The 57,671-nt window shown below is 61.8% G+C and carries 53 protein-coding genes (1 of these 53 cut by a window edge); 33 read left to right on the plus strand and 20 right to left on the minus strand.

Annotated elements, in window-relative coordinates; all coding sequences use genetic code 11:
* The first annotated feature begins 168 nt into the window (after positions 1-168).
* The 9 genes from pstS (at position 169) to JL474_RS06525 (ending at position 10,513) form a co-directional block, all read left to right on the plus strand.
* Positions 169-1,233, plus strand: coding sequence for a phosphate ABC transporter substrate-binding protein PstS (gene pstS / locus JL474_RS06485; protein WP_203141405.1), 1,065 nt, complete (start codon positions 169-171; stop codon positions 1,231-1,233).
* 175 nt (positions 1,234-1,408) lie between these two features.
* Positions 1,409-2,401: a phosphate ABC transporter permease subunit PstC gene (pstC, locus tag JL474_RS06490; protein ID WP_407944046.1), complete on the plus strand. Its 993-nt coding sequence runs from the start codon at positions 1,409-1,411 to the stop codon at positions 2,399-2,401.
* A gap of 4 nt (positions 2,402-2,405) precedes the next feature.
* Positions 2,406-3,245 carry a phosphate ABC transporter permease PstA gene (gene pstA, locus JL474_RS06495; protein ID WP_123635678.1) on the plus strand — a complete coding sequence of 280 codons (840 nt, stop codon included), beginning with the start codon at positions 2,406-2,408 and terminating at the stop codon, positions 3,243-3,245.
* 144 nt (positions 3,246-3,389) lie between these two features.
* Entirely contained in the window at positions 3,390-4,148 is a 759-nt protein-coding gene (pstB, locus tag JL474_RS06500) for a phosphate ABC transporter ATP-binding protein PstB (RefSeq protein WP_123635718.1), read from the plus strand.
* Positions 4,149-4,244: 96 nt separating this feature from the next.
* Positions 4,245-4,583: a zinc ribbon domain-containing protein YjdM gene (locus JL474_RS06505; RefSeq protein ID WP_123635677.1), complete on the plus strand. Its 339-nt coding sequence runs from the start codon at positions 4,245-4,247 to the stop codon at positions 4,581-4,583.
* A gap of 168 nt (positions 4,584-4,751) precedes the next feature.
* Positions 4,752-6,335 (plus strand): methyl-accepting chemotaxis protein, encoded by a 1,584-nt coding sequence (locus tag JL474_RS06510; protein WP_203141406.1) that lies wholly within the window; start codon positions 4,752-4,754, stop codon positions 6,333-6,335.
* Between the two features lie 109 nt (positions 6,336-6,444).
* Positions 6,445-7,338, plus strand: a complete 894-nt coding sequence (locus JL474_RS06515) for a LysR family transcriptional regulator (RefSeq protein WP_203141407.1) — start codon at positions 6,445-6,447, stop codon at positions 7,336-7,338.
* A 114-nt stretch (positions 7,339-7,452) separates the two neighbouring features.
* Entirely contained in the window at positions 7,453-9,804 is a 2,352-nt protein-coding gene (locus JL474_RS06520) for an FdhF/YdeP family oxidoreductase (RefSeq protein ID WP_203141408.1), read from the plus strand.
* Positions 9,805-9,871: 67 nt separating this feature from the next.
* On the plus strand, positions 9,872-10,513 hold the full coding sequence (locus JL474_RS06525; protein ID WP_203141409.1) for a DUF1294 domain-containing protein: 642 nt from the start codon (positions 9,872-9,874) through the stop codon (positions 10,511-10,513).
* 183 nt (positions 10,514-10,696) lie between these two features.
* Here JL474_RS06525 and JL474_RS06530 read toward each other — a convergent pair whose 3' ends face one another.
* Positions 10,697-12,835: a PhoX family protein gene (locus JL474_RS06530; protein ID WP_203141410.1), complete on the minus strand. Its 2,139-nt coding sequence runs from the start codon at positions 12,833-12,835 to the stop codon at positions 10,697-10,699.
* Between the two features lie 233 nt (positions 12,836-13,068).
* Between JL474_RS06530 and JL474_RS06535 the strand changes: the two genes are divergently transcribed.
* Positions 13,069-13,539 (plus strand): phosphate-starvation-inducible PsiE family protein, encoded by a 471-nt coding sequence (locus JL474_RS06535; protein ID WP_190294928.1) that lies wholly within the window; start codon positions 13,069-13,071, stop codon positions 13,537-13,539.
* Between the two features lie 112 nt (positions 13,540-13,651).
* Here the strand turns inward: JL474_RS06535 and JL474_RS06540 are convergent, their stop codons facing one another.
* Positions 13,652-14,719: a linear amide C-N hydrolase gene (locus JL474_RS06540; protein WP_203141411.1), complete on the minus strand. Its 1,068-nt coding sequence runs from the start codon at positions 14,717-14,719 to the stop codon at positions 13,652-13,654.
* A 207-nt stretch (positions 14,720-14,926) separates the two neighbouring features.
* Here JL474_RS06540 and JL474_RS06545 point away from each other — a divergent pair, with 207 nt between their 5' ends.
* Both JL474_RS06545 and ftsH read left to right on the plus strand, forming a co-directional pair.
* A complete protein-coding gene (locus tag JL474_RS06545) occupies positions 14,927-15,799 on the plus strand; it encodes an oxygenase MpaB family protein (protein ID WP_203141412.1) in 873 nt (290 codons plus the stop codon).
* A gap of 78 nt (positions 15,800-15,877) precedes the next feature.
* The gene (ftsH, locus tag JL474_RS06550; protein ID WP_203141415.1) at positions 15,878-17,761 is read left to right on the plus strand and encodes an ATP-dependent zinc metalloprotease FtsH; all 1,884 of its coding nucleotides are present in this window, start codon (positions 15,878-15,880) and stop codon (positions 17,759-17,761) included.
* Positions 17,762-17,781: 20 nt separating this feature from the next.
* On the opposite strand, the gene idi is transcribed toward ftsH, so the two are convergent.
* Positions 17,782-18,327, minus strand: a complete 546-nt coding sequence (gene idi, locus JL474_RS06555; RefSeq protein ID WP_203141416.1) for an isopentenyl-diphosphate Delta-isomerase — start codon at positions 18,325-18,327, stop codon at positions 17,782-17,784.
* A 277-nt stretch (positions 18,328-18,604) separates the two neighbouring features.
* Here idi and JL474_RS06560 point away from each other — a divergent pair, with 277 nt between their 5' ends.
* The 5 genes from JL474_RS06560 (at position 18,605) to JL474_RS06580 (ending at position 25,665) form a co-directional block, all read left to right on the plus strand.
* Positions 18,605-19,888 carry a DASH family cryptochrome gene (locus JL474_RS06560; RefSeq protein WP_203141418.1) on the plus strand — a complete coding sequence of 428 codons (1,284 nt, stop codon included), beginning with the start codon at positions 18,605-18,607 and terminating at the stop codon, positions 19,886-19,888.
* Between the two features lie 227 nt (positions 19,889-20,115).
* Entirely contained in the window at positions 20,116-20,322 is a 207-nt protein-coding gene (locus JL474_RS06565; protein ID WP_123635667.1) for a DUF1656 domain-containing protein, read from the plus strand.
* A 3-nt stretch (positions 20,323-20,325) separates the two neighbouring features.
* Positions 20,326-21,189, plus strand: coding sequence for an efflux RND transporter periplasmic adaptor subunit (locus JL474_RS06570; RefSeq protein ID WP_123635666.1), 864 nt, complete (start codon positions 20,326-20,328; stop codon positions 21,187-21,189).
* A 10-nt stretch (positions 21,190-21,199) separates the two neighbouring features.
* Positions 21,200-23,296: an FUSC family protein gene (locus JL474_RS06575; RefSeq protein ID WP_203141420.1), complete on the plus strand. Its 2,097-nt coding sequence runs from the start codon at positions 21,200-21,202 to the stop codon at positions 23,294-23,296.
* 302 nt (positions 23,297-23,598) lie between these two features.
* Complete coding sequence (locus tag JL474_RS06580) at positions 23,599-25,665, plus strand: TonB-dependent receptor (protein WP_236012096.1); 2,067 nt, start codon at positions 23,599-23,601, stop codon at positions 25,663-25,665.
* Between the two features lie 49 nt (positions 25,666-25,714).
* On the opposite strand, the gene JL474_RS06585 is transcribed toward JL474_RS06580, so the two are convergent.
* From JL474_RS06585 to JL474_RS06595, 3 genes are read right to left on the minus strand one after another with little or no spacing between them, the layout of a single operon-like run.
* A complete protein-coding gene (locus JL474_RS06585; protein WP_203141422.1) occupies positions 25,715-26,752 on the minus strand; it encodes a FecCD family ABC transporter permease in 1,038 nt (345 codons plus the stop codon).
* Positions 26,749-27,759 carry a FecCD family ABC transporter permease gene (locus JL474_RS06590; protein WP_203141423.1) on the minus strand — a complete coding sequence of 337 codons (1,011 nt, stop codon included), beginning with the start codon at positions 27,757-27,759 and terminating at the stop codon, positions 26,749-26,751. Before JL474_RS06590 ends, JL474_RS06585 begins: the two co-directional genes overlap by 4 nt.
* Entirely contained in the window at positions 27,753-28,691 is a 939-nt protein-coding gene (locus JL474_RS06595) for an ABC transporter substrate-binding protein (RefSeq protein WP_203141424.1), read from the minus strand. The genes JL474_RS06590 and JL474_RS06595 overlap by 7 nt, the downstream gene beginning before the upstream one ends.
* An 81-nt stretch (positions 28,692-28,772) precedes the next feature.
* Between JL474_RS06595 and JL474_RS06600 the strand changes: the two genes are divergently transcribed.
* Together JL474_RS06600 and JL474_RS06605 are read left to right on the plus strand one after the other, a co-directional pair.
* Positions 28,773-29,624, plus strand: coding sequence for an ABC transporter ATP-binding protein (locus tag JL474_RS06600; protein ID WP_407944047.1), 852 nt, complete (start codon positions 28,773-28,775; stop codon positions 29,622-29,624).
* A gap of 17 nt (positions 29,625-29,641) precedes the next feature.
* A complete protein-coding gene (locus tag JL474_RS06605; protein WP_203141425.1) occupies positions 29,642-30,613 on the plus strand; it encodes a sucrase ferredoxin in 972 nt (323 codons plus the stop codon).
* On the opposite strand, the gene JL474_RS06610 is transcribed toward JL474_RS06605, so the two are convergent.
* Positions 30,562-31,269 (minus strand): lytic transglycosylase domain-containing protein, encoded by a 708-nt coding sequence (locus JL474_RS06610; protein WP_203141426.1) that lies wholly within the window; start codon positions 31,267-31,269, stop codon positions 30,562-30,564. The genes JL474_RS06605 and JL474_RS06610 overlap by 52 nt on opposite strands.
* A gap of 154 nt (positions 31,270-31,423) precedes the next feature.
* Here JL474_RS06610 and JL474_RS06615 point away from each other — a divergent pair, with 154 nt between their 5' ends.
* Positions 31,424-32,296, plus strand: coding sequence for an AraC family transcriptional regulator (locus JL474_RS06615; RefSeq protein WP_203141427.1), 873 nt, complete (start codon positions 31,424-31,426; stop codon positions 32,294-32,296).
* Here JL474_RS06615 and JL474_RS06620 read toward each other — a convergent pair.
* The gene (locus JL474_RS06620; protein ID WP_236012138.1) at positions 32,258-32,845 is read right to left on the minus strand and encodes a LysE family translocator; all 588 of its coding nucleotides are present in this window, start codon (positions 32,843-32,845) and stop codon (positions 32,258-32,260) included. The genes JL474_RS06615 and JL474_RS06620 overlap by 39 nt on opposite strands.
* Positions 32,846-33,093: 248 nt before the next feature.
* On the opposite strand from JL474_RS06620, the gene JL474_RS06625 reads away from it, so the two are divergent.
* The 3 genes from JL474_RS06625 to JL474_RS06635 all read left to right on the plus strand — a co-directional run bounded on the left by JL474_RS06625 (position 33,094) and on the right by JL474_RS06635 (position 35,113).
* The gene (locus JL474_RS06625; RefSeq protein ID WP_203141431.1) at positions 33,094-33,522 is read left to right on the plus strand and encodes a host attachment protein; all 429 of its coding nucleotides are present in this window, start codon (positions 33,094-33,096) and stop codon (positions 33,520-33,522) included.
* Positions 33,523-33,673: 151 nt separating this feature from the next.
* A complete protein-coding gene (locus JL474_RS06630) occupies positions 33,674-34,309 on the plus strand; it encodes a DUF1326 domain-containing protein (RefSeq protein ID WP_123635661.1) in 636 nt (211 codons plus the stop codon).
* 12 nt (positions 34,310-34,321) lie between these two features.
* Positions 34,322-35,113 carry a DUF2182 domain-containing protein gene (locus JL474_RS06635; RefSeq protein WP_203141432.1) on the plus strand — a complete coding sequence of 264 codons (792 nt, stop codon included), beginning with the start codon at positions 34,322-34,324 and terminating at the stop codon, positions 35,111-35,113.
* A 38-nt stretch (positions 35,114-35,151) separates the two neighbouring features.
* Here the strand turns inward: JL474_RS06635 and nfsA are convergent, their stop codons facing one another.
* The gene (gene nfsA / locus JL474_RS06640; RefSeq protein ID WP_203141433.1) at positions 35,152-35,889 is read right to left on the minus strand and encodes an oxygen-insensitive NADPH nitroreductase; all 738 of its coding nucleotides are present in this window, start codon (positions 35,887-35,889) and stop codon (positions 35,152-35,154) included.
* A gap of 329 nt (positions 35,890-36,218) precedes the next feature.
* On the opposite strand from nfsA, the gene JL474_RS06645 reads away from it, so the two are divergent.
* The 3 genes from JL474_RS06645 (at position 36,219) to JL474_RS06655 (ending at position 38,924) form a co-directional block, all read left to right on the plus strand.
* Entirely contained in the window at positions 36,219-38,099 is a 1,881-nt protein-coding gene (locus JL474_RS06645; RefSeq protein WP_203141434.1) for a methyl-accepting chemotaxis protein, read from the plus strand.
* A 144-nt stretch (positions 38,100-38,243) separates the two neighbouring features.
* Positions 38,244-38,624, plus strand: a complete 381-nt coding sequence (locus JL474_RS06650) for a SpoIIAA family protein (RefSeq protein WP_123635658.1) — start codon at positions 38,244-38,246, stop codon at positions 38,622-38,624.
* 120 nt (positions 38,625-38,744) lie between these two features.
* A complete protein-coding gene (locus JL474_RS06655; protein WP_123635657.1) occupies positions 38,745-38,924 on the plus strand; it encodes a hypothetical protein in 180 nt (59 codons plus the stop codon).
* Here the strand turns inward: JL474_RS06655 and JL474_RS06660 are convergent.
* The 3 genes from JL474_RS06660 to JL474_RS06670 all read right to left on the minus strand — a co-directional run bounded on the left by JL474_RS06660 (position 38,912) and on the right by JL474_RS06670 (position 43,695).
* Positions 38,912-40,765 carry an ABCB family ABC transporter ATP-binding protein/permease gene (locus JL474_RS06660; RefSeq protein ID WP_203141435.1) on the minus strand — a complete coding sequence of 618 codons (1,854 nt, stop codon included), beginning with the start codon at positions 40,763-40,765 and terminating at the stop codon, positions 38,912-38,914. The genes JL474_RS06655 and JL474_RS06660 overlap by 13 nt on opposite strands.
* Before the next feature lie 63 nt (positions 40,766-40,828).
* A complete protein-coding gene (locus JL474_RS06665) occupies positions 40,829-41,263 on the minus strand; it encodes a VOC family protein (protein WP_131480266.1) in 435 nt (144 codons plus the stop codon).
* A 149-nt stretch (positions 41,264-41,412) separates the two neighbouring features.
* Entirely contained in the window at positions 41,413-43,695 is a 2,283-nt protein-coding gene (locus JL474_RS06670) for a CehA/McbA family metallohydrolase (RefSeq protein ID WP_203141436.1), read from the minus strand.
* Positions 43,696-43,972: 277 nt separating this feature from the next.
* On the opposite strand from JL474_RS06670, the gene JL474_RS06675 reads away from it, so the two are divergent.
* The 5 genes from JL474_RS06675 (at position 43,973) to JL474_RS06695 (ending at position 48,700) form a co-directional block, all read left to right on the plus strand.
* Complete coding sequence (locus JL474_RS06675) at positions 43,973-45,280, plus strand: hypothetical protein (RefSeq protein ID WP_203141437.1); 1,308 nt, start codon at positions 43,973-43,975, stop codon at positions 45,278-45,280.
* Between the two features lie 172 nt (positions 45,281-45,452).
* On the plus strand, positions 45,453-45,848 hold the full coding sequence (locus JL474_RS06680) for an encapsulin-associated ferritin-like protein (protein ID WP_203141438.1): 396 nt from the start codon (positions 45,453-45,455) through the stop codon (positions 45,846-45,848).
* Complete coding sequence (locus tag JL474_RS06685) at positions 45,845-46,651, plus strand: family 1 encapsulin nanocompartment shell protein (RefSeq protein ID WP_123635651.1); 807 nt, start codon at positions 45,845-45,847, stop codon at positions 46,649-46,651. Before JL474_RS06680 ends, JL474_RS06685 begins: the two co-directional genes overlap by 4 nt.
* Before the next feature lie 6 nt (positions 46,652-46,657).
* Positions 46,658-47,617: an FAD-binding oxidoreductase gene (locus tag JL474_RS06690; protein WP_203141439.1), complete on the plus strand. Its 960-nt coding sequence runs from the start codon at positions 46,658-46,660 to the stop codon at positions 47,615-47,617.
* 183 nt (positions 47,618-47,800) lie between these two features.
* The gene (locus tag JL474_RS06695) at positions 47,801-48,700 is read left to right on the plus strand and encodes a DMT family transporter (RefSeq protein WP_203141440.1); all 900 of its coding nucleotides are present in this window, start codon (positions 47,801-47,803) and stop codon (positions 48,698-48,700) included.
* Here the strand turns inward: JL474_RS06695 and JL474_RS06700 are convergent.
* The 5 genes from JL474_RS06700 to JL474_RS06720 all read right to left on the minus strand — a co-directional run bounded on the left by JL474_RS06700 (position 48,678) and on the right by JL474_RS06720 (position 53,771).
* The gene (locus JL474_RS06700; protein ID WP_203141441.1) at positions 48,678-49,427 is read right to left on the minus strand and encodes an ABC transporter ATP-binding protein; all 750 of its coding nucleotides are present in this window, start codon (positions 49,425-49,427) and stop codon (positions 48,678-48,680) included. The genes JL474_RS06695 and JL474_RS06700 overlap by 23 nt on opposite strands.
* Positions 49,421-50,470, minus strand: a complete 1,050-nt coding sequence (locus JL474_RS06705) for a FecCD family ABC transporter permease (RefSeq protein WP_203141885.1) — start codon at positions 50,468-50,470, stop codon at positions 49,421-49,423. Before JL474_RS06705 ends, JL474_RS06700 begins: the two co-directional genes overlap by 7 nt.
* A 40-nt stretch (positions 50,471-50,510) precedes the next feature.
* A complete protein-coding gene (locus tag JL474_RS06710; protein ID WP_203141442.1) occupies positions 50,511-51,671 on the minus strand; it encodes an ABC transporter substrate-binding protein in 1,161 nt (386 codons plus the stop codon).
* A gap of 417 nt (positions 51,672-52,088) precedes the next feature.
* A complete protein-coding gene (locus tag JL474_RS06715) occupies positions 52,089-53,156 on the minus strand; it encodes a 2,3-butanediol dehydrogenase (protein WP_203141443.1) in 1,068 nt (355 codons plus the stop codon).
* 249 nt (positions 53,157-53,405) lie between these two features.
* A complete protein-coding gene (locus JL474_RS06720; RefSeq protein WP_203141444.1) occupies positions 53,406-53,771 on the minus strand; it encodes a winged helix-turn-helix transcriptional regulator in 366 nt (121 codons plus the stop codon).
* A gap of 94 nt (positions 53,772-53,865) precedes the next feature.
* On the opposite strand from JL474_RS06720, the gene JL474_RS06725 reads away from it, so the two are divergent.
* The gene (locus tag JL474_RS06725; protein ID WP_203141445.1) at positions 53,866-54,600 is read left to right on the plus strand and encodes an SDR family NAD(P)-dependent oxidoreductase; all 735 of its coding nucleotides are present in this window, start codon (positions 53,866-53,868) and stop codon (positions 54,598-54,600) included.
* A gap of 403 nt (positions 54,601-55,003) precedes the next feature.
* Complete coding sequence (locus tag JL474_RS06730; RefSeq protein ID WP_203141446.1) at positions 55,004-55,576, plus strand: hypothetical protein; 573 nt, start codon at positions 55,004-55,006, stop codon at positions 55,574-55,576.
* Positions 55,577-55,689: 113 nt separating this feature from the next.
* On the opposite strand, the gene JL474_RS06735 is transcribed toward JL474_RS06730, so the two are convergent.
* From JL474_RS06735 to JL474_RS06745, 3 genes are all read right to left on the minus strand, one after another.
* On the minus strand, positions 55,690-56,070 hold the full coding sequence (locus JL474_RS06735) for a HEAT repeat domain-containing protein (RefSeq protein WP_203141447.1): 381 nt from the start codon (positions 56,068-56,070) through the stop codon (positions 55,690-55,692).
* Positions 56,071-56,239: 169 nt separating this feature from the next.
* Positions 56,240-56,914 (minus strand): hypothetical protein, encoded by a 675-nt coding sequence (locus tag JL474_RS06740; protein ID WP_203141448.1) that lies wholly within the window; start codon positions 56,912-56,914, stop codon positions 56,240-56,242.
* 48 nt (positions 56,915-56,962) lie between these two features.
* Positions 56,963-57,671 carry the end of an IS1182 family transposase gene (locus tag JL474_RS06745; protein WP_203141449.1) on the minus strand. It continues 863 nt past the right edge of the window, so the window shows 709 of its 1,572 coding nt (coding positions 864-1,572); its start codon lies beyond the right edge, outside the window; its stop codon occupies positions 56,963-56,965.

Genomic DNA, 57,671 nt, shown 5'->3' on the forward strand with positions numbered 1-57,671 from the left:
ACCCAAAACCTGTCGTCAAATGCTCTAGGTCATCTGCTGACCCGGGGTGTCATCTTTCTGTCATATAGCCGTCACCATACTGTCACACGATCTGACCAAGCTGGTTCCGACTCACAGCACGAGTACTGCGAAAAACGCGTCCTTCAAAACCGATTCAAGGAGAAAACAATGCTCAAGCTGATTTCACGGGGCCTGATGGTTGCAACGGCAACATTTGCCCTGAGCACGGCCGCCGCGGCGGACGTCAACGAAATTTCAGGCGCTGGTGCCACCTTCCCGTACCCGGTGTATGGCAAGTGGGCCAGTGCCTACCAGAAGGAAACCGGCGTCAAGTTCAACTACCAGGCCATCGGCTCTGGCGGTGGTATCAAGCAGATCTCTGCCAAGACCGTTGACTTCGGCGCGTCCGACGCACCGCTGACTCCGGAAAAACTGGACGAAATCGGCCTGATGCAGTTCCCGATGGTCATGGGCGGTGTGGTACCGGTAGTCCACATCGACGGCATCGACGCCGGCGACCTGAAGCTGTCCGGCGAAGCACTGGCCGACATCTTCATGGGCAAGGTCAAGAAGTGGAACGATTCTGAGATCGCTGAACTGAACCCGGACCTGGATCTGCCGGACAAGGCCATCACCGTGGTTCACCGCTCTGACGGTTCCGGTACCACCTGGATCTTCACCAACTACCTGAGCAAGGTGTCCAGCGACTGGAAAAACGAGATCGGCAACGAGAAAGCCGTCAAGTGGCCGGCTGGTGTTGGCGGCAAGGGTAACCAGGGTGTGGCGTCCTACGTTGACCGCATCAACGGCTCCATCGGCTACGTCGAGTACGCCTATGCCCTGCAGAACAAGATGGCTTACGCCCAGCTGGAGAACCACGATGGCAACTACGTGTCTCCGACCGCCGAGAACTTCCAGGCGGCGGCTGCCGGTGCCGACTGGGCCAACGCTGACGGCTTCTATATGGTCCTGACCGATCAGCCGGGTGCGAACAGCTGGCCGATCACCGGTGCCACGTTCATCCTGGTCTACAAGCAGGCGTCCAAGCCGGAAGTGACCCAGGCGGTCCTGAAGTTCTTCGACTGGAGCTACGCCAACGGCGACGACATGGCCAACAAGCTGGACTACGTGCCGATGCCGGACAGCGTTGTGAAGCTGGTCGAGAAGACCTGGGCCAAGGAGATCAAAGGCTCCAATGGCAAAGATGTGTGGACTGTGAGCATGTCCAACTGATCGGGTGCATTGACCCGCGACAGGACCGGGTGGACGTGGAAGCGCCGCCCGGTTTTGTCACCACGAACGCAACAGGTCACCGCGAGGGGCCTGTGCGTTTTTTTGCAATCAGCGACACCTTGAAAGACGGTCGCTTACTTACCGGCCCAACGGTCGGATCAATGGAGGACACGGCGTGAGCACAGAACTGACAACAGACGGTTCGGTCCCGACAACGGACACCCGGTCCGGCAGCTCCGGGCATCTGGCCGACAAGGCCTTCCGCGGTCTTACCCAGTTCTTCGCCCTCCTGGTGGCGCTCTCTGTTCTCGGCGTGTTTGTCACGCTGCTGGTTGGGGCCTGGCCGGCCCTGGAAAAATACGGCTTCTTCAATTTCCTGACCACCAACGACTGGAACCCGGTGACCGACGTCTATGGCGCGGTGGCTCCGATCTACGGCACGTTGGTGACGTCCTTGCTGGCTCTCCTGATTGGTGTGCCGGTCAGTTTTGGCATCGCGCTGTTCATTACCGAGCTGGCGCCGGTCTGGCTCAAACGCCCCATTGGCGTGGCGATCGAGCTGCTGGCGGCGGTGCCCAGTATCATTTACGGCATGTGGGGCCTGTTCGTGTTCGCCCCGTGGTTCTCTGAAAACGTCCAGCCCTGGATGACCGACAACCTGGGTGGATGGCCGCTGATCGGCTCATTGTTCCAGGGTCCACCGATGGGCATCGGCATGTTCACCGCCGGGTTGATCCTGGCCATCATGATTATCCCGTTCATGGCCGCGGTCATGCGCGACGTCTTCGAGACCGTGCCACCGGTCTACAAGGAATCCGCCTACGGTCTGGGCGGGACCACCTGGGAAGTAGTCTGGAAGGTGGTGCTGCCGTACACCAAGATCGGTGTTGTCGGCGGCGTCATGCTGGGACTGGGCCGGGCACTGGGCGAAACCATGGCGGTCACGTTTGTTATCGGCAACTCCCACAACGTCTCCGGCTCCCTGTTCATGCCCGGCAACACGATTTCCTCCACGCTGGCCAACGAATTTACCGAGGCGGCCGGCGAGATCTACACGTCCTCGCTGATCTCGCTTGGTCTGGTGCTGTTCCTGCTGACCTTCATCGTGCTTGCCATCGCGAAGGTCATGCTGATCCGTCTCAAAGCCAAAGAAGGGAAGGCGAGCTAATCTCATGAACGCTTCACTGTACCTCCGCCGCCGTCTGACCAACTATTTCAATCTGACCGTGTCGGTCCTGACCACGCTGTTTGGCCTGTTCTGGCTGGGCTGGCTTTTGTGGACCCTGTTCAGCAATGGCCTGCAGTGGATCAGCCTGGACCTGTTTACCCAGTCAACTCCACCGCCCGGCGAGGCCGGCGGTCTGGCTAACGCGATCGTGGGCAGTGTGCTGCTGACGGTGGTGGGTGTCCTGATCGGCGCGCCGGCCGGCGTGCTGGCCGGAACCTACCTGTGTGAATTCGGGCGGGGATCGCGTTTCGCCAGTGTCGTGCGTTTCGTGAATGACATCCTGCTGAGCGCGCCTTCAATCATCATTGGTGTTTTCGTCTACGGATTGATTGTCATCAACGTCGGGCATTTTTCAGGCTGGGCCGGCGGCGTCGCGCTGGCGCTGATCGTGCTGCCCGTCGTCGTCCGGACCACCGAAGACATGCTGCAGCTGGTGCCTGACCACATGCGCGAAGCGGCGGCGGCCCTGGGGGCTCCCCAATGGAAAGTGGTCAGTGCGATTGTGTACCGGGCGGCCGCGCGCGGCATTGCCACCGGCATTCTGCTGGGGATCGCCCGGATCAGCGGGGAGACGGCGCCGCTGCTGTTTACCGCACTGAACAACCAGTTCTGGACAACGGATATGTCCCAGCCCATGTCCAACCTGCCGGTGGTGATCTTCCAGTTCGCCATGAGCCCCTACGACGACTGGCAGCACCTGGCCTGGGCCGGCTCGCTTCTGATTACGGTCACCATCCTGCTTCTCAATATCATCGCCCGCATCTGGCTGCGGGAAAGCAAGTAAAGGTACGCACCTATGGCACTTTATCCCGGAATGTCCGCAACCCAGGCCGGTCCGCTGAATAACGGATCGTCCAGCCAATACCAGATGTCGGCGCCGGAAAAGGTGGCTGCATCGGCCTCCGAACCGGTGAGCGTCGATACGACCATGGAACCGTCCAAGATCGTGGTCAACGGGCTGAATTTCCACTATGGCAAATACCACGCGCTTCAGGACATCAATATCAAGATTCCTGAAAAAAAGGTGACGGCGTTCATCGGGCCGTCCGGGTGCGGTAAATCCACGCTGTTGCGCACCATGAACCGGATCTACGAGCTCTACCCGGACCAGCGCGCTTCCGGCGAAATCCTGCTGGATGGGCGCAATGTGCTGGATCGCAAGCAGGACCTGAACCTGCTGCGCGCCAAGGTGGGCATGGTCTTCCAGAAGCCGACCCCGTTTCCGATGTCGGTTTTCGAGAACGTGGCTTTCGGCGTCAAACTCTATGAACGCCTGTCCCGGGTGGACATGGAAGAGCGGGTGGAATGGGCCCTGCGCAAGGCCGCGCTGTGGGATGAGGTGAAGGACAAACTGCATCAGGGCGGCACGCGTCTGTCCGGTGGTCAGCAGCAGCGGCTGTGCATCGCCCGCGGTATCGCGGTGAAGCCCGAAGTGTTGCTGCTGGATGAACCCGCTTCCGCGCTGGATCCGATCTCCACCCTCAAGATCGAGGAACTGATCAACGAGCTCAAGAACGATTACACCATCGTGATCGTCACCCACAACATGCAGCAGGCGTCACGGGTCTCGGACTACACGGCCTTCATGTACCTGGGTGAGCTGGTCGAGTTTGACGACACGACAACGATCTTCACCACACCGGCCAACAAGCAGACCGAAGACTACATCACCGGCCGTTACGGCTGATCGACCGACCGGTGGTTGAAGCCGGGCGGAGATTGGGGAGCACATCATGGGCGCCTCTGCTATGATCTCCGCCTTTCAAACCTGCAGGTCCTTGTCATGTCACAACTCCCTCCCTGTCCCCAGTGCCAGTCTGAATACACCTACGAGGACGGCGTTCAACTCGTGTGCCCCGAGTGCGGCCATGAGTGGACCGAAGCCGAACAGGCCGCCGCCGATGCCGGTCCCGAGATTCGCGATGCCAACGGCAACACGCTGCAGGATGGCGACACCGTGACCGTCATCAAGGACCTCAAGGTGAAAGGTTCCAGCCTGGTGGTGAAAGTCGGCACCAAGGTCAAGAACATCCGCCTGGTCGACGGCGATCACGATATCGACTGCAAGATCGATGGCGTGGGTGCGATGAAGCTGAAGTCGGAATTCGTCAAGAAAGCATGATCCGGGCAAAGACGTCTATCGGTTGAGCGGATTTTTTCAGCGGGATCAGTCGACTATCGGCATAGCGCTGTAACCTGACTGTCATTTATTGAAGACACACTGGCCGCTTCAGAGCGTACTCGGGCCAAAGACTTCCCGAGGCATATTGTTGTTGCCACGAGGTCTGTCATGAAAATCCGCAACCAGCTCCGTCTCGTCATGGCGGTGACCCTGGTCAGCCTTCTTGCCGTCATGGCGCTGTCCAGCCACACCCTCCTGAACCTGCGCCAGGACTATCAGCATTTCCAGTCGCTGGAATCGGTGGAGAAGGCGATTCTGCAGATCGAGGCCCGGGGATTGGCCACATCGCGGGATGATCCCATCCTGGTGGATGAGACCCGCCCCCATTTCAAACAGGCCGGAGCCATCGTCGAACCTCTGTTCAAGAGGCTGTCCGAAACGCTCCAGTCCGAAGAAAGTCAGAAGTCACTCGCCGCCATCAAGGAACACTGGGACAGCTACTACAAAGGCTGGATGACCGCCCTGGATATCGCCCAGGACAGTCCGGCCGACGCCCTGTCCATTCCTGACGTGCTCTACAACCAACACCTCAAGCCCGCCGTCGATGGGCTGAATACCCTCGCGACCCAGGTCCGTTCCGAGGCGGAATTGGCGAGTGCGCGTATCACCCAGGCCATGGAACGCATCGTCTGGATCGTGATCACGCCGTTGGTCGGCGCGGTGGTGATCATTGCCCTGTTCCAGGGGTGGGTGGGGCGGCGCCTGCGTCGCAACATCCATCACGTGTCTGCGGCCGTGGACCGGCTCCAGCAGGGCGACCTCAGCCAGCGGTTACCGCACCAGAACGATGAGATCGGCGAGATCTGCCAACGCATCAACAGTTTTGTCGATCAGGTGGAAGGCCTGGTTGAGGCGATCGGAACGGCGGTCACGGAAACCCGGACCTCCGTCCACGATCTGGCGGACCGATCCGACTCAGTCAATGCCAATGCCCAGTCCCAGGAAGAACGCCTGAACCGCATTGGCTCGGCGATGGGGGATGTCGACGACAAGGGCCAGAATATGGCGGCCTTTGCCCAGCAGGCGATGAGCCAGGTGGATGAAACCCGGGCCTTGGTCGAGCAGGGCAACCAGGCCGGTGAAGACACCGTGCAGGTCCTGCAGCGGGTCTCCGAGCGTGTGGAGACCGCCGCCAGTCGTCTGGATGCGCTGGATGGCGAGCTGCGCCAGATTGATCAGGTCCTGGAGGTCATCGGCACGATTACCGAACAGACGAATCTGCTGGCCCTCAACGCGTCCATCGAGGCCGCGAGGGCCGGTGAGCACGGGCGCGGCTTCGCCGTGGTGGCCGACGAAGTGCGGCAGCTCTCCCAGAAGACGGCCAGCTCCACCTCCAACATTCACAACCTGATTCGTACCATTGGCAGTCACACAGAAGAGGTGCTGACCGCCATGAGCGATGCCCGGGACGCCAGCCGGCAGGGGCTGGCGTCCGGAGATGCCATGGATCGCGTCCTCGGTCAGATTGACAACGCGATCCGCGAAACCACCCGCATGGTCGAGCGAATGGTGGCCACCACGGAAGACCAGGCCGGTGCCAGTGCCGAAGTGGTGCTGAGCATGCAGGCCATGGAAGAGCTGCGTCGCGCCACCGGTGAGGAGATCCAGGCGACGGGAACGGCGATCGGCCGGCTCGGGGATGTGGCGGATCGACTGGTCGTGGCCATGGGTGTCTACGGCCGGGTACGCTGACGCGGAATCACCCTGATGGATCGATGCGTCGTCGATCCCGGGCAAAATCCTGATGAATGACCGGCGCAATTGCTATCCTTGGCGTTCCGAATGATTCAGGAGGTCCGGCATGGATATCCGGCAGTTACAGTACCTCGTCGCCCTGGATGAGCTGCGCCATTTCGGCGAGGCGGCCAACCGATGCCACGTGACACAGCCGGCTTTGTCCATGCGACTGCGCCAGTTGGAAGATGAACTCGGGCTGACGCTGGTCAGGCGAGGGCATCGCTTCGTCGGGTTCACCGAGGAGGGCGAGCGCATCCTGGCCTGGGCGCGGGCGGTACTGGCGGCGCACGATGGGTTGCATGCGGAGGCATCCGTTTGCCGCGGGCAGCTGGTGGGTACCCTGCGCGTCGGTATGGTGCCTCTGGCGGGTTTCGAGCCCATCCCGTTGCTGCAGGCCTTTGCGGCAGAGCACGCCGACGTGCGATTTGAACTGAAGTCCCTCAGCAGCGAGCAGATCCTGGCCGGGCTCGACACCAACCGGCTGGATGTGGGCTTCGCCTACGCCGATGGCCGACACGAACGCAAATACCAGTTGTTTGAGGTGGCCGAAACCACCATGGGGCTGCTGTTCAATCGCCATCGCTGGCGCTTCGGGCGTCCCGCGCTGGACTGGATGGATCTGGAAAGCTTGCCTCTGGGCATCCTCAGCAAAGGGATGCACTTTCGCCAGTCCGTGGATCATGCCCTGCAAAGCGCCGGTGTTGCGTTGAAGCCCCTGGTGGAAACGGATTCGGTCGAGTTCCTGGTGCAGTCGGTCAGTGCCGGCCTGTGCTGTGCGGTCATGCCCCTGGGCAGCGGACTGGAGCAGCGCGATGAGGCGCTGGAGCTGCTGCCGATCGCCGACAGTCACACGCTGGCGCCGTTGTGCCTGGCCACACGGCGTGGCGATCCGGTATCGGCGCTGGCTGAAGCCTTCCAGCAGTTCGTCCGGGAGCGCGTGTCGCCGGATCAGGGCTGATTGGAGCGACGTCTTAATCGATAAACGTTGCTTATCAATAGATCTTTAATCGTGATTGGACGGTTATGAAGCGGCGCCGTAACCTGTTGATTATTTGCCCGACAGGTTGCCCTGATGACGCACGAGTCTCTTCCCGGACACACGCCCGAGCCCCGATTCGAACCCTACAACGGCCCCGCCGCCGGCTGGGGCGCGCTCAAGAGTGTTGCGGCGTTCTGGCTGGACAGCAAACAACCCATCAAGAACATCCGGGCGCTGCTCAAGACCAACCAGCACGGTGGCTTCGACTGCCCGGGTTGCGCCTGGGGCGACGACCCCAATGGCGGCCGCATCCAGTTCTGTGAGAATGGCGCCAAGGCGGTGAACTGGGAGGCCACCAAGCGTCAGGTGGGTCGCGACTTCTTTGCCCGGCACAGCGTGAGTGAATTGCTGCAGCGCAGCGATCATTGGCTTGAGTATCAGGGCCGCCTGGTCGAGCCGATGCGTTACGATGCCTCGACCGACCGTTACCAGCCGATTGGCTGGGACGAGGCGTTCACGCTGATCGCCGACCACCTGAATCGGCTCGACAGCCCGGACCAGGCCGAGTTCTACACCTCCGGCCGCGCCAGCAACGAGGCTGCCTTCCTGTACCAGTTGTTCGTCCGCACCTTCGGCACCAACAACTTTCCCGACTGCTCCAACATGTGCCACGAGGCCAGCGGTGTTGGCTTGTCCCAGACCATTGGCACCGGCAAGGGTACCGTCACCTTCGACGATTTCGCCGAGGCCGACGCCATTTTCATCTTTGGCCAGAACCCGGGCACCAATCATCCGCGCATGCTGGCGCCGTTGAGCGAGGCCGTTCGCCGTGGTGCGCAGGTGGTCTGCTTCAACCCGCTCAAGGAGCGCGGCCTGCAACGTTTCCAGGACCCGCAGGCCATCCACGACATGCTCAAGAACGGCTCGGAACCGCTCAACACGGCCTATTTCCGACCGGCACTCGGCGGCGACATGGCCGCGGTACGGGGTATGGTGAAGTGTCTGGTGACCTGGGATGAAGAGGCCCGCGCCAATGGACAGCCTGCCGTCCTGGACTGGGACTTCATCAACGAACAGACTCAGGGGCTGGCGGCCTACCTGGCGATGGTCCGGATGACCACCTGGGCGCAGATCGAATCCCAGAGCGGCCTGACCCGCGCCGACATCGAAGTGGCGGCGGACATCTACCGCAAGGCCAAGAGCGTGATGGTGTGCTGGGCGATGGGGATCACCCAGCATCGACACTCGGTGCCGGCGGTCCAGGAACTGGTCAACCTGCAACTGCTGCGGGGCAATATCGGTCGGCCGGGTGCCGGGCTTTGTCCGGTTCGCGGTCACAGCAACGTGCAGGGCGATCGCACGATGGGAATCGACGAGAAAGCTCCGGCGCCGCTGTTGGACGCCCTTGAACGGGAGTTTGGAATCCAGGTGCCGCGGCATCAGGGCCACAATACGGTGGAGGCCATTGAGGCGATGGATCGCGGCGAGGCCCGCGTGTTCATCGGTCTCGGCGGCAACTTCGCCCAGGCCACGCCGGACACGGCATTGACCCACAAGGCCCTGGCCAACTGCGACCTGACGGTCCAGATCAGCACCAAGTTGAACCGCAGCCACCTCATCACCGGCAAGGACGCCCTGATCCTGCCGTGCCTGGGGCGGACGGACATCGACCAGCAGGCGAGCGGACCGCAGGCGGTGACCGTGGAGGATTCCTTCAGCATGATTCACGCCTCCTACGGCCAGTTGCCGCCCCAGTCGGATCGGATGAAGTCCGAACCGGCGATCATTGCCGGCATGGCCAAAGCGACGCTCGGCAATCGCCCCCTCGATTGGGATGCGGTGATCGCCGATTATGACCGTATTCGCGATTGCATCGCCCGCACCATTCCGGGCTTCGAGAACTTCAATGAACGCCTGAAACAGAGTCGCGGCTTTTATCTGGGCAACCCGGCCCGGGAGCGTCGCTGGCAGACGGCGGGTGGCCGGGCCGGTTTCTCCCCGAATCCGTTGCCGGATGACCTGCTGCACGACCGGGTCAAGGCCTCCGGCCAGACCCCGGACGTCATCCTGCAGACATTGCGCTCCCACGACCAGTACAACACCACTGTGTACGGGCTCAATGACCGCTACCGGGGTGTGTCCGGCCAGCGCCGGGTGGTGTTCATGAACGCGGACGACATCAAACGGCTGGGGTTGGAGGACGGCGAGCGCGTCGACATGACGTCGCTGTGGGAAGACGGCCGTCAACGCTCGGTGACCGGCTTCAAGGTGCTCGCGTACGACATCCCGGCCGGACAGGCCGCGGCCTACTATCCCGAGACCAACCCACTGGTGCCATTGGAGAGCCGGGGCGAGGGCAGCCATACGCCCACCTCGAAATTCATTGCGATCAAGCTGACACGGAGCGCGGCGCAGGACGACGATCGTATTCTGGCGGCGGGGTAGTGCCGCCGGAGAGTGCGCGCTAAACCGGTTTATGTTCTAGTGCGTGCTTTCGATAGGGAATCTGCCCGTGAACAGAAAAGGCACACTCACGACCTGGAACGACGACCGGGGCTTCGGATTTATTGCGCCCGACGAGGGTGATTCTCAGGTCTTTGCCCACATCAGCGCCTACGCTGGCCGGGGGCGGCCCCGCGCCCATCGCAAGGTGAGCTACCGCATCGAGCGTGATAACCAGGGCCGCTTGCGCGCCGGGCAATTCCGGTTGGTCGGCACGGCCGGGTTGGCAGCGGGCTTTCGTCCTGGCGTCTGGATCGCTGTCGGGGTTGTTCTGCTCGTCGGCGTCGCGCTCGGGTTGGCGTTCCAACGGGGTTGGGTGCCGGTGGGGCTGCCTGCCGCCTATGCCATGGCCAGCCTGCTGACCTTCATCGCGTATGGAATCGACAAGCAGGCTGCCGGTAAGGACCGTCGCCGCATCCCTGAGAACCGGCTGCATCTGTTCGAGGTGTTGGGTGGTTGGCCCGGGGCGCTGTTGGCGCAGCAGGTGTTCCGACACAAAACGCGGAAGGTGAGTTACCAGGTCGTTTTCTGGCTCGCGGTGCTGGTGAACATCGCTGGGGTGGCCTGGTTCCTGTTGGCACCGGAAGCGTCGAGTTTCCGGCATCAGCTGGGGTTTGGCGAGTGGCCTGTCGCTCATTCCCTGATCTGGTAACGGCTATCCGGCTGAACGCCTGCCCGAAGCGCACATAGCCCTGCTGTTTTCGCCGGCTTCGGCTCATGGGACGGTCCTGTCTTAGGGGCAGTCCGTTCAGTACAGGCAAGTGGCTGACGTGGCCTGTTCAAAAAAAACCGGGGCCTAAGCCCCGGTTTTTACTGTCAGCGTCGTAAAGTCGGCTTATTCGCCAACCTTGCCGCCATCGGCCTTCTGGATCACCACCGTCGATGCCCGTGGGCGCACGGTGCCGGAAGTGACCTTGGTGGCGTCTGGGTCAGACGGCCAGTTGCCCGGATGCTGCACGTTGATGAACAGCGCGGTCTTGTCCGGTGTCGTAAAGATACCGGTGATTTCGCAGCCGTTCGGACCGACGGCAAAGCGCTTGAGGTTGCTCTGATCCTGCTGATCGACGACCGACGGGCTGTTGCTGTTGCCGGAGACCGACGAGGGCACGACGGCCAGCAGCTGGTCGTTGGTGTAGTCTGCCACGGCGTTGCCGCCATTGTCGGTCTCGATCCAGAGGATACCCTCTTCACCATCACGCTGGTCGTAGAACAGACCGTCCGGGCTGGCGAACTGGTTCAGTTCGGTCAGGCCTGACGGATTGTCGTTGCCGGTCACGGCACCACCGAAGACGAAAATTTCCCACTCAAACGTGGTCGAGGAGGCGGTGCCTTCCTGCCAGCGGATGATCTGGCCGTTTTCGTTGTCGGCGCGCGGGTTGGGGGCGTTGACCGGTGCGGTGGCATAGCCAACACCCAGGTCATCGATGTCCGTGCCGCTGTTTGTGTAAGTGGCGGCAACGCCCTCAGCGGTACGCTTGGAGTTGTTGGTCAGCGTCATGTACACATCGCCGCTGGCCGGATCGACCGCGCCCCATTCCGGACGGTCCATCGGGGTCGCGCCCATGATATCGGCCGCGTCACAGGTGTTGATGATCACGCCGGCCAGGTCATCGGCGGCCAGGCCCAGGGCCGCAGCCAGGGTGCCACCGTCCGGGGTTTCCGCGTCCGGTGTCAGCGGCAGCCATTCGCCCGTGCCGTCGGCATTGAACTTGGCCACGTACAGGGTGCCTTCGTCCATGTACTTGCTGCCGATGGCCATGCGGTCATAGGTGCCGCCGACATTGTTGGCATCCGACGCGCTCCAGACGGCATCGGAAACAAACTTGTAGATGTATTCGTTGCGGGAATCGTGACCGGAGTAGAACACCACCGGCTCGCCTTCCACCAGTTTACCCGGCCAGCAGCCTTCGTGGCGGAAACGGCCCAGGTGGGTCCGCTTCATCGCTTCGCCGGTGTACGGGTCGATCTCGACGATGTAGCCGAAGGTGCGCGGCTCGTTGCGGTAATCGTCTGCAGCGGTGGCGCCTGAGGGCGTGGCGTCAAAGCGGCCGAACTCGTCATTGACTTCGGAGCCGTCACCGGCCGCGGTTTCCCAGCCGTAGCGACCGCCGCTGGACTCGATCCCCAGTCGATCGTCATCGTTGTAACGGCTGGCGGTCTTGACGAAGTAACCCGGCCAGTTTTCCTCACAGGTCAGGTAGGTGCCCCACGGGGTGTAACCGGCTGCACAGTTGTTGTTGGTGCCGCGGGTTTTGGTGCCGTCCGTGGAGTACTTGGTGATGACGTAATCGCTGCCGGCGACCGGGCCGGCCAGGCCGATTTCGGTGGCCGACGTGATGCGACGGTTGTAGGGCGAGTTCTCAACGTGGCTCCAGCTGCCGTCAGAGGCTTTCTTGACTTCAACCAGCGTGACGCCGTGCGCGTTGATCTCGGTACGTACTTCATCGGCCGGGCGTGGGCTGGTGGTGGTCGGGCCGCCTTGCGGTTCCCACAGCGCGGCCTGATCGATGTATTCGTTGTTCAACGCCAGGATAAAATTGCTGGAGGCGGTGTCTTCGGCCAGCGGGAAGTGGTACATGCCGTCGTGGTGCATGCCGACGCTGTTTTCCTGGATGGTCGGTGTAAAGGCCAGCGACTCGCTCCAGCCGCTGATGCTGTCGTTCAGTGCGGTGCCCCAGGGAATCAGGATCTGGGCGGTGTAACCGTCCGGGACAACGATCGCGTCGGTCTTGGAGCCGAGGATCGCGTCAAACCCGAGGGAAAACGGCTGCGTGGTTGATCCGTCGTCGTTGTCGTCATCATCGTCACTGCAGCCGGCAAGGCTGAGCCCGAAACCACCGAGCATGGTGGCGGCGGCGATCTGGAGACTGCCCCGCATCACATCCCGCCGGTTGAGGCGACGTTCCATGACCGATGAAAAGGGTTCGTTCGTGCTGCGATTCAAGATTTCGTGGCTCTCGATTTCCTTGCTCATGCTTTTATTTCCCCATCAGGTTTTATCCAGGCGTCGGGCGGTTATGCCCGGTGATCCGAAAGGGAGGTTATCGATGATAAATGACAGGATGGTTAAGGAATTACGACGGTGACGTTGGCGTCGGATAGTTGCGTCAGTTGCAGTCGGTGCGGTGCCTTCAAAGAATAACTTGCCGGACGGCGCCGGGGATCTAAGCTCCAGAGAGTAGAGTCAGCACAGGACGCAGGACAACTATGGCCAATGAACGATCCCGCCGCGACCACCGGATTGTCCATGAAGAGCTCCCGAGGGATTACGAAAACAAGCTGATCAGCAAACTTCACGTCGTCATACGTGGCTCGATCGCCATTCTGGCCATCCTGATGACGCTGGTGATTGTGTGGGGTGTACTGGACGTCGGGTACATCCTGATCATGAAACTCCTGTCGCCACCGTTCCTGCTGTTGTCGGTGGGCGACATCTTCCAGCTGTTTGGCACCTTCATGATCGTGCTGATCGCCGTGGAGATCTTCATTAACATCCGTCTGTATCTCGGCACCAACGTCATTCCCATCCAGCTGGTGGTCGCCACCGCATTGATGGCGATCGCCCGAAAGGTCATCGTGCTCGACATTGAAAAAGTGGCCTACACCGATGTTCTGGCGATTGCGGCTGTGGTGCTCGCCCTGGGCATCACCCATTGGTTGATTGTGCGCGATCACTGACCCGTGACGCGACCGGCCGGGTTATTAAAGGTCGGGCGGACCCGGGGACGCTCGCCGAACGATTGCCTTCATGGCCACCGGTACGGTCGGGCCCGGCGCCCTTGTGGTTTGGTCAGAATGGAGCGTCTTTAACGGCTTTCATCTGACCGGTGACGTTCCCGAACAGATTCCAGTCGTTCGGATCGAGTGTCATCACCGATGCGCCCTGGGACAGATCGATGCTGGCGAGGTCCACCCAGATGACCCCCGGCAGGGTGGACAGCTGGAGAAAATAGCGTCGGCGCTTCTGATCGGCGATCGTGCGGTATTCCGTGCTGTAGCTGTCGTAGGTCGAATCACGGCCTTTGTAGGGGGCGCCAATGGGCACCGAGACGTTGTACAGCAAGGACATCATGGTGGCGACGGCCGCCCGGTCGGAGGCGGGCTCTTTCAGCACATTCAGGAAATAGCTGGCGCGCTGAAAGCGATCAATCGGGTTGACGTTACCCGGCAGCGTCATATCCCGGCTGGGGTTGGAATAGTCGTGCTGGCCAAGCATTTTCAGCTGCTCTGGGAAGGCCGGGTCATTGGTCATCACCCGGTACTTGCGGTCGTGGTAGATGTGCAGGGTGCCGTTTTCGTACTCCATGATGGCGGAGTCGCCGGTTTCATCCTCCACCGCCAGGTGCAGGTTCGCCTTGTGACCCCGTGCCTCCACCATGACCAACTGGATGTCATCCATACTATCGATGGCGTCGCCAACAGTCGCGGCGTTATCCAGCAGGTACTGCCCCCAGAGCCCGGCTTGCAGACCCTGTTTTGACGTATCCCGAGGTCCGAAGTCGGTGGCATTGAAATAGAGCAGGTGTACCGCTAGGCCCCGCTCGTTCATGCCGTCAATCGCACCAATGCCGTAGGTTGCGGTCACGATGCTGCCGTATTTCGAGGTCCAGCGGGCCGGATTGTCCTGGACGATGCGGTGACCGGCAAGGATCCCACCATCCCGCTCGATACCCCGGGGAAATGCCATGAGCACCGGCTCCGTCGTTTCCGGCCAGTCCATGGTACGGCCAGTGAACACGCCCAGGTCCGTGGACCAGAGAATGCGGGTGCAAGCCTGGGTCGCTTGGCTGGACATCAGTGTCAGTATGGCACCCAGTAAGGCGGTATTCAGGCGCGCGATTGAGGGTTTCCCGAACATGCTGATCTCCTTGCTCGTATCGCTTTGCGCTCATCCGTGATGGCTATGTGGACCCCTAAAGCATAGCCGCGCCTGAATGGGCGTGCAGCGTCTATTCACGGTTGATCCAGGTATTGAGTCCGGCCGGGCTTTGCGGGCGTAAGTCTTGAGACATCGAGCCATTTCGCGATACTGGCATCCTGTCTTTCATTGATGGCCTGAGCTTCCATGGAATTCCTTCGACAACGTCTCGAACAGCAGATCATGGGCCTGAGCGGCCTGGCGCTGGGTGGTATCGACTATGAATCGCCGGCGGGAGATCCCGGGCTGTTCGGGCCGGGCTGCGTGTGCTGGCGGGTCCATGCGGACTTTCCGGCCATGCTGTGTGGCGGCATCGGCGCGCTGATGTTGCAGATGCTGCATCCCCTGGCGCTGGCGGGTGTGCTGGACCATTCCAATTTCCGAGAGGACATGATCGGCCGGTTGCGGCGGACCAGCCAGTTTATTGCCGGGACCACCTTTGCCGCCGAAGCGGATGCCCGCCGACTGATCGATCGGGTGCGCCGGATCCATGCGCAAGTGCGGGGCACTGCGCCGGATGGCCGGTCGTACGCGGCAGACGATCCCGACTTGCTGGTCTGGGTTCATGTGGCGGAAGTGCGCAGCTTTCTGTCGGCCTACTTGCGGTATTGCAATCCCGACCTGGGCGGTGCGGAGCAGGACCGTTATTACGACGAAGTGGCGCGGATCGCCGAAGCCCTGGGCGCCACTGACGTGCCCCGTTCACGACAGGCGGTGCAGGACTATCTCGAGCGCATGCGACCACAGCTCGTATTCGACGAGCGAACGGCCGACGTGTTGTCCCTGCTGATGACGGCACCGGCACCCAACCGGCTCACCCAGCCGGTGGGGCGGGTGATGACCCGGGCCGGTCTCCAGTTGCTGCCGGACTGGGCCCAAACCCTGATCGGCATGAACCTCAGCCCCTGGCGCCGCCGGGCCATTGAACGCAGCATGAACACCCTGGCGCCGGCCTTGCGTTGGTCGCTGCGCAACGGCGCCTCCCACCGGGCACAACGGCGTATGGGCATCGCGGGCTGATAAGTACCCCGGCATTTCCTCACATTTGCTTGACTCAAGTCATATTGGAGACCGGCCAGTCGCTCTATCGTTTCCGTTATGGCAACGTTACCTTCACCTCCCAGAAATTCGCCCTATCTCTGGTACGCCCTGATTTTCCTGTTCGGGATGTTGGCCTTACGGGATTACCTACAGGGAAACAGCGACGTCCGGACGATCCCTTACAGCGAGTTCCAGCAGGCACTGGCGGACGGTCAGGTCGCGAGTGTGGTGATCGGCAGTGATCGCATTCGCGGTGAGTACAAGTCCCCTCAGGGTGGCGTTTCAAAATTCACGACGATTCCCGTGCCGGCGGATCTGCGTGCCGATCTGGAAAAGGCGGGCGTTGAGTACAGCGCCACCCGGGACCAGACCTGGCTCACCCAGGTGCTCTCCTGGCTCCTGCCCATGGCCCTGTTCCTCGGCGTCTGGCTGTTTGTGATTCGCCGGTTGGCGGGCGGTGCCGGTGGCGGCGGCATGGGCAGTTTCATGCAGGTCGGCAAGAGCCGCGCCAAGATCTACGTGGAAACGGACACCCGCGTGGGCTTCGAGGATGTCGCCGGCGTCGACGAAGCCAAGGAAGAACTGCAGGAAATCATTGAGTTCCTGAAAGATCCGAAGCGCTATGGCAGCCTCGGGGCGCATATCCCCAAAGGCGTGCTCCTGGTTGGCCCGCCGGGCACCGGTAAGACGCTGCTCGCCCGGGCCGTAGCGGGCGAGGCGGCGGTGCCGTTTTTCTCCATCAGCGGCTCGGAATTCGTCGAAATGTTTGTGGGCGTCGGCGCAGCCCGTGTCCGGGATCTGTTCGAGCAGGCCCGGCAGAAAGCGCCGGCCATCATCTTCATTGATGAGCTGGATGCGCTGGGCCGGGCGCGGGGGGCCTTCAATCCGGGCGGCGGCCATGATGAGCGGGAGCAGACCCTGAATCAGTTGCTGGTGGAACTGGATGGCTTCGATCCCAGCGAGGGCCTGGTGTTGCTGGCGGCCACCAACCGGCCGGAAATCCTGGATCCGGCGCTGCTGCGGGCGGGTCGTTTCGATCGGCAGGTTCTGGTGGATCGGCCGGACAAACGGGGCCGGGTCCAGATCCTGAAAGTCCACATCAAAAAGATCCTGCTGGACCCGCTGGTCTCTCTGGAGCAGGTGGCGGCACTGACCACGGGCTTCACCGGTGCTGACCTGGCGAACCTGGTCAACGAGGCGGCCCTGCTGGCCACACGCCGGCGGGCCACGCAGGTGACCATGGAGGATTTCACCCAGGCCATTGAGCGTATCGTGGCGGGCCTGGAGAAGAAGAACCGAATCCTCAACGCCCGCGAGCGGGCGATTGTCGCCCATCATGAAATGGGCCACGCGTTGATGGCGCTGATGCTGCCCGGTGTCGATCCGGTCCACAAGGTGTCGATCATTCCCCGGGGGATCGGTGCCCTGGGCTACACTCTGCAGCGACCTACCGAGGACCGCTTCCTGATGACCCGGGAAGAACTGGAAAACAAGATCGCCGTCCTGCTGGGTGGTCGCGCCGCCGAGAAACTGATCTTCGGCCATCTATCCACCGGCGCCGCGGACGACCTGGCCAAGGCCACCGACATCGCCCGCAGCATGGTGGCCCGCTACGGCATGGATGAGACGCTCGGTTGCGTCACCTACGACACGGAGCGACCGAATTTGCTCGGCGGGTACGTTCCGCCGGGTGAGCGCCCGTTCAGCGAGCACAGTGCCGAGGCGATTGACGAGGCCGTGAAAACGATCGTCCAGAACGTCTTTGACAGAACCTACCAGGCGCTGTCCGATCATCGCGCCCTGCTGGAAAACTGCGCCCGGGAATTACTGGCGCATGAAACGCTGGAGACCGAAGATCTGGAGCGTCTCACCGCGGAACTGGCCGGTCAGCCGGAGGTCCGGAAAACCGCCGGTACAGCGCCTTTGAAGGCGCCGGAATAAATCGACCTGCAGACGGGACACTAGGACCAGGACGCCGTGATGCCCGCCGCTTGCATTTGCTGCAGTTGAACGACCATCCAGGGACTGAAGGCCCAGGGTGTGGCGGCGACCGCCGTCAGCAGATCCGTCGGACGAACCCACTGATGATCCATCACCTCGCTGGGCCGACGGTGCAGATCGCTGATGCAACGGGCGGAAAAGACCGGGCAAAACTCATTTTCGACGATGCCGGAGGCGTCCCGGGCCCGGTACTGGAAGTCCGGCAGCAGGATCGTGACGTCACGAATCTCGGCGCCCAGCTCGTACCGGCAGCGCCGTTTTACGGCATCGGCGGGCGCCTCGTCGGGCAGCGGATGACCACAGGCGGAATTCGTCCAGACGCCGGGCCAGGCCACTTTATTCAGGGCTCGCCGGGTCAGTAAGAGCTCACCCTCATCGTTGAACAGATAGCAGGAAAAGGCGAGATGCAGCGGTGTTTGCGTCGTATGGATCGTCGTCTTGTCTGCGGTTCCGATCGGGCGGTGCTGGCTGTCCAGCAACACCACCTGTTCGTCGTTGTCGTTCATTCATGCTCCAGAATCGTATTCTTCCCGGATGATCGGGCCCTGTTTCTACGACATGGTTGGTCATCCGGTCCAACTACCATAACCGGCCTGTCTCCCGGAGGGTATGGGGGCTTGCCACAGGCTGATTACCCGGTTCCATGGCGGTCATTGAAAACTTGCCGTGTCGAACGCACCGGCCGTCCCCCTATACTGGCCGCAGGTATCCGGCAGGAACGGCCATCCGGTGGCGGCTGAGGTACGTAATCAGACAAACCACTCCGCTGTTCGGGATAACGTTGTGCAGACCCTCTACTGGTTTACCCGCGATCTTCGCCTTCACGACAATGCGGCCCTGCTTGCGGCGTCCAGGTCCGGCACGTTGCTGTGTGTCTACGTGGTGGATCCGCGCTGGTTCACTCCTTTCCGATGGAGCCGTCGGCCGATGGGCGAGCACCGGTGGCGTTTCCTGTGGCAGAGCCTGATGGCCCTGGAGCGCAACCTGCGGCCTTTGGGGCAGCGTCTTCACATCGCCTTTGGTGCACCGGAACAGGTTATCCCCGAGCTGGCGGCGTCTCATGGCATCGAGCAGGTGATTCGTTCACGCCAGCCGGGGACCGAGGAGGCCGACCAGTGGGCGTCCATCCAGGCCGCCCTGCCGGATGTGTTGTGCCGGGAGTTCGAGACCCTGGGATTGTTGACGGAAGGGACATTGCCCATGGCGCTGGCGGATTTGCCCGCCACCTTCTCCCGGTTCCGCAAACAGGTGGAAGCGGCCGGTGCCCAGCATAGCGATATCCTGCGCATTCGTACCCTCTCTGCCTTGCCGCCACCGCCGGGGTTTGCCCGTGATAACCGGGGTGATTGCCCGCCCATTGTCGAGCCGCAGCATGCCACGCCGTTCACCGGCGGCGAGTCGGCAGGGCTCGACCGTCTCCAGCACTTCACCTTCGGCATCCACGGCATCGAACGCTACAAGGAAACCCGCAACGCGCTGGACGACTGGGACGCGTCCTCGAAGTTCTCGCCCTGGCTGGCCAACGGCTGCGTGTCGGCCCGGGAAGTGGCGGAAACCATCCGGGAGTACGAGCAGGTGCATACCCGCAATGAATCCACCTACTGGCTCTGGTTCGAGCTGCTCTGGCGTGATTATTTCCACTGGTATGCCCTGAAGCACGGGGCCGACCTGTTTCACCGGGACGGCCCACAGCGCCAGCACCGGCCTTCTGAATTCGATGCGGAACGGTTTGCGGACTGGTGTGGCGGCAACACGGTCTATCCGCTGGTCAATGCGGCCATGAACCAGTTACGTGAGACCGGCTACATCAGCAATCGGGCACGCCAGCTGGTGGCCAGTTGTTACGTGAACGAGTTGGGCCTGGACTGGCGTTACGGGGCGGCTTGGTTCGAGCAACAGTTGATCGACTACGACGTGGCGAGCAATTACGGCAACTGGCAGTACCTGGCCGGTGTGGGCGCCGACCCGCGGGGATTGAGACGTTTCAATCTTGATAAGCAGGCGGCGCAGTACGATCCCGACGGGGAGTATGTGGCCTGCTGGGCAAACACGGCAGGCGACGCGTGACTGGCCTCCGGGAGGCCAGAAGAGACCCGGTCGATGGCGGAAATCACGGACCGCCCCGCTCAAGCGATAGCTGGTATTTCAAGGTGTTAGCGGCCAGAATGTGGGAGCAGACGTGTCCGGTCCCCGGGAGGCGTCTGGGTTGACTATCCTTCCAGGGGAGTCCCGGCCGCCGAAAACGCGGTGCAGGGTTGATTCTTTCTTCCGGCCAGCAAGGAGACCAGGGGCCCATGCTGCACGAACTGGGTTTTGGCGGAATGCTGTTCAGTCCGCTGGTGGTGTTTGCGCCCATTGCGTTTGCGCTGACGCTGCTCGCCCGTCTGGTTCTTCACCAGTTGGACCTGCGCCGACTGATCTGGAAGGAAGCGTGGTTCGACGTCGGGCTTTTTGTCTGCTTCCTGGCGGCGGTTGTCTTTCTGTACGGAAAATGGACCTGACACATGGGAAAGCTGTTACGTGTAGGGACGACCCTGCTGGTGGTCGCGGTGGCAATCGCTGCCGGCACCTGGGTCTGGAACCACTATCTGTATTCACCCTGGACGCGCGACGGCCGGATTCGCGCGGACGTCATCACCATCGCCCCGGACGTGTCCGGCTGGGTCACCGACCTGGCCGTCCGTAATCACCAGACGGTGAAGAAAGGCGATGTCCTCTTCCACATCGACGACACCCGCTACAAGGCCGCCATCACCGAGGCCAAGGCCAAGGTGGAGCAGCAGCGGATCGCCTGGGAACTGGCCAAGCACCAGTACAAGCGTCGCCAGCAGCTGTCCGGTCGCCAGGCCATCAGCGAAGAGGATCTGGACACCTACCGCATCAACACGGAGTCGGCCAAGGCGGCCTACACCCTGGCCCAGGCCCAGCTCTATGCGGCTCAGATCGACCTGAATCGGACCGAAGTGGTGGCGCCGGAGGATGGCACCATCAGCAACCTGACCCTGCGCGAAGGCAACTACGTGACCCGCGGCAATGCGGTGCTGTCGCTGATTAAGTCGGGATCGTTCTACGTGACCGGTTATTTCGAGGAGACCAAGCTTCAGCTGGTGCACGACGGCCAGAAGGCGCGGATCCGGCTGATGGGCGGCGACGAGACCCTGACCGGCACCGTCAGCAGCATCTCGAAAGGCATTGCCGACAGCAACACCAGCAGCAACAACCAGATGCTCCCGCAGGTGCAGCAGGCCTTCAACTGGGTGCGATTGGCCCAGCGGATTCCGGTGGACATTGCCCTCGATCCGGTGCCGGAGGATGTGCACATCAGTGCCGGCATGACGGTGTCTATCTACCTCGGCGACGAGGAGTAAGAGTTCCATCATGGCGCTTCACCCGGTTCTCGCCCAGTTGCTGATGCCGGAGCGGCGTGCGGTCATCTTCGCCCTCAAAGGGGTGATCTCGATGGCCCTGGCGCTGTTTGTGTCCATGTACCTGCAACTGGATCGGCCCTACTGGGCGCTGGTGTCGGCGGTGTTCCTGCAGATTCGCCCCGAGAGCGGCCTGGTGATCGAGAAGGCCATCTGCCAGATCGTCGGGTCGGCGGTAGGCGGCGGGGTGGGCATCCTGATCCTGGCGTTCCTGTCCGCCTACCCGGTGCTGGCACTGGGGTGCCTGACGTTGTGGATCGGGCTCAATTCCGCAGCGGCGTCCATGGTCCACAGCACCAATTACATCTACGCCTTTGCCATGGCCGGCATGACCGCGGGTCTGGTGGTGATCCTGGTCATGGCCAATGCCAGTGCCGCCGACAGTCAGGCGGTGTTCTCCATTGCCCAGGCCCGCATCAGCGAGATTACCGTGGGTGCCATCTGCGCCATGCTGGTCAGCCAACTGTTGTGGCCGGTAAAGGTGAAGGACAGCCTGCGCGCCCAGGCCCGCTCGGCCATCAACGGTACGCTGGAATACATCACGGTCGAGCTGGATCCCGAGAGCTCCCACGAAGAGCGTCACCAGCACGCCGACCAGATCCTGGAAACGCTGGTGGCGGTGAACGACGACTCCAGTGCGGTCGCGTACGAAGGCCCGGAAGGCCCCGGGCGGGGCAGGGCGGCCAGCCTGTTGTGCAACCGGATCCTGTCGCTGGTGGCCGTCACGCAAATTATCGGGCGTTTTCGGCGGAATCATGCGGACCTGGTGTCGCCGGCGTTTGCCGAGTTGCTGGCCCTCATGCGCGAGCGGCTCAAACAGATTGCTGACACCGACAGCTACGAAGAGGGCTATCGACTCGCACAACAACTTCGACGCCAACTGAAACAGCTGCGCGACCAGCAGGAAGGCGAAGAGGCCATTGTTTCCCGGCTCAGCCAGACGTCGCTGGAAATGGTCGGGGATCTGGTGGTCGTACTGCGCGCCTACAATGCCCTGGAAAACCGCGACCAGACGCTTCTCAATGCGCCTCGGCTGAAAACCCACCGGGATCCGCTGGTGGGTGCGGTGAACGGCTTCCGGACCGCAGCGGTGTTCCTGATCGGGGCCGTTGTCTGGGTCCAGACCGCCAGTCAGGCGGCCATCATGCTGATGATCATGCCCGTGGTGTTTTCGGTGATGTTTTCGCGGTTCTCGCTGGTAGCGCTGTCCTTCATCCTGCAACGGGTGCTGATCGGCGCCATGGTGGCGATTCCCGTGGCGCTGCTGTTCGGGCTGGGGCTGTTGTCCCGGAGCAGTGGCGATTTCGAGATTCTGGTGCTGGTCCTCGCCGGGCCGTATTTCGTGGGCCTGCTGGTGCTGGCCAATCGGCCGACGCTGCCTTACGGACTGGGCTTCTGCATCCCGTTCACCATCATTACCCAACCCAGCAACAACATGACGTTCCATGCCGATACGGCGGTCAGCACCGCGCTGGGGCTGTTCGTGGGGATCAGCGTGCTGTACTGGGTCTTCAAGCTCATCTCGCCGCCGGACAGCCAACTGCTGCAGCGGCGCCTGATCCATGCCACCGCACGGGATCTGCTGGACATCGACCAGCACGACCATCCCGAGAACTGGTTCAACGGCCGGATGGGCGAGCGCCTGTTGCGGATCGCCAATTTCGACCAGGGCACCGGCACCAGCGACCGCTATATGACCGACCTGGGCTTTACCGGCCTCAACCTGGGGCATGTTTCCATCCGCCTGCGGCGACTGATCCAGAGTCATCGCTCCGCATCGGTCGACCTCCGCCTGAGAGAATGGCAGAAGGCCCTGTCGACTGCTTACTTGAAGAGCTCGAAAGGCCTGCTTTACCCCGAATTCCGGGATGCCAGTGCCAGCCTGCTGCACGCGGTCGAAGAGGCCGGTGAACCCAACCAGCAGACGGCCATCATCGAGGGCATGTTCGAGCGCCTGGCCCTGACGTTTGAGCGCACCGCCCGTACGGTGGCGCAAGCGACCGGTAAACCGCTTCCCGGCGCATCGGCCCGGAAGCCACAGACCGCCTGACATCAACGGTCCCATCTCCCACGACTCCAACCACACGGCGGGCGATACGCCGTATGGCCCTTGCCTGATCTGATGAGCCCTTTCCCGATTTTGCCCGTGTCCTGGCTGTTTTATTTAACAAAAAATTGATATTGCAAATAATAATAATTAACATTCGCGACTTCGTGTTCGGCCAATGTGTCACCGCTGACAGGGTGGATGGTCGCAACGATCGAGGAGTGAATCGACGAGGATGTAGCGAAATGACAGAAGCGGTAAGGGTAAGAAAGGGTTGGCTGGCTACGGCGGTTGCGGGGCCTTTGTTGGCGAGCGCACCAACCCTGGTGGTTGCGGAGGCCACGGCCGACACGGAGTTGGCTCCCCTTGTGGTGAGTGCCACGCGCAACAAGAGCGTCGAGGGGCAGACGCCGCAGAAAGTAATCGTGATCAGTCGGGAACAGATCGAAGAACAGTTGGCGATCACGGACGACCCGGGCCAGGTGCTCAGCAACCTGATCCCCTCCTATTCACCGAGCCGCCAGAAGCTCTCCAACGCCGGCGAGACGTTCCGTGGCCGATCGGCCCTGTTCATGATCGACGGGGTGCCCCAATCCAATCCGCTGCGGGACAGCGCACGAGACAGCTATACCATTGACCTGAGCATGGTCGACCGGATCGAAGTGATCTATGGGGCCAGCGCCGAGCAGGGTCTGGGCGCGACGGGCGGGATCATCAACTTCGTGACCCGACGGCCGGAATCCGGCACGTTCAACCAGCAGGCGGGCGTGACGCTGACGACCGATGACGACGTACAGTCGGATGGACAGGGCTACAAGCTGAACTACCAGGCCAGCGGTCAGAAGGGCAACTGGGATTACCTGGCCGGCGCCACGATCCAGGAACGGGGCGTATTCTACGACGGTAACGACGAGCGGATCGGGGTGGCCTATCCCGGTGAAATCCAGAACTCGAGCAGTTATGACCTGCTGGCCAAGCTGGGCTACTGGCTGGACGACAACCAGAACGTGACGTTCTTCATCAATCGCTTCGAGCTTGAGGGTAACGGCGATTACGTGCCTGTCCCCGGGGACCGCGAAGCCGGTATTCCGACGACCGCAGAAAAAGGCAATCCGGAGGGCGATCCCGGGTACAACAAGGTGACCACAGCACGCCTGTCCTATGCCCATGACGACTGGTATGGCAATCAGCTGGATGCCACGTTCTACAGTCAGACTTTCCGGGCACGGTTCGCCACAACGCCCTTTTTCCCGTACCTGGATGGCAACGGCAACACCCGCTACGATCAGACCCGCAACGAATCCGACAAGCTGGGCGGTAAGTTCACCATTAGCCGTGCGGGAATGCTGGACAACCGCCTGAAACTCACCTCCGGCATCGATGTCCTGCAGGACGAGACCACGCAGGTCCTGGTCCACACCGGACGCACCTATGTGCCGGAATCCACCTTCCGCAACTACGCGGTTTTCCTGCAGGGTGACTTCAAATTACTCGACCCGCTGACACTCCACGCCGGCGTTCGACACGAATACGCTGAGCTCAAGGTCGATACCTACCAGACCATCGACCGAAGCAACGTAACGCAGGATAACGTGACGGTCGATGGCGGCAGTCCGGACTTCAACGAGACCCTATACAATGCCGGCCTGGTCTATCAGGTGACCCCCTGGATGCAGCTCTACGGCAACTACTCCGAGGGCTTTGGTATGCCGGATGTGGGGCGGGTGCTGAGAGGCGTGAGTGATCCGGGGCAGGATGTCGACACGTTGCTGACTCTCCAGCCCATCGTTACGGATAACCGGGAAGTCGGAGCGCGCTTCGACTGGCAGACCTACAGCCTGGAGATCAGCTACTACGAGTCGAATTCGGACTATGGCGAGCGCCTGACTGAAGTGAACGGCACCTGGGTCGGCAGCCGCGAGAAAACGGAAATCAACGGTGTGGAAATCAGTGGCGAGGCCCGGGTGACCGACGCCCACACGCTCACCGCAAGCTATGCTCACGCCAGGGGCCGGTCCGACACCGACGGCGACGGCAACGTGGATACGGACCTGACGGGCATCAATATCGCGCCGGATACCCTGCGACTGGGCTGGACGGCGACCTGGAACAATCGGCTGTCGACTCGCCTCCAGGCGGCCCACTACTTTGATCGAAACACCGACAACGACCAGCTTGATTTCGACGGGTACAGCCTGTTCGACGCCTCGCTGGCCTATCGTCTACCGGTCGGGCGCGTCAGTTTCGGGATCGAGAATCTGACGGATGAGGACTACTTCACCTATTACTCCCAGGCGGCTCGCGTAAGCGACGAATACTACTTCAAGGGCCGCGGACGGACGTACTCCCTGGGTTACGCCGTCAACTTCTAACCGTTAAAAAGGGGGAGTGGCATGGCCATGGACGGTCATGCCGATCCGTTCATCGTTTGAGGCGGTACATCTGATAGACGAAGTAGGGCGCCCCAACCGCCGCCACAAAGACCCCTGCGGGAAGATCGCGCGGGGCAAACCCCAAACGTCCCACCATATCCGCGCAAAGCAGAATCAGTGCTCCCAGGAAGGCGGTAGTCACCAGCCGTCCCGTGTGTCCTCCACGAACGAGGTTGCGCGCCATATGCGGCGCGACCAACCCGATAAAACTCAACCCTCCCGCCACCGACACGGCGGAACCGGCCAGGGCCACGGCGGACAACAGCATCAGGGGACGATATCCGGAGAGGGGCGCGCCCAGTCCGGTTGCCATCGGATCACCCAGGGCCAGCACGTCCAGTTGTCGGGCGCACACCAGGGCAACCGGCAGGAAGATCGCCAGCCAGGGGGCGAGACGGATGACGTCGCCCCACTGCGCGGCGTAGAGACTGCCGGTCAGCCAGAGATACGCGTTCATCGCACTGGCGTCGCCGCTGAGTACGAGCATGAATGTGATCAGGGCGCCCAACGCGGACGCCAGGCCGACCCCCACCAGCACCAGCTGCCCCGGCGAGGCCCGGTGGCCTCCGGTCAGGGCCAGGATCACCAGGGCCACGGCAAACGCGCCGGTAATGGCCGCCAGCGGCAACAGCGCATCGCCGCGCACCGCCAGATCGAGGGTCAGGACGGCTACGGCCGCCGCGGAGGCGCCGCTGGTGATCCCGATGACGTCCGGGGAGGCCAGCGGGTTGCGTACCAGCCCCTGCAACAGCAAACCCGCCACGCCCAGCGCCGCGCCCGCCAGGATGGCCAGGAGCACCCGGGGCAGCCGGATCTCCCCAACGATCAGCGAGAGGCCGCTGTCGTCCGAGCCGGCCAGCACGGACGCGACATCGCCCAGCGAGGTGGGGTGGCTGCCCAGGCTGAGGCTGGCGGCAGCGCACCCGATGAGCAGGCCAGCCAGAATGCAGACGACGCCCAGGGTACGTCGCGGAATTTTCAGGGACAGGCGGTCGTCGCCGCTTCGCAGGATCAGGCTCGGATTCACAGTGACGGGCTCCGGCGGCTGGCAAGGTAGAGAAAAAGGGGCGCGCCGATCAGGGCGGTCATGACGCCCACCGGGATCTCCCGGGGTGGGATGATGAAGCGGGCGGCGGTATCCGCAATCAACAGCAGGCTGCCACCGAGGCAAAGACAGGCGGGCAGCAGCCAGCGGTGGTCCCGGCCGAATAACCCGCGCACCAGGTGAGGCACGATCAGTCCCACGAAGCCGATCATTCCGGCCAGCGCCACCGAGGCGCCGGCCAGCACCACCACGATGCCGCCGGTCGCCAGCCGTACAAACCCGGTGGACTGGCCCAGGGCACGGACCATCGCATCATCCAACCCCAGAATGTTGAGCTGGCGCGTGAGCAGGGCCGTGGCGACGAACGCCAGCAGGAACAGCGGCAAGACGGGACCGATGCTGTCCAACGAGCGGCTGGAGACGGAGCCGGCCAACCAGAACATCACATCCCCGAAACGTTCCTGATTGATGACCAGCAACCCCTGGGCGACGGCGATAAACAGAGCGGTCACGGCAACCCCGGCAAGAACGAGTCGCAAGGGCGCGATGCCGGCGCCCTTGGCGGGCTCCCGACCCAGCAGGTACACCAGCGAAGCCGCCACGGTGGCGCCGGTGAAGGCGAGTGCCGTCAGCGACCAGGGTGCCTGCAGCGGCAGGAAGGCTGAGCCGACCACCACGAACAGCATGGCGCCGGCGTTGATGCCGAGAATGCCGGGTGAGGCCAGGGCGTTGCGGGTGACGGATTGCATCAGGGCACCGGCCACCGCCAGGCCGGCACCGACCAGCGCAGCGACGATGGCCCGGGGCAAGCGTTCAGTGACGACAATCAGTTGCCCTGTGGAGGCCGGGTCGAAATCCATAAAACTGGCCCTGAGCGTTGCCAGGGAAACGTCATAGTGACCCAGCGCGAGGCTGGCAACGAAACTGGCCAGCAGCAACAGCAGGCTGGCGGTCAGTCCGGTGGTCTTGCCGTAAATCGACGTCAGCATTGGGGGCATTCCCGGGAAACGGTGTTCGGACTCAGGCGGTAATGATCGTAGAGCTCGTCGAGCATCCGGTTGGCGGCCAGGTAACCGCCACCCATGTTCCAGGTGACCGGATCAACCCGGAAAACCTGGTCCTCGCGCACGGCAGAGAGCTGCTTCCAGAGCGGGTGGGCGGTCCATTGGCGATAGGTGCGCATGACGGCGGGGTCCGACTCGACCATGAAAATGAAGATGGCGTCGGCATCCATGGTCGGGATGCTCTCCTGGCTGGTGAGCTTGATTCCCCAGCCGTCCTGATCCTGGGCCGCCGGGCGATCGAAGCCCAGCTCATCCAGCACGATGCGCGCGAATCCGCCGTAGTAGATGCGGGCATGATCACTGCGGAAGCTGATCACCGAGACCGTCTGGGGCCAGCGATCCCCCAGTTTGTCGGCCATCTGACGGCGGAAATCGGCCACGCGCTGCTGCCAGCGAGCGAGCAATCGGTCGGCCTCAGCCTGGTGCTGCGTGGCTTCTCCCATCCGGTGCAGCAGGGCCTTGAAATCGTAGACCTGGTCGGCAATGACGGTGGGTGCCATGCGGGACAACAGGGGTTGGATCAGATGGTGCCGCCCGTAGGCGCCAACGATCAGGTCAGGCTGGAGCCACGCAATCGCCTCCAGGTCCGGCTGCGTCTCCAGGCCCAGGAAGGTCGGTTGACCCAGTTGGGCGCGCAGGTAGCGAAAAGCGGGTTGCTGGGTCCAGGATTCCACCACGCCCACGGGCTGTAACCCCAAGGCCAGTGCCGTATCGGTCGCGCCCTGGAACAGGGTGACGATGCGCTTGGGGGTGTCGGCACACGCAACGGGTATCAGGGCAGCCAGCAGACACAGCAGCAGCGGGTGCGCGATTCGTCGGAAACGGACGGCCGGTCGTTTCGGGATAGGGGCGATCATGGCGTGAATTGCAGTTTGTTCTTAATTGAAAATGAGAATCGTAAATAATAACATTGTGGCCCGGTAAATAGCGACGGTCTCATGATGGATACTCCTGACATTCCACGCTCTGCGCATCGCCTGGAGGGGCGGCAGCTCGTCGTTGGCTACGGCGATGCGCCGATCCTGGAACAGGTCGATTTTTCCCTGGAGACCGGCAAGGTGACGGTGTTGTTGGGCCCGAACGGCAGCGGCAAGTCGACCCTGCTGAAAACGCTGGCCCGCTCCATCCGGCCGGATGGCGGCCAGGTGGTGCTCGATGGCCAGGCCATCCATCGCCAGGCCACCCGTTCGGTAGCACGCCGGCTGGGCCTGCTGCCCCAGAGTTCGACGGCACCCGAGGGTCTGACCGTCAGGGAACTGGTCGGCATGGGCCGGTTTCCCTACCAGTCCTTGTGGAAACAATGGTCCCGTCAGGACGAGGTGGCCGTGAAGGAGGCCATGTCGATTGCCGACGTCGCGCACTTCGCCGACCGTTCGGTTGACGCCCTGTCCGGCGGACAGCGCCAACGGTGCTGGATCGCCATGGTCCTAGCCCAGGAAACCGACCTGATCCTCCTGGACGAGCCCACGACGTTTCTTGATCTCAAGGTGCAGGTGGAGTTGCTGGAGTTACTGGTGGGCCTGGCACACCGCAAGGGCCGTACGTTGTTGATGGTCCTCCACGACCTGAACCTGGCCGCGACCTACGCCGACACCCTGGTCATGATGAAAGCGGGCCGGATTCGCCACCGCGGTGATCCCACGGAGATCTTCACCGCCGCCAATCTGAATGCCGTCTTTGATCTGGATTGCCGGATTCTCACCGATCCTGGTACCCACCGCCCGATCTGCGTGCCGGCTACCGGGATCCGATCCGTCCGGCAACCGCTGACCGGTGTGGAACAGGTGTAGGGATGCAGGACCCTTCCATGAAACGTTCGAATTTCTGCGCCACGGAGAGTCTCCGGGCGGGTGATCCGTTGGCCGGTACCGGGGCCCACAAGTTCCGTAACCTGCTGATCAGTTGGCCCAGCAGCCAGTGGACCCGGGTCTTCCGAAAAGCGGCGGATATGTCTGAGGCCACGTTGGCGGGCATTGAGGCCATCACCGAAGGCGGACGCCGGGTGAACCTGATCCATCGGGCCTCCCAGCCGCGGGGCCGGCACCGTCTCTACCTGATGCCCGAGTGCCTGCAGTTTGACCTGCCGACCCACGAGCTTCCGGGCTTCCTCGAAGCGCTGGCTGCGGATGCGCCGCTTGATCGATGGTCTCCCGAACCCACCCGGCGGCCCCTGATCCTGTGTTGCACGCACGGCCGCAAGGACAAGTGCTGCGCCAAGTTTGGCAATGCCACCTACCGGGCATTGGAGAGCGCTGTCGCCGAGGGCGGCCATGAGGCCGACGTCTGGCAAAGCTCGCACCTCGGCGGCTGCCGCCTGGCGGCCAGCCTCATGACGTTTCCGGCGGCCCGGAAGTACGGGCGTCTGGAGCCCGGCCAGGTTGATGCCTTTCTTCACGCCGTTGCGCTGGATCGGCCTTATCTGCCGGCGTATCGCGGTTTTTCCCAGTACAGCCCGGTCCGGCAATGCGCCGAGGTCGCCGGCCTGAAATGGCTGGAAGCGCGGGGCGTCGACGGGGTGGTGGATCTGCAGCGTGAAAAGGTCGATGAGGAGGGCGGCTGCAGTCATTCACGCTGGCACTGGCAGGCCGGCGATCGCGAAGGTTGGTTGGACGTGACCTGCGAAACGTCGAGCGTGTTCCGCTACGACACCTGTGCGGATATGACGGGCGAGGCGCCCGCCGCCAGCCGGGTCTGGCGGGCGATCGAGGTGGTGCATGCGGGCGGCAATCAGTTCCCGCTGGCGTACCGGTCCCGCAGGATTCCGACCCGCTTCACGTAGGCCTGGGTTTCGGCGTAGGGCGGAATACCGTCGTAGCGGGTGACAGCACCCGGGCCGGCGTTGTAGGCCGCCGTCGCCAGTCGCACATCGCCATTGAATCGCTTGAGCATTTCCGCAAGGTAGTGGACCCCGCCGCGAATGTTGTCGGCCGCGGCCAGGGCATTGCCCACGCCCAGTTCCTGGGCCGTGGCCGGCATCAGTTGCATCAAACCCTGGGCGCCGCGAGGCGAGATCGCATCGGGCCGGAAGGCCGACTCGGCGTGGATCACGGCGCGCACCAGCGACGGGTCGACGCCGTAGGTCGTCGCGGCCTGGCGGATTTCCGAGCGATACGGCGAACGGTACAGCGGTGTGGTGTGCCAGTCGACCGTGGAATTCGGGTCGCAGGCGTAGCAGTAGAAGTGGATCACATGGACGTCGGCGTTCTGCGGCCGTTCCTCGGTGTAGGCCACCACGCCGTTTTCGTCCTTGTAGCGGTAGACCACCTGGTCGCCGGAGGAGGCACGACGGTCATTGCCGCCGCTTTTGACGTTGGTGAACTCCACTGACCCGTCCGGATGGACGATGCGCTTGATGCTGTCCGCCCGAAGGGGCGCAGCGATCACCAGCAGCAGGGCAGCCAGCGTGGCCATAGCGATGTGAATGTCGCGTCTCATTATCCGACGTTCTTATGGGTCCAGCAGGGTTTCAGCGAAAGCATACATTGACGACATGATAGCGCGTTGAGCGCACAGGGAAATCCTCCCCTTTGTCGTAGATGTGTTACGTTTTGAATTCAGGTGTCGGTGGACACTCGGAAGGGACACCCCCATGAAGCCAAAAAATTCTGCCCAACCCATGTTCTGGCGCGATGACCGCATGCCCCATGTGGAACTGCGCTGTGTCGAGGATGGCCGCAAGGTCTGCTACGCGCCGCACTCCCACGCCCAGTGGTCCATGGGCGCGATCACCGGTGGCCAGAGCACCTTCGATTACGCCAACCGGCTGGAGACGATCGCAGAGGGCACCCTGGTGTTCATGAACCCGGAATGGGTGCACGCCTGCAACCCGATTGCCGATCAGCCCTGGGCCTACCTGATGCTCTATGTGGACAAGGACTGGCTGGCCGAATTGCGCCACGAACTGGGATTGCTGGCGTCACCGATCTGGGACGACTTGGACGCGTCGACCTCGCGCGATCCCGCCCTGTATGACGGCTACCGGGCCATGGCCGCGTGCCTGTTGCAGCCTGAGGCGACACTGCTGGAGAAGCAGTCACGAGTGGTCGATCTGCTGTCTGACGTCATGCTGGCCCTGGCGGAAACTCCGTCCGCCACCGCGGATCGGCCGGTCACACCGCCGGAGCGGCTGCAGGCGGTGGCGGCCTACATCGGCAAGCATTGCGCCGACGAGATTACCCTGGAGCAGCTCTGTGAGCGGGCCGGCTGCACGGCCGGGCACCTGATCCGTTCGTTCCGACAACACTTCGGCCTCACGCCGCATGCCTACCAGATCAACCAGCGCATCCGGCTCGGCCAGCAGGCCCTCAAGGCGGGGCAGCCAATCGCCGATGCGGCGCTGGCAGCCGGTTTTTCCGACCAGCCGCATTTCCAGCGGGTGTTCAAACGGCTGGTCGCCGCGACACCCCGCCAGTATGTCACCACGTCAGTCCAGCATCAGGATCAGGCAGCTGCCCGCAAGTAGCGCCGCCAGGCTGCGATTGATGGTCTGCAGCACTTTCGGCTGGCGCACATGCTGGCGCAGGAAGCGGCCGGCACAGACCCAGCTCCCCAAGGACAACCAGCAAATCGGCAGGTAGAGGCCGGCGAACAGCAGCAGCTCGCCGGTTGCCGACCCGCTGGTGTAGGCGCTGATTCCCGAGGCGGACGCCAGCCAGGCCTTGGGGTTGAGCCACTGCATGGCCGCGCCAGTCCAGAAGCCGGGCGGCTGCGCTTCCTCCGTCTCCGGCAACTGGCCGTTGTCCCGCGCCAGTCGATAGCTCAGGTACAGCAGGAAAGCGATACCGGCCCAGGTCAGTCCTTCACTCAGACCCGGATAACGCAGCAACAGCGAGTGCAGACCGGCGCCGACCGCCAGGAACAGCGCAATAAAGCCGAGGGTGGCCCCGGTCACAAAGATCAGGCCACGGTGCAGGCGATAGCGCATGCCGCTGCTCAGGCAGACGATGTTGACCGGTCCCGGCGAAATGGAAGCGGCCAGGGCGAAGGCGGACATGGGCAGGATCAGTGACAGGCTCATCGTGTTCTCCGGATCAGACAGGCCTGCAGTGTGACCGCCCACAACGCCCGCGTATTGAACGAAATTGATGTGTGAGGTCGGACTTAAGATGGCGGCCACATGACCGTCTCGTCAGGCGAGGCAACGGGCCCTTTAAGCCGGTAGCGTCGATGCGGTAGGGTCAGAGTGAGCAGTGGGCTGTGCCCGCCGCACGGGCATGGCTGTCATGACATTCACGGCCAACGGTTTGCCGAGGAGGCTTTATGGAAAAGACCTGGATTGTCGTCGCGGACAGTGCCCATGCCCGCATCCTCGCCACGACACAGCGCAATAACGTGCCGGCGGAAATCACCAGCCTTGAGCACGAAGACAGCCGCCTGAAGGAGCAGGAGCTGGTCACTGATAAACCCGGCCGCACCAATGATCGGATGGGGCAGGCCCAGCACCCGATGGAAGAACCCGATTACCGGGCCCAGGAGCAGAAAGCCTTTGCCAGCAATATCGTCGAAACCCTGGAAGAAGGTCGCCAGCAGGGGCGGTTCGATCACCTGGCGCTGGTTGCGGCTCCGGATTTTCTGGGTGTCCTGCGCCAGTCGTTGAGCAAGCCGCTGAGCCGCATGGTCAGCGAAAGCGTGGACAAAAATCTGGTGGACAAGGACGAGGAAACCATCCGCCGGCAGGTGTTCCATTGAATCGGGCCGGATCGGGGATAATCACCTGATCTATCACTGAATGGCTTGCTGCGTATTCGTCTAAGCCGGGAGCCGACAAAGCTGGCTCCCGGTGCTTTCGTGCGTTTAATCTTGTTGCAGAGGCGGGCGTTACCCAAAAGGAGTAACGGCTATGGACAAGACCGATTGGCGAATACGCGGTTTTGAGTTCATAAACTGCAACTGCGATTTCGGCTGCCCCTGTCAGTTTAACGGGCGGCCCACCCAGGGTGACTGCCAGGCCTTCGGCGCCTTCCACATCGAGGACGGTCACTTTGGCGACACCCGGCTGGATGACCTGAACTTCGCGGTCACCTTCAAATGGCCCGGCGCGATCCACGAAGGCAACGGCGACGCCCAGGCCTTTATCGATGAACGCGCCAGCCAGGCCCAGCGCGACGGTTTGATGGCCATTCTCTCGGGCGAGACGTCCGAACCCGGCGCGACCTTCTTCAACGTCTTTGCCAGCACCCTGACCCACATGCACGATCCCGTGTTCTGTCGCATCGATATCGACGGTGACGTCGATGCCCGCAAGGCTACCGTGCGCGTGGGGGATATGATCGAGGCGGAAGGTCAGCCCATTATCAATCCGATCACCGGCCAGGAACACCGTGCGCGCATCGACCTGCCCAACGGCTTTGAGTACGCGGTGGCCGAAGTGGCCAGCGGACACACTTCGGCGCGGGCGGCGATTCCGCTGGAGCTGGATGCCAGCCACAGTCACTTTTCCCGGCTGGATATCGGTCCTGCTGGTGTATTCCGGTAAGCGGAGGCGGTCATGAGTACGCTCCGGACGGAGCCGGCGGCATTGTCGCATCGGCTGGACTGGATGTCCGTGTTGACGTTGGCTGCGCTGGCCGCGGTGGTCGTCCTGTCCTGGTGGTATCTGGTCGACATGGCGACGGGTATGGAAGTCGGTATGGCCATGGGCGGAATGATGACCTTCCATCCCTGGACGCCGGCATACGCCGTGGCCATGGGCCTGATGTGGTCCATCATGATGATGGCGATGATGCTGCCCAGCGCGACCCCCATGATTCTCCTGTACCGGCGGGTGGCCCTGCACAATCGGCTGCCGGACGTCGGGCTGGGAACCTTGCTGTTCGCGGCCGGGTACGTCCTGATCTGGCTGATCTTCAGCATCGCTGCCACGGCATTGCAGTGGGCTCTGGAGCAATGGGCGATCCTGTCACCCATGATGCGCAGCCAGAGCGGACTCTTCAACGGGATGGTTCTGGTCATTGCCGGTCTGTATCAGTGGTCCCCGTGGAAAAAAGCCTGCCTGGCGCACTGTCGTGGGCCAGCGGCATTCGTGATCCATCACTGGCGGTCGGGATCGTCCGGCGCCCTGCACATGGGCGTCACGCATGGCGCCTACTGCGTCGGCTGTTGTTGGGCGCTGATGGCACTGCTGTTCGTGGGTGGGGTGATGGACCTGCTGGTGATCGCCGGCCTGGCCGCGTTGGTCCTGCTGGAGAAAGTGCTGCCCGGCGGTGACTGGCTGGCCAGGGGCGCGGGGGCACTGGCGGTCCTGGTTGGCGTCTGGCTATTGCTGGGTAACCTGGCGTGAGGCAACGGCAAAGGCCGTTGCCCGCCTGATTGTCGGTCTTACTTCAGGCCAAAGCCCTTGTCCCGCAGGAATTCCTGCATGTGCGGTCGCAGTTTGGCGGTGAACAGCGGCTTGAGTTGCTCGGACCAGGTGGTGTCCTTGGTGCCGCCGGTGCGGTTGCGGTAGTAGCCCCGCATGGTTTCGTCGAAGTCGGCCACCAGGTCTTCGTCGCCGGCGTCCTGGTAGGTGTCTTCCTTGAGGATGGACGCCAGGGGCAGGCGCGGTTTGACCTCCGGGTCCTGGTCCGGGTACCCCAGGCACATGCCGAACACCGGATACACGTGTTCCGGCAGTTCCAGCAGCTCACTCACCTCCGCCGGGTTATTGCGGATGCCGCCGATGTAGCAAAGGCCCAGCCCGGCCGATTCTGCGGCGATGGCAATGTTTTGCGCCATCAGCGCCGTGTCGATACTCGCCACCAGCAACTGCTCCGTCATTCCACTGATGACATCGGCTCCGGCCCGCGCGGCGGCTTCCGTGGGGCGCTTCATATCCGCGCAGAACACCAGGAAATCGGAACTGTCGTGGACATAGGCCTGGCCGCCCGCCAGCTCGGCCAGCTTGGCGCGTTTTTCCGCGTTCACCACGTGAATGATGGTGTAGGCCTGAACGTGGTTGGAGGTGGCGGCCCCCTGGCCGGCCCGGATGCAGGCTTCGAACAGGTCGCGCGGAATACGCTCGCCGGTGAACTTGCGGATCGAACGGTGGGATTGCAGGAGTTCAATGGTTGGATTCATGGGACCTCTGGGTGTTGGGCGTTCATCAAAAGCCGGCCGGAGTAACGGGATTCAATGGCGTTCGTGTTGATCCGGGCAAAGTCGGCACTGCAGTAATGCCCGGACCGGCCGATAGGAAACTAAACGGTTTTACCATGGATGGTGGCACTGGTTACAAAAATCAAATGCAAATCTTTTGAATTGAATTGTTAAATCGATCACAACTCTGTTGACCTGAATCCGACGGTGCTCTGTACTGAGCCACCGATTAAGTCCCTGAAAATCGGCCGGGTGGCTGCTGGCCCGCGGATTTTTTCAGAGTCGGCCCAAAACAAAAACGGAGAATACCGGTGAAGCTCAGTCTGTCGTGGCGCCAGAAATTCCTGGCCCTGATTGTTGTTACCCCCCTTGGCTTTTTGGCGGTTGGCGCGGCCATCTACTGGGGCATTACGTCTGTATCCTCGTCCTACCGAACGACTTACGACCTGGTCAGCTACCAGAACCAGGCCAGCGAGTTGCTGAGCGACTGGAATAGCATTGAAAAGGATCTGGCGTCGTTCAAGGAAGGTGGACAGGCAGCGGCCAAACAGAAGCTGGAGGCGTTCAAAGCCGATGCCGAGGCGCTCAGGCGCCGTGCCGAAGCCCTCGGTGACGACGACATCGCCAGCTCTGCCGACGAGATTGCCAGCGCCGCGGGTCACTACGTGGCGCAGCGACAGGACTGGATTACCGACGTGTCCGCCCTGGGCCTGAACGACCAGTCCGGTATGCGCAAGGCATTGTCGGATGCTTTTCAGGGTCTGAAAGACCTGCAGCTCAGTCTGTTCGACGAAAGCGTTGCTGAGGTGTCGCGGACCCAGAAGGGCTTTTTCGCCGACCGGGATATGTCCTTTGCCAAGCCGGCGGAGCATGCGGTCAAAGGACTGGAGTTGATGGTCAAGCAGTACGACTGGCAGGAAAGCGTCGTCGGCAAAGCCGTGACCACCTATCGCGCGGCGTTCGACAAGGCCGCTGCAAAAATGAAAGACATATCGGCCACCGATACCGCCGCGGTGGCCGCGGGCAACCAGTTGCAGAAGGCGATTCGTGCCCAGGACGAGGCGCTCCAGAATGGCCCGATTGCCGCGGCGATTGAACAGGCCTCCTCTGTGGAGTCGTCGGCCAAGATGGTCAGTCTGGGCGCGCTGGTGATCTTCGCGCCGATTCTGGTGCTGATCCTGTTCATCATTTCCCGGACCCTGGTCAATCGGCTGCAGGGCGTGATGGAAATGCTGCAGCGGGTGTCGGACGGCGATCTGACCCGCAAACTCGATGTCGGCCGTAACGACAAGGACGAGTTCAATCGGCTGGCCACCGCCACCAACCAGATGATCGACAACATCAACCGGCTGATGCGGGACTCCATCGAGAGCACCAACAACCTGATCGAAGTCCGCGGCGAACTGGACAAGAGCATGGAGCGCCTGGCGAGAAACAGCGAGGCGGTGGAATCCCAGACCGTCCAGGCCGCCACCGCAAGCCAGCAGATTTCCGTGACACTGACCGACGTGGCCGAGCGCACCTCCCAGGTGGGCGTGTCCACCCAGAAAGCCAACGAATCCGCCCAGTCCGGCGCGCGTGTTGTGGACGAGAGCGTCAACGCCATGCAGCGCCTGTCCAACCTGATTCAGGACACCCATAGTGGCGTGCAGAGCCTGAACCAGTCCTGCACCAAGGTCACCGGTATCATCGACGTGATCAATGGGCTGGCGGAACAGACCAACCTGCTGGCCCTGAACGCCGCCATCGAAGCGGCCCGGGCCGGTGAAGCCGGTCGCGGCTTCTCGGTGGTGGCCGACGAAGTCCGCACCCTGGCCAGCAAGACGGTGGAAGCGACCGACAACATCACCCGCATCATCGACGAGCTCAACAAGCAGACCGCCAACATGGACTCGCTCACCCAACACGGCCTCAAGCTGGCCCGGGAGAGCGAAGAGAGCGCGGGTCAGATCGCCGGCGCCATGGGCACGGTCACGGAGTCGATCCAGACGCTGAATGCGGAAATGGATCAGGTGGTGGTCGCCGTGGAGGAGATCTCCACCACTACCGACGACATCGCCCAGAAGATGGAAGAAATCCGGCAGCAAAGCAGCGAAACCCAGGCCATCGGCAGCGAGCTGGGCACCCAGAACCAGCGCCTGTCGGAATACGCTGACCGGCTGTCCTCGAGCACCCGCCGCTTTACCGTCTGAAGCGAACCGGACCGGCGGGCCTGAAGGCCTGGCCGGTCCGGCCATCCCACCAGAACCTGTCCTGAATCAAGGCGCACTTTTCCGTCTCCTGTCAGTCTGAATATCAGATCGCTCTTTCATTCGTGACGGCAGGAGAACACATCGATGGATATGAAACGACACGGCCTGGCCATTGGCATCGATCGGGTGGGGGACCAGTTTTTTCTGTCCTTCAAGGCCCAGGGAAAACTGACCCACGAGGATTATCAGACCATCACGCCCATGATCGATTCGGCGCTGGCAGCGGTGGAGAAACCCCACGTCAAAGCGCTGTTCGACGCCACCGAACTGGAAGGCTGGGAGCTGCGAGCGGCCTGGGACGACTTCAACCTGGGACTGAAACACGGCAACCAGTTCGACAAGATTGCGGTGTTTGGCGACAAGCGCTGGCGCGATCACCTGGCCAAGATCGCCGCCTGGTTTATTTCCGGGGATCTGAAATTTTTCCACACCGAAGAAGAGGCCATTGCCTGGCTGAACGAATAAGTCGGGTCAACCTGGCGTCTTCGGAAGCCTTTACCCCTGTGGGGCGGCGTGTTGGAATGGATCGGGCAGGGCAACGTTTGTGCCCGATCCTGACCGTCCCGAATACGGGAGACCGTTTTCATGACCAACCTGCTGATTATCTTGGCGGTGCTGTTTGGCGCGCTGTTCGTCCTGGTGCCGCTGGTGGAGAAGTACGCGCCGCGCAGTGACGGGCGCGATTTCAGCCGCATCCGGCGGTGGATCTTCCCGCTGATGGCGCTGCTCATCGTCGCCCAGATGCTGCGCTACTACTTCGGTTGAGACCGGTTGGGCGCCGGGCCGGCCGCTTCCATCGATGCGGACGGGCGGTCCGTCTCCGTATCCTCATGCTGCTGGTGCCAGAGCCGACTGTAGAGTCCACCGGCCCGGATCAGCGACGCGTGAGTCCCCGTCTCGACAATCTCCCCCTGATCCATCACTAGGATGGTGTCCGCGTCGCGGATGGTCGACAGGCGATGGGCGATCACCAGCGTGGTGCGGCTGCGGCTGACCTCATCCAGGGCGCCGAGAATCGCCTGTTCCGAGAGTGAATCCAGTGACGACGTGGCTTCGTCAAGGATCAGCAGCGGCGGATCCTTCAGGATCACCCGGGCGATGGCCACCCGCTGTTTCTCGCCGCCGGACAGCTTTAGGCCCCGTTCGCCGACCCAGGTGTCGTAACCGTCCGGCAGGCTCTCGATGAACCGGTCCAGGTGCGCCAGCCGGGCCGCGCGGTAGACGTCGTCCCGATCGGCGCCGGGGCGACCGTAAGCGAGATTGCTGTAGAGCGTATCGTTGAACAGCACCGTGTCCTGCGGCACCACGCCGATGGCCCGGCGCAGGCTGTCCTGGGTGACGTGGCGAATGTCCTGGCCGTTAATCGTGATGGCGCCGCTGTCCACATCGAAAAAGCGGAACAGCAGGCGCGCCAGGGTCGACTTGCCGGCACCGCTGGCACCCACCACCGCGACGCGATGGCCCGCGGGAATCGTGAAATCGATGTCCCGCAGAATTGGCCGGTCCGGGCGGTAGGCGAAGCCCACGTGTTCGAAGCGAACCTCCGCGCCATCGGGCGCCAGCGGTTGGGCATCCGGTGCGTCGGTGACCGTCGGCGCCTGCTCCAGCAGACCAAACAGACGCTCCACGTTGACCAGCGCCTGACGAATCTCCCGGTACACAAACCCCAGCGCGTTGAGGGGAATAAACAGCTGGATCAGGTAGGCGTTGACCATCGTGAAATCGCCCAACGTCATGGCGCCGCTGGCCACATCGCCGACGGCCATCCCCATGATCACGATCAGCGCCACGCCGATAATCAGGGCCTGTCCGGCGTTGAGGGTGGCCAGGGATAACCGGTTCTTGAGCCGGGCCTGTTCCCAGGCTTCCAGATCCTCGTCGTAGGTCCGTGCCTCGAACGTCTCGTTGTTGAAGTACTTGACCGTTTCGTAGTTGAGCAGGCTGTCGATGGCGCGGGCGTTGGAGGCGTTGTCCCGGGCGTTGGACTCGCGCACGAAGCCGGTCCGCCATTCGGTCACCTTGATGGAAAACACCACGTAGACCACCACGGCAATGATGATGGCGACCACGTAGGCCGGTCGGAACGCCACCAGCAGGATGCCCGCCACCATCACAATCTCCAGGATGGTCGGCACGATGTTGAACAGGGTGAAGCGCAGCAGGAAGCTGATCCCGCTGCTGCCCCGCTCCATGTCCCGGGCCAGGCCGCCGGTCTTGCGGTCCAGGTGGAAGGCCAGTTCCCGGGCGTGCAGGTGTTCGAACACTTTCAGGGACACCCGGCGCATGGCGCGCTCCGCCACCCGGGCAAACACCGCGTCGCGCACCTCGTTGAACAGGGTGCCGCCGAAGCGCAACAGGCCGTAGCCGATCACCAGCATCACCGGAATCCACAGCACCGTATTGCCCGAGCGGCTGGCATCCAGGTAATCGACGATGTATTTCAGGGCAATCGGCGTGGCCACCGTCGCCAGCTTGGCGATTACCAGGCAGCCTACAGCCAGGATCACCCGGCCCCGGAACTCCATCAGATAGGGCCAGAGACTGGCGATCACACGCCAGTCGGGCTTGTGGTTCGCGGGGTAGTCGTTATCGGAATAGGTGCGCAAAAGAGCGGGATCCTGTGATCGGGCGTGGTCGTGTGGTCAAGCGTGTCCCGTCAGGATACGGCATCAACGGGCAAACAGTTCGCTGTCGATGTCCCGGAAGCCCTTGAACTCCAGCGCGTTGCCGCTGGGGTCGGAGAAGAACAGCGTGCCCTGTTCGCCGGGTTGGCCCTGGAAGCGGACGTAGGGCTCGATGATGAAACGGTCGATCACCTGACGCGTCTGTTCCGCAAACCGCTCCCAATCCTCGAACGTCAGCACCACACCGAAATGCGGCACCGGCACGCCATGGCCGTCGACGGGATTGGCGATCGCCTGCACGCTGCCGTCCTTGCCCAGGGCCGGGTTCAGATGGGTCACCACCTGATGGCCAAAGACATTGAAGTCGATCCAGTGGTCCGAGCTGCGGCCTTCCGGGAAGCCGAGTTTCCTGCCGTAGAACTCACGGGCCTCGTCGATATCCCGGACCTGGATGGCCAGGTGGAACGGCGTCAGTGGCATGGGGATCTCCCTGAAAGCATGGACGGAGCTTTCAGGTTAGGACTGCGGCGGGGGCTTGGCAATGGGCGATGGGGTGATATCGGCTGTGGGGAAGGGCCGCAGGTTGAACACTGGGGCGCGCGATGCGCCCCAGTGTTGGCCGGTTTCGATCAGCTCTCTTCCGCCGGTGCCGGGCGGTGCTCCATGGCATCGATCCAGATCGGGTTGGAGAACGCTTTCTTGCCGTCGGCGTCCTCGACCACCACCGCGTAGAAGGTGTCCTCGTCCACGGTGATGTCGAACTCGGCACGGCCTTGGGTCGGGCTGTCGTCGAAGGTCTGTTCGTCCACGACCTGGCCGCCCTGGCCAATCAGTTGAATGGACTTCAGGCCGTTGGCCGCTTCCAGATCAAACCCGAGCGTGGTGGAGTCCCCCTGCTTGAAGGTGAGGTCATCACCGAAGGCGTGATCCGGGTAGATCAGCGGGCCGAAGCTCACGAACGCGTGACCGTCCCGCAGGGCCGCGACAAAGTTCTGGGCGTCCACCGCACCCGGCACCTGGGCATACGCCCGCACGGCGCCGGAACGATGCTGCCAGACGTCGTGCACGTCGGACCCGGCGCTCAGGTAAATCCGCTCGCCGTGGCTCCAGTGATCCCAGGCCTTGTGCAGCGTCTTCTCGTACTCGCCCTCGATGTTGATTTCCATCAGGTCAAACCGCGGGAAGTAGCCGCCGGTGGCGGTGCCGTTCTCCACGTTGGTGTAGTAGCCGTACTTGATGTACGGGTGGTTCATCTGGATCGCTTCCGCGCCCAGGGCTTCCCGCTGACCCACGATGTCCTGGATGGAGGCGGTGCCGGAGTTGATGCGGTAGTCCGCGTCCGGATCGATGGGGTAGGGGTTGAAGTGCCCCCAGGATGCGGAAATCTCGATGGACGGGATGAACGGCACATTGCGGCTGGCGGCCAGTTTCGCGGCTTCGTGCAGGTTGCGCGTGGTGTCGTGGTCCAGCAACAGCATCAGGTCCAGCCCGGCGGACAGCTCCGAGCGGATGACGTATTCCGGCGGTGTGAAGCCGTCCAGTACGTCGGAATGGTGGTGCATGTCCGCCGAATAGAAGTGACGATCGTTCGGGGAGGTGGTCTGGGTGACGGTGACGGCCTGATCGGTGGTTTCGCCCGAATCGACATGAACCTTCACGTTGGTCGGCTGGCTCAGGAAGTTTTCGCCATACGCCACTTCAAACACGTAGTCGCCCGGCGCGATGGGGATTTCCCGCTGACCCACCCGCTTGAGGTCGGTGAAGTAGGTTTCCTTGCCGAGGAAGCCAACCAGTGGTTTCTGGCCTTCCTTGATCTTCAGGAGCGCGTCCCGCGGCTCACCGGTCTGGGCATCCGTGACGTTGAAGTGGACGGTGCCGGGGGCTTTAACGCCGTCAAAGTCGACGGTCTGTTGGCCGTCGGCCGTCACCATGACATCGACCGGCGCGCTGTCGGCGTAGCTGCGTGCGGTGGCGTAGAGCCGGTATTCGCCCGTGGGCAGTTGCAGGTTGTAGTGGCCTTCGTGGCCCATCGCCCAGGTGTAGGGCTTGCCGTTTTTCTCGACCACGACGACGGGATCGCTCACCGTGTCGCCATCGACGGTTTCCACCTTGCCGGACACCTCGCCGGCGGCCACGCCCTTGCGCTGGATCGCCGATTCCACCGCCCGCGCGATGCTGCCGTCCGGCAGGACCTGAACCCAGCCCTCGAAGGTCCGGGACTCGCCGGGTGCCAGATCGTGCTTCTTGTAGAGGTCGCGGGCGTCGTAGTCGATGTAGTTCATGTACGGCGCGTGCAGCACGAAGCCCCAGTCCTCGTCATAGGCGGCGGACCAGTCGGCGAAGGCCGCGTCCGTGGGGCCTTCCTCGGTGCCGTGCATGCCCGCCGGTCCGAACAGGTGCCCGCCGTCCGGCCACATGACATACCCGGAGAGGATGTCTTTGTAGGCCTTGTCGCTGTCGTTGAGCATCTCGGTCACGACGTGGATCTGATCGGCGCCGGCGTCGAGCGTGTAGGTGGTGGTCAGTTCCACGCCTTCCCAGTCCCGCTGGACTTTCACGACGCCGCGCTCCGGGCCGTTCTCCACGATGGTGAAATCCTGGTGCGTGGTGGGCCAGCTGGACCAGTTGTTGGGGATAAAGTCGATCAGCGAGACCTTGTCCCGCGCCGGCTTGCCGTTGTGAACCGGTGCGGCGTCGATGATGCCGCCGGGCGCCACGCCCCAGGGCGGTGCCGAGTTGACGGCAATGGAGGCGACCAGATGGTCGTTACGCAACTGGATGTCCTGCGCGGCTTTGGCGTCACCGTTTCTGAGTGGCGTCGGTCCGCGCTCGACCGAGACATCGGCCAGGGCGTGCCCCGTGGCCAGGGTAAGGCCCAGAGTCAGGGCCGTGGTCTTGATTGCATTAGGCATGGAATCTCCTTCTAGCCAGTCTGAATGCGTCTTTTCGAGAGCGTCTTATCCTTTTGTAGGAGTCGGGATCAGAAGCAGGGTACGGGGCATTGAACGGGCGTTCAATGTTGACAGATGCAAAATTGAATGATTGTTCAATGCGATTTTTTTCGGAGGCAACGGCCGGAAGCGCAACCCGTATCCCGTTCACCGTACTCGCATAATTGCGCATACCACGAGGTGTTTAGCTTGCTTACAATAGCCTTTTCATTTGCCTGAGGCTCCCTAAGGACTCGCCATGTCGCCACGCTTACGATCCATCCTCGCCTACCTGGCTTTGTTGGCCGCTATCCTGGCATTCCTGCCCGGCGCCACCTATGTCGGCGCGGTTGCTGTGGCTACTGTTGTCATCCTGGGTTGGGGAGAGATGCGCCGGGTGCCGCAGGGCGTGTTCCTGGTGGCGTGTGCCGGACTGGTCTATGCGCTGGTGGCGGATCAAGCGCTGATAGGCGACGCGATCGCCAACGTCACGCGGCTGGCGGGGCTGATTCTGGCGGTCATGCTGTTGTCCACGGTGCTGGGGCGCTCCCGCGACCTGCAGCGGATTTCCGTCAGCCTGTTCGACGGCCGGCCAACGGGCCGCTATCTCAGCCTGGCGTTCGGCACCGCCCTGGTGTCGATCCCGCTGAACTTTGGATCGGTAGCCGTGGTGGGCAGCCTGGTGGGCGAGCGGATTCGTGGCGACGGCGATTCCCCGGCCACCCGCAACGCCACCCGGGCTGTCTTGCGAGGATTCGGCACATCGCCGGCGTTCTCACCGCTGTCGATTTCCGTGGTACTCACCCTGACACTGTTGCCGGGGCTGAAAAGCGCCTCCCTGATGGCCGTGGCCATTCCCTTTGCGGTGGTGATGATCTTCCTGGGGCTGATCTGGCGCGAACCGGAACCGGCCAGTCAGCCGCTCAGCCGCAACCAACCCGCCGGCGCTGGCAGCTGGCTTCGATTTGGCGGCCTGATCCTCGGCATCTGCGCGGGTGTTTTCGGGCTCAGTCATGGGCTGGGCGTCAGCTACGCCCACGCGGTGACCCTGAGTTGTCTGGCCGTCGTTCTGGGCGCACGGGTACAGGCCTGGTTGCGCGATGAACATCCGCCGATCGCCCCGATGGACCGGGTTAGCAACGAGCTGGCCATTGTCGGTGGTTCGGCGTTTATTGGTGCCATCATCAGCGGCGTGGTGCTGGGACACATTCACGGCAGTGCCCAACTGCCGGACTGGGGCTGGCCGGTGCTGGCGGCCTGCGTGCCCTGGATCTATTTCGTGGCAGGCCTGATGGGCGTCAACCCGATCGTGATCGGAACGCTCACCGGCGGCATCCTCGGCTCGATCTGGCCGCACGAGGCGTTGCTGGGACTGGCGGTCGCCATGGTCACCGGCTGGTCCATCACGGCCTTCGGAACACCGTTCGCGGCCAACGCCCTGATCATGGAGCGCCTGACCGGCTACCGCGCCAACGACGCCTCGTTGAAGTGGAGTCTCGAAGTCTCCGGCGTTGGTCTGACGCTGGGCAGCCTGCTGGGCGTCGGTCTGACCCTGGCACTGCTGTAAAGCGGCGTCAGGGCGTTCCCTGTTCGTTCTCTTCCTCTTTCTCCCTCCGGTCCGGGCGATAAGTCGCCTGCGTCACCTTGTAATCTGCGTTCACTGCCATAAGGTCTTGAATAAGAGCTAAGCTGATGACAGTCATCCACTTTTGCTGAGGATCCTCACAAAGGAGATTGCAATGGCCGGAGCGAGTGAGAGTTACCATGAACCCATGGAGATGCTGTCCGAGAAGACCAAGGACATGCATCGGGCCCTGGTGTCGGTCCAGGAAGAGCTGGAAGCCGTCGACTGGTACCAGCAGCGGGCCGACGCCAGCGGCGACGAGGAGCTGAAAGGCCTGCTCCTGCACAACATGCGGGAAGAGATCGAGCACGCCTGCATGGTGCTGGAATGGCTGCGCCGCAACAGCCCGGATTTTGCCAAGCAGATGGACATCTACCTCTACACCGACAAGCCCATCCTGGACGCGGAAGAAGGGGAGTCGGACCTGGCGGAAGCGCCCGTGGGTAACGGCGATCGCCGGGCACTCAGCCATTTCACCATCGGCAAAATGAAGGGGGAGTCCAAGGCATGAACTACCTTAACCGGGACAATGCATCATTCTCCAAGGAGATTTGGGAACAGATCGACGCCACGGCCGTGAATGCGGCGCGGGAAATCCTTACTGGCCGTCGCTTCCTGGAAGTGGATGGCCCCTACGGCGTCGGCCTGACCGCCATCGAAGTGGGCGAAGAAGGCTACTGCCGGCAACCGGCGCCGGATGAAGCCGGGGCCGTGCTCAGCCGCTCCGTCGCCATCCCCATGCTGCGCAAGAGCTTCGGCCTCAGCGTGCGCCGCATCCAGGGTTACGAGGCGATGGGTCAGCCGCTGGACCTGCGCTCGGTGGAAGACGCCGCCGAAGCCGTCGCCCGGCGCGAGGAAGAGTTCATCTATTACGGCCAGCCGGACTTCGGTCTGGAAGGCTTGATGACCGCCAAGGGCCGCAACGAGGTGAAGTCCGCCGACTGGACGAAGGTGGAGCAGGCACTCAACGACGTGCTGTCGGCCGTCGACGAGCTGGACAAAAAAGGCTTCCATGGGCCTTACGCCCTGGCGCTGCCCCCGAGCTGGTACAACCAGCTGTTCCGCCGCTACGAAGGCAGCGACATGCTCCAGCTCGAGCACCTCAAGCGGCTGTGCGAACTGGGCGTGTTCAAGGCGGAAATCGAGGGCGCCGTGCTGGTGGATGCCCGGGTCGGGCGCATCATCATCGGCCAGGACCTGATGACCGGCTACTCGTCCAACGACGGCATCCATCACCAGATGTTCACCAGCGAGAGCCTGGTGCTGCGCGTGGAGGAGCCGGGCGCCATCTGCACGCTGGTCCGGAAGAAGTAAGCCGCCATGGCCAGCCCGTCCGACATCCGCCGGGCCCGGCAGCTCGCCCAGGCCACGCTGGCTGATCTGGACAGCCTGGACGCGTTCCGCCGGAACAGCGGGGATGCGGGATTGCAGTCGATGCTGTCCCGCATCCACCAACGCCGCTGGGCGCAATCGTCCCGGCTGCTGGAATGGGCCGGGCGCCAAATGGACGGCGTGGTGCCGGAGATCTCCGCCGACCAAGGCGAAGCCGCTTCCGGGACGACCGAAACCCCATCAGTGGGAAGCCCGGCCCATCACGCCGTCAGCGACTTCGTGACCGTGACCGACGATCTGGTGCGCTTCACCGTCCCGCGCCCGACGGACTTCCGCTTCGAGCCCGGTCAGTCGGTCAAGGTGGGCGTAGGCGACGTGCGGCGCAGCTTCTCGATCGTCTCCGCGCCCCACGAACCCCAACTGGAATTCTTCGTGGAGCTGGTCCCGGGCGGGCGAATGTCCGAACAGATGCGGAACCTGACGATCGGCCAACCCGTCGACCTGGGCCAACCCAAGGGCGGATTGCGCTTCGACAGCCGGTTCGCCAATCACCTCATGATTTCGACCGTCACGGGCATCAACCCCTTCATCAGTATCCTGCGGAATGCGTTCCAGCAGACCGATCCCGGACACCGCTTCCACGTCCTGCAAGGCGCCAGCTATCAGGACGAATTTGGCTACGCCGACGAGCTGACCCAACTGGCCTCGGCCCATCCGGATCGCGTGTGCTACCTGGCCACTGTTAGTCGGCCGGATGAGGCGCGGAATGCGGGGTGGTCGGGCTGCACGGGTAGGGTAGATTCGCTAGCGGAGGATTACATTCGGGAGGCTGGTTTGAAGCCGGAGGACACGCTGGTGTACCTGTGTGGGCACTCCGGGATGATCGATGCGTTGACGCCGCGTTGTCGGGAGCTGGGGTTTGAGGTGCGTACCGAGAGTTATGACTAACTAAGAGTCTTTCTCGCCCGGAACCCTGCACAAAACTATTTGCGGACTGCCAGCCACCAAGATAAGTCTGTCCCGGTTTATCTCCTGGATAGGCATCTGCGACTGGCCATTTACGGCCTGCTCACATACTCTGCGTACCGTCTTGATCCATTGCCCCTCTGTACGCAGGAGTGAATACGCCCCATGAATGATGTCGCGGACCGGCCACTCGCTGGCATCCTGCTCCGAGTCCTGTCAGGACTGTTCTTTGCCGCTATGCTGGTCTGCGTCAAAGCCGTCAGTAACGATGTCCCGCTTGGGCAAACGGTGTTCTTCCGCTCGGCCTTTGCGTTGCTTCCGATCGTGGCGTTCATGATGTGGCGGCGCGAGTTCCCTCGAGCCCTGGCTACGCGGCGCCCCTATGGCCACCTGCTGCGCTCCGGTCTGGGCGCGGCGGCCATGTTCGCCTCTTTCGCCGCGGTGGCGCGATTGCCGGTGGCCGAGGCGACGTTGCTGGCGCAACTCTCGCCAGTGGCCCTTGCCATGGGCGGTGTGCTGCTACTGGGCGAGCGCCTGACTCCACACCGGGTCGCCGCATTGGCACTCGTGCTGTGCGGGGTGGCCGTGCTTGTTTTGCCGGAGCTGCGTGGTGGCCCCGCTGCGGATCGCCTGTTCGGCTACGGGCTCGGCATCCTCAGTGCGTTGCTGTCCGCGGGCGCGCTGCTCACTGTGCGTCGGATCTCGCGTACTGAAAGCCCCGCCACCATTGCATTCTACTTTGTGTTTGTAACGACCCTTGCAGGCCTGGCAACCCTTGGTCTGGGCTGGGTGTCCGTGGATGGGCCAATGCTTGCGCTGCTGGTTCTGGCTGGGCTGTTCGGTGGTGCGGCACATATCTGCATGACGGTGGCATTGGGCATGACCGAGGTATCGCGGTTGGCTCCCTTTGAATACCTGGCGCTGATCTGGCCTGTGCTGGCCGACCTGTGGCTGTTCGGGCAGCCGCTTTCCGAGGGCTTCGTGCTGGCCCTGCCATTGGTGCTGGGCGGTGCCATGATGGCAGCGATGGAGGGGCGGCGGCTCAGATGGCGGCTTCAACGATGAGCTGTGGGCGGCCCCGGGAACACGACTCGATACGCGCTTCTACCTGGAAGGTCTCACGCAACATGTGCGGATTGATCACCTGTCCGCACGGGCCACAGTCGACCAGCCGGCCGCTCTCGATGACCAGCGCCTGATCGGCGAAACGCAGGGCGTGGCCCAGGTCATGCAGTGCCGCGATGATGAGCATGTTCCGCTCCTGCGCCAGTTGACGCAGGATGCCGAGGAAGCTGATCTGACGGTGCAGGTCGAGTGCTGAGGTGGGTTCGTCGAGCAACAGGATGTCGGGGGACTGCACCAGCGCCTGGGCTGCGCTCACCAGCTGACGTTGTCCGCCGCTCAGATTGCCGATGTCACGGCCGGCCAGCGTGTCGATGCCAAGCTCCGCCAGCGCCTTATCGACCTCCTGGAGGTCCGCGTCAGCCACCTTGAGACGGCGCCCCTGCATGCGCGCCAACAGGACCGACTCATAGACCGTGAGCGCTGCCGTGGCGCCGGTCTCCTGGGGCATGTAGGCGACCGGTCGTTGGCTGCCTGCGCCTTCAATACGCGCCTCGCCGTCGCCCTCGAGCAGCCCCAGGATTCGCCGGAACAGCGTGGATTTACCCGCGGCATTGGGGCCCAGCAGGGCGACCACCTGGCCACCCTGGAGCGGCGGGGAGGAAATGTCCGAGAGAATCTGTCGGCGGCCGTAGCGTGCAGAGAGGCGGTCGAGCGTCAGCGTTACCATGCGTTCTTCTTGTGGCTCAGGATTAAAAACAGGAAAAACGGAATCCCCACCAGTGAGGTGATGATGCCGATCGGAATGATGGTGCCGGGCAGGATCATCTTCGACAGCACAGAGCCGACCGAGAGCATGAGTGCCCCGCACAGCGCCGAGCCGGGCAGGAAGAAGCGCTGGTCTTCACCCAACAGGAGACGCGCTATATGGGGGCCGACCAGGCCAACGAAGCCAATGGTGCCGACGAATGAGACGGCGATGGCGGCCAGAAGCGAGACCATGACCAGCACCTCCAGTCGCAGTCTCCGTGGTTTGACCCCCAGGCTCTCGGCCTTCGCGTCGCCCAGGCGCATGGCGGTCAGTGCCCATCCATGCCGGGCCAGCAGCGGCACCACCACGGCGAGCACGGCGAAGGCAATGCCGAGTTTGGGCCAGGTCGCCTTGGTCAGGCTGCCCATGGTCCAGAACACCACCGCGGAAACGGCTTGCTGGCTGGCGAAGAACTGTATCAGCGCCATCAGCGAGTTGAAGATAAAAACCATGGCGATGCCCAGCAACACGATGGTCTCGATCGTCACGCCGCGGCGCATGCTCAACAGGTGGATCGCGAAGGCCGTGAGCATCGCCATGAAGAAGGCGTTGGCGGGGATTGCGTAGTCGACCAGCGTCGGAATCAGGGTTACTCCGAAGGCAAGCGCCAGGGCGGCGCCAAAGCTCGCCCCCGCTGAGATGCCCAGGGTAAAGGGGCTGGCCAACGGATTGGACAGGATCGTCTGCATCTGGGCGCCGGCGATCGAAAGGCTGGCGCCCACCACCAGCGCCATCAGCGCCACCGGCATGCGGATCTCCCACAAGATCACCCGCAATGAGTTGTCGACCGCGCCGGGCGTGAAGATGGCTGTGACGACCTGGTCCAGGCCGAAACGGGCAGGCCCTAGTGCCAGGTCGACGCAAAGGCTTACGAACAGGGCCAGGCTGAGGGCTGCGAGGATCACCTGGCGTCGGATGACCAGCGCGCGATAGAGATTGCCCTCATCGCCGGCGGACGGCATAAAGGTTGAGGTGCGTGACTCGCGCTCGTCGAGCCGGGTTTCAATCGTCATGGAGAGAGACCCAGTAACCGGGCATGTAGTCCACCGGCAGGAAGCGTTCGTGCAACTCCCTCAGGGTGGCTTCCGGATCGAGATCCTGGAACAGGTCCGGATGAAACCACTTGGCCAGGCGCTGTACGGCAACGAAGTAGTAAGGGCTGTTGTAGAACTGATGCCAGATGGCGTGGACTTCGCCGTTCTCGACGGCGGCAATGCCGGTCATGGCGGTGCGTCGGGTCAGGTTTTCGAGTTTCGTGCGGGCCTCATCCATGTCCGCGCCAGGGCCGACGCCAACCCAATTGCCGCCAGGCACATAGGCACCCCAGTTGCCGCCGGTGACGACCACCTGGTCGGGATTGGCGGCGATGATCTGCTCTGGGTTAAGCGTGCCGAACGTTTGGGGAATGATGCCGTCTGCGATGTTGTCGCCGCCGGCGAGCTCGACATATTCACCGAAGTTACCGGGCCCGAAGCTCATGCAGCAGTCGTCGGAATAGCCACCCGCGCGGTCAATGAAAACCCTGGGCCTATCGGGCTTGGCGGCTGCGATCTTGTCGGTGACCCGGGCCATCTGTGCTTCTGCGAAGTCGATGAAGGCCTCCGCACGCTTTTTGTCCCCCAGTAGGCGCCCCATCAATCGCATCGACGGGATGGTATGTTCCAGCGGCTTCTCGCGGAAATCGACGTACACAATCGGAATGCCCAGTTCGGCCAGCTTGGTGTCATAGGCCGCATCCTCGGTTGCTGCCTTGGCCTCCAGGTTCATCAACACCACGTCGGGTTTGAGACTGGCGGCTTGCTCGACGTCGAAGGTGCCGTCCTTGAAGCCACCGAACGTGGGAATGCGGGTCATCTCCGGGAACTTGGCGGCGTAGGCGGCGTAGTTGTCGGGATCGGCCTCGGAGAAATCGTGGCGCCAGCCGACGACATGGGCAAATGGCGCCTCCGGCTCAAGCGCGCCGAGCAGGTAGATCTGGCGGCCTTCGCCGAGGATGATGCGCTCGACAGGCGCGTTTACCGTGACGTTGCGGCCGGCGATGTCAGTCACCGTGATCGGATCGGCCCAGGCATGGGGCGTGCTGGCCAGTGCGAGTATGGCGATAGCGAAGTGCGCAAGCTTTGCGGCATATCCTGAGCGTGATGAGGGGCGTTGATGGGTCAAGTCGGGTTCCAGTAACGATAACGGAATGGATTTACGCATCATTCTTATTTGCGAATGGGGCGCATTATGTCCCAGCAGCCGATTGGCGTCCAGAGGCTATGGCTAACCCGGGTGGGGGCAACTGAGGTGGCGAGGACATGGTGCAGCGAGAGGACCACAGGCGCCTGGTTATGCGCTCTGCAGCTCAGTCAGACCACCAATGTGCCGCGCGGTTTCTGGTCAGTGATCCTGGATGGCAACGCTCAAGTAGCCATCGATGACGAAGGTAGGGGGGGATCGCCGTTTGGAGGAAAACCGAGGGCGCACACGACAACATTGCGGCCAACCCGTTCAAGGAGTGCAGAGCCGTTTTTCGTGGTTTGGCAGCCACTGAAGTCAGTCCGCCCCGGTTTTCAGGATGTCTGTTTTCTGGCGCGCTCAGCCTATTCGAGGCTGAACGATGATTTTCACGGCCGATTCATTGTTGTGAATGAGAGTATCGAAGCCTTTCGAAACCAGATCATCCAACTGGATGCGCTGGGTGATGAACGGCTCCAGGTTGATCTTGCCTTCCTCGACCAGTTTGATGGTTTCCTGATGGTCATTGCAGTATGCGATGGTCCCGCGCACGTCGAGTTCCTTCATCACCACACTGTGCACATTGATGGTGGCGGGATGACTCCATATTGACACAATCACCACGACGCCGGCGGAGGTGGTTGCGGCGACCAGGGTGTCCAGGACTGAATTGACACTGGAGCATTCAAACGCCACATCCACCCCGTTGCCATCGGTAATCTTCATGACTTCCTCGACCACATCCACCTGCGATGGGTCCCGAATGTAGTCGGCGACGCCGGACTCGGCGGCCTTTTGCTTACGCGCGCTGCTCAGCTCTGTGATGATCACGCTCAGTCCCTTGGCTTTCAGAATGGCGGAAAGGAGCAAGCCGATAGGACCGGCCCCGCCGACCAGGGCCATGTCGCCGGCCTTGGCGCCACTGCGGGTAAAAGCATGGTGTCCCACGGACAGGGGCTCGATCAGAGCCGCCTGATCCAGCGGTATATCCTTGGAAATCGGATGCACCCAGCGCCGTCTAACCGCGATTTTCTCGGACAGACCACCGCCACGGCCACCCAGGCCGATGAAGTTCATGTTCCTGGACAGATGATATTTATCGCCGGGCCCGGTGGGCACGTCATCCGCCACGATGTAGGGCTCCACCACCACATGCTGGCCGACCTCGATGTCGCTCACCCCTTCGCCCACGGCATACACTACGCCGGAAAACTCATGGCCCATGGTTACGGGTGCGGACTCCCCGGAGATCGGGTGGGGATGGCCGCAGGGCGGAATAAAAATCGGCCCTTCCATGAATTCGTGCAGGTCCGTCCCGCAGATCCCACACCAAGCCACCTCAATGCCGACGGTGCCAGGCTCCACGACAGGTTCCGGAATGTCCTCGATACGGATATCGCCACGGTCATAAAAACGTGCTGCCTTCATCGTTAAGCTCCTTATGTTTGTGTTAACGATATCCGGCAAAATATGCACCAACATTGATGGCGGTCATTAAACCCATGAAAATGCGAGGCAATCTGTTTGATCCGGGACGGGGCAGTCCGTTTCGGACATCGCCGTTTTTACAGGTGTAACGTAGCAACTGTCACTGACGTTACAGCTGTCCCGTCCAGCTCCACGATGGACACGCACCAAGGGGTTGGGTTTTGAGGTGGGTGTCCTGTTTAGCCCCTCTTACCGGCCGGTTTTACGGCGGTCCATCGCTGCAGCAATGTCCTCTTCGTGCTCTTCGCCCCAGCCGCAAAGCGGCTCCATGGCCCTCACCAGGCTCGCCCCGAAAGGCGTTAGCGAGTAGTCGACCCGCAGCGGTATCTCCCCATAGTCGGTTCGCCGGACGATGCCGTCGGACTCCAGTTCTTTCAACTGCTGGATCAACATTTTGTCGCTCACGCCCCGGACGCTTCGCTTGAGCTCGCCGTAACGCGTCGGCCCCTTGTTTAAAAAGAACAGAATCAAAGGCTTCCACTTCCCGGAGATCACGTGCAGCGTCGCATGAAGGCCGCAGATGAAACGTTGGTTTTCCGAGTTTTCTTTTGCCATAACGGATACTTACCAAAAGGTGCATACTTGAACATTTGTAAGTAGCTTATATATCGTGAGTGCGAATTGAGTCAACACACACGGAGACCCAACCATGAGTCGGCTAAACGGTAAAATCGCATTGATCACAGGCGGAGCCAGCGGCATCGGCTTCGCCTCGGCCCAACGCCTCATTGAAGAAGGCGCCTTCGTCTTCATTGCCGGACGGCGGCAGGACGCCCTCGACAAGGCGGTTGAGGCACTGGGATCCAACGCTCAGGGCGTTCAGGCGGATGTGACGAAGCCGGACGATCTTGATCGCGTATTCGAGACAGTGCAGAACGAGAAAGGGCACCTGGACATCCTGGTGGCCAACGCGGGGGTCGGCGCATTTGCGAGCCTGGGACAGATCACCGAAGAGCACTATGACTATATCTTCGACATCAACGTCAAAGGCACTATCTTCAGCGTCCAGAAGGCGCTGCCGCTGATGAAGAACGGCGGCTCCATCATCCTCACCGGATCCACGGTCGGCAGCATGGGTACCCCGGCCATGAGCATCTACAGCGCCTCCAAGGCGGCCGTCCGCAATCTGGTGCGCAGCTGGGCCCATGATCTCAGGGGCACCGGCATTCGCGTGAACGTCATGTCTCCCGGTCCGACCAAAACAGACAAGTTGATGGAACTGCTCCCGTCCGAAGCCTTGAGCGAGATGAAACGGACCGTACCGCTCGAGCGTCTGGGCGATTCCAGGGAAACCGCGGGCGCGGTCGCGTTCCTGGCATCCGACGACAGCAGCTTCATGACGGGTAGCGAGGTGTTCGTTGATGGGGGCTACGCACAGGTTTAGAAACCGGACGGGGAGCGGGAGGCAATGAACCAAAAGGGGGGAGCATAGATTTCAAATCAGCCGGCTTGGTTCATAGCAAATCAAGCTGAACCATTTGCATTGAACAATATAAAATCGCCTTGGCCCCTTTAATTTTGACTTCCGTTACCCTTAACGCGAAGGCAACCGGACGCTTTGAAGCGCGAGCGGAAAAGCGGTCCGGTTTTCCGCAGACCTCAATCCGCTCAAAAGGAAATCGGTTGGATAACTTGCTATGCGAAGAATATCGGTCGTATTTGCGTTCGCCGCGCTAAATGCCGGTCCACTAGGGGCGGATCAGAGTCGGGAAATCTATCTCGGTAACCAGCACCGCGCTGGCCAGTATGCGTATCATGGGGAAGCCCCAAGCGAGGTAGAGATCTCCATGTACGGGCGGCAGTCTCCAGCACCTTGCGAAGGCCCTCACGCCCAACAGGCGGTGGAGGTGGCGTTATCTTCTCACTGGAAGTGGGTGGTGAGGCTCCAAACAAATGGAGCCGCGGACAAGTCCACCCGTCGTGCATTCGATGACGCATGGCAGGCATTGCGTTATCTGGTCGAAGATCTGAACTGTAAGGATCCGCTCATTGGCTATCGCTACGGCAACAGCATTCACATGCAGCGAAATTATGAAAGGTCGGTTGTTGAGCTCGGAAAGGTCGTTGCGGGCATTGAGGCACACTATCCTCAGATGTTGCCGATCGCTCAAAGCCAGTACGCCGAAGCCCTGGGGGTAACGGGGCATCTGGATGAGGCCATTCAGCAGCATCGTCAGGTGCTTAAACGGATCCCCGATAGTGTGTCCGCAGCGCTCAACCTTGCAAACAGACTTTCCCAGAGGCTTGACCCTGGAGATGCCGAAGAAGCGAGAGAGCTGTTAGCCAAGGTTCGCTCTCTCGGTGTATCTGATTACGGCCAGAACGTAATCGATGAAATAGAGAACCGGTTGGGGCGCTAGGGTGGCGGACAGCAAAGAGGCAGGTTTTGCCTCTTGCCTGAACCCAGAGACAAAGAGTATCAGTTGAGGCAAAAAAACAAGACTTGTGGCCCCGTGCTCATACGATTTTTTTGTTATGCCATAAACTTGCGACCAACATACCGTTCCATAAATAAGTTAAGTGACTTACCTAATTTAGATTTATCTAGTTTCAAGTTATACAAGTCAAAGTCACATAAGACCTCGTCCAAAAGCGGCGGATGAATTTGGATGAGGCGCTCATATTCGATCTCTGATTCGGCCCACAGAGATCCAAGAGAGCCGGCAGCTTCTTCCCGCATATAATCAGGTTCAGAGTCATCCATGAGAATTTGGAAGAGTGCATCTTTTGGAGCCTGTCCAACGCAATACATAAGGCTCTCAGCTGCAGCAACACGAGTATTGGCGTCTTCAGATCTATCCAGAAGATAACGAATACACTTTTTACAGTCTTCCGTGCTCAACTCTTCAGTCATAGAATATAGATCCGTCTCTGTTTTCGGATGCTTCCCCTTGATCATTTCCGGCATCGGCTTTCTACTGCTTGGGAGTTAGCGATGCGTGTCCACTCGACTGGGGGAAGTCCAGGCGATGCTTGATGGCCTTGTTAGGCCATTGCAGAAACGGACCAGGAACGAGTTTTCTTTAAATAATCTCTTCTTTGCGTCCTTCAAGGATATAATAAGTCTGACAAATGATTCGATAGTTTGAGAACATTTCACTAAATTTGGTTTGTAGTTCTTCAGCCCACTCAAGCCGGTTAGGTTGTTCGCGAAAGAACCGCTCAATTTCCTCAGTATTGTCGCGCAGATGGAAGACGTTATTCCGGAACCTTCTCAAGGCATCATCATGCTTTTTCAGGAATTTACCCAACTTGTCAGCTTCTGGGATCAATTCGACGAAGTCTGATGGGCGATCATCCTTCATTAATTTTCGGACTTTCAGCCTTTTAAATCCCTCGGCGGTAACCGCTAGGAACCCAAGCCAGGAACTGAAGTATATTGATTGTTCAACGCGGCTTTTTCGGCTCAATCGACCTTGTTTATCCCTTTTTGCAATCAGCTTTTTATAGTTCTTGAACATTAGCTCACTTGCCAGGAAATAGTGGGCGTAGAGAGTCATTACGGCATCATGGTCTCGATGCGGTAGGGCTACGGTCAATTCATATCTCCTATCACCTAACGAGGCTGTAGAAAAACCCATTTCCGAGTCGTTCCCCACAGCCTTTTCCGTTGTTTTCCTGTTCACCCGCCGTTGGCGGATCCGTTGTTCTTTTGACCGGCGATAAACACTTAGCCTTAGCGCTTGCCACTGATTCATCTACAGTGCGTTCAGCGGCGCCCTCTCGTGGGGCCGACCAGCCCCTCTTCAGGCCGCTATGTGTCCGTAATTGGCCAACTTCTCGATATTATGCACCAGGCAGTAAAGCTGCCACTGGCCCTGTACCTTCCGCTTACCGCGCAGACTGAAGCGGTTCAATCGCTTGGTCGTGCCGATGTTGCCGAACACCGGCTCCACCACCGACATCCGGTGGCTGTAGATGGTTTTGCCTTGTGGGCTATCCACCCGACGCTTCATCCAGTCGGTGTAGTTGGGCTGGCGCTGGGTCTCGATGGTGAACGAGACCTGCCGGCCTTTGCCTTTCCGGTCGTTGGCCGCCTCCGGATTCTGCATGCACCGGTGCTTTTTCGGGCAATGGCGGCACTGCAACAATCGCCCCTGGAAGTAGGCTCGCTTCAAGCCGTTCTGATCAACCTGGGTGCCGTGGTACCGCAGGGATTCACCGACCGGACAGACACAGGTCCGGTTCACCGGATCGAACTGGAACTCACTGGCGGGAAGGGTATTCTTCCAGCCCGTGTTGGGCCGATTCTGATGCCGCTTTCCATATTTGTCTTTCTGGTACTGGAACTTCGGGTCCCGGCTGCGGAACTTGTTGTCCGGGATGTAGCCGTTGATCCCGCGTTCGTGCAGGTAGCGCATGTTGGCTTCGTTGGCGAAGCCGGTGTCGGCGGTGACGACCGTTCCGCTTTGGTAGATGCTTTCGGCAATACCCAGTGCCCGGTAGCGGGCTTCA

Source organism: Marinobacter mangrovi, assembly GCF_016798325.1.
Classification (GTDB): Bacteria; Pseudomonadota; Gammaproteobacteria; order Pseudomonadales; family Oleiphilaceae; genus Marinobacter_A; species Marinobacter_A mangrovi.

Coding starts and splice junctions, on each gene's coding strand:
- pstS (WP_203141405.1), top strand. CDS start 169: ATGCTCAAGCTGATTTCACGGGGCCTGATGGTTGCAACGGCAACATTT.
- pstA (WP_123635678.1), top strand. CDS start 2,406: ATGAACGCTTCACTGTACCTCCGCCGCCGTCTGACCAACTATTTCAAT.
- pstB (WP_123635718.1), top strand. CDS start 3,390: ATGGAACCGTCCAAGATCGTGGTCAACGGGCTGAATTTCCACTATGGC.
- JL474_RS06505 (WP_123635677.1), top strand. CDS start 4,245: ATGTCACAACTCCCTCCCTGTCCCCAGTGCCAGTCTGAATACACCTAC.
- JL474_RS06510 (WP_203141406.1), top strand. CDS start 4,752: ATGAAAATCCGCAACCAGCTCCGTCTCGTCATGGCGGTGACCCTGGTC.
- JL474_RS06515 (WP_203141407.1), top strand. CDS start 6,445: ATGGATATCCGGCAGTTACAGTACCTCGTCGCCCTGGATGAGCTGCGC.
- JL474_RS06520 (WP_203141408.1), top strand. CDS start 7,453: ATGACGCACGAGTCTCTTCCCGGACACACGCCCGAGCCCCGATTCGAA.
- JL474_RS06530 (WP_203141410.1), bottom strand. CDS start 12,835: ATGAGCAAGGAAATCGAGAGCCACGAAATCTTGAATCGCAGCACGAAC.
- JL474_RS06535 (WP_190294928.1), top strand. CDS start 13,069: ATGGCCAATGAACGATCCCGCCGCGACCACCGGATTGTCCATGAAGAG.
- JL474_RS06540 (WP_203141411.1), bottom strand. CDS start 14,719: ATGTTCGGGAAACCCTCAATCGCGCGCCTGAATACCGCCTTACTGGGT.
- JL474_RS06545 (WP_203141412.1), top strand. CDS start 14,927: ATGGAATTCCTTCGACAACGTCTCGAACAGCAGATCATGGGCCTGAGC.
- ftsH (WP_203141415.1), top strand. CDS start 15,878: ATGGCAACGTTACCTTCACCTCCCAGAAATTCGCCCTATCTCTGGTAC.
- idi (WP_203141416.1), bottom strand. CDS start 18,327: ATGAACGACAACGACGAACAGGTGGTGTTGCTGGACAGCCAGCACCGC.
- JL474_RS06565 (WP_123635667.1), top strand. CDS start 20,116: ATGCTGCACGAACTGGGTTTTGGCGGAATGCTGTTCAGTCCGCTGGTG.
- JL474_RS06570 (WP_123635666.1), top strand. CDS start 20,326: ATGGGAAAGCTGTTACGTGTAGGGACGACCCTGCTGGTGGTCGCGGTG.
- JL474_RS06575 (WP_203141420.1), top strand. CDS start 21,200: ATGGCGCTTCACCCGGTTCTCGCCCAGTTGCTGATGCCGGAGCGGCGT.
- JL474_RS06590 (WP_203141423.1), bottom strand. CDS start 27,759: ATGCTGACGTCGATTTACGGCAAGACCACCGGACTGACCGCCAGCCTG.
- JL474_RS06595 (WP_203141424.1), bottom strand. CDS start 28,691: ATGATCGCCCCTATCCCGAAACGACCGGCCGTCCGTTTCCGACGAATC.
- JL474_RS06600 (WP_407944047.1), top strand. CDS start 28,773: ATGATGGATACTCCTGACATTCCACGCTCTGCGCATCGCCTGGAGGGG.
- JL474_RS06605 (WP_203141425.1), top strand. CDS start 29,642: ATGAAACGTTCGAATTTCTGCGCCACGGAGAGTCTCCGGGCGGGTGAT.
- JL474_RS06610 (WP_203141426.1), bottom strand. CDS start 31,269: ATGAGACGCGACATTCACATCGCTATGGCCACGCTGGCTGCCCTGCTG.
- JL474_RS06615 (WP_203141427.1), top strand. CDS start 31,424: ATGAAGCCAAAAAATTCTGCCCAACCCATGTTCTGGCGCGATGACCGC.
- JL474_RS06625 (WP_203141431.1), top strand. CDS start 33,094: ATGGAAAAGACCTGGATTGTCGTCGCGGACAGTGCCCATGCCCGCATC.
- JL474_RS06630 (WP_123635661.1), top strand. CDS start 33,674: ATGGACAAGACCGATTGGCGAATACGCGGTTTTGAGTTCATAAACTGC.
- JL474_RS06635 (WP_203141432.1), top strand. CDS start 34,322: ATGAGTACGCTCCGGACGGAGCCGGCGGCATTGTCGCATCGGCTGGAC.
- nfsA (WP_203141433.1), bottom strand. CDS start 35,889: ATGAATCCAACCATTGAACTCCTGCAATCCCACCGTTCGATCCGCAAG.
- JL474_RS06650 (WP_123635658.1), top strand. CDS start 38,244: ATGGATATGAAACGACACGGCCTGGCCATTGGCATCGATCGGGTGGGG.
- JL474_RS06655 (WP_123635657.1), top strand. CDS start 38,745: ATGACCAACCTGCTGATTATCTTGGCGGTGCTGTTTGGCGCGCTGTTC.
- JL474_RS06665 (WP_131480266.1), bottom strand. CDS start 41,263: ATGCCACTGACGCCGTTCCACCTGGCCATCCAGGTCCGGGATATCGAC.
- JL474_RS06670 (WP_203141436.1), bottom strand. CDS start 43,695: ATGCCTAATGCAATCAAGACCACGGCCCTGACTCTGGGCCTTACCCTG.
- JL474_RS06675 (WP_203141437.1), top strand. CDS start 43,973: ATGTCGCCACGCTTACGATCCATCCTCGCCTACCTGGCTTTGTTGGCC.
- JL474_RS06680 (WP_203141438.1), top strand. CDS start 45,453: ATGGCCGGAGCGAGTGAGAGTTACCATGAACCCATGGAGATGCTGTCC.
- JL474_RS06685 (WP_123635651.1), top strand. CDS start 45,845: ATGAACTACCTTAACCGGGACAATGCATCATTCTCCAAGGAGATTTGG.
- JL474_RS06690 (WP_203141439.1), top strand. CDS start 46,658: ATGGCCAGCCCGTCCGACATCCGCCGGGCCCGGCAGCTCGCCCAGGCC.
- JL474_RS06695 (WP_203141440.1), top strand. CDS start 47,801: ATGAATGATGTCGCGGACCGGCCACTCGCTGGCATCCTGCTCCGAGTC.
- JL474_RS06700 (WP_203141441.1), bottom strand. CDS start 49,427: ATGGTAACGCTGACGCTCGACCGCCTCTCTGCACGCTACGGCCGCCGA.
- JL474_RS06705 (WP_203141885.1), bottom strand. CDS start 50,470: ATGCCGTCCGCCGGCGATGAGGGCAATCTCTATCGCGCGCTGGTCATC.
- JL474_RS06715 (WP_203141443.1), bottom strand. CDS start 53,156: ATGAAGGCAGCACGTTTTTATGACCGTGGCGATATCCGTATCGAGGAC.
- JL474_RS06720 (WP_203141444.1), bottom strand. CDS start 53,771: ATGGCAAAAGAAAACTCGGAAAACCAACGTTTCATCTGCGGCCTTCAT.
- JL474_RS06725 (WP_203141445.1), top strand. CDS start 53,866: ATGAGTCGGCTAAACGGTAAAATCGCATTGATCACAGGCGGAGCCAGC.
- JL474_RS06730 (WP_203141446.1), top strand. CDS start 55,004: ATGTACGGGCGGCAGTCTCCAGCACCTTGCGAAGGCCCTCACGCCCAA.
- JL474_RS06735 (WP_203141447.1), bottom strand. CDS start 56,070: ATGACTGAAGAGTTGAGCACGGAAGACTGTAAAAAGTGTATTCGTTAT.
- JL474_RS06740 (WP_203141448.1), bottom strand. CDS start 56,914: ATGAATCAGTGGCAAGCGCTAAGGCTAAGTGTTTATCGCCGGTCAAAA.